This is a genomic window from Streptomyces neyagawaensis, from assembly GCF_023516595.1.
Classification (GTDB): Bacteria; Actinomycetota; Actinomycetes; order Streptomycetales; family Streptomycetaceae; genus Streptomyces; species Streptomyces neyagawaensis.
Genome location: NZ_JAMGBG010000076.1, coordinates 57,672 through 115,342, shown reverse-complemented (window position 1 = coordinate 115,342; position 57,671 = coordinate 57,672). Strand labels below are relative to the sequence as shown.

Below are 57,671 nucleotides of genomic sequence, written 5' to 3'. Positions count from 1 at the left end.
CCAGTTCGAGGACGGCAAGCTCCTCGCGCGCACGGGCAACGGCACGACCGCTCGCGAGATCGTCGGACTCGACCAGGTTCCCCCGGACGTTCAGAAGACCTTCGTCGCCGCCGAGAACAAGAGCTTCTACGACGACCCGGGCGTCGACCTCAAGGGCATGACCCGCGGTGTGATCAACACGCTGTCCGGCAAGGGCAAGCAGGGTGGCTCGACGATCACCCAGCAGTACGTCAAGAACTTCTATCTGACGTCCGACCAGACGGTGACCCGCAAGCTCAAGGAGCTGGTCATCTCCCTGAAGCTGGAGCGCAACGAGACCAAGGACACCATCCTCGCGGGCTACATCAACACCAGCTACTACGGCCGCGGCGCCTCCGGCATCCAGGCCGCGGCCCAGGCGTACTACCGCAAGGACGCCAAGAAGCTCACGGTCGCCGAGGGCGCGTACCTCGCCGCTCTCCTCCAGGCCCCCAGCCAGTACGACCTGGCCGTCGCCACCCCGACCGGCAGGAAGCTGGTCATGGCGCGCTGGAACTACGTCCTCGACAACATGGTCGAGATGAAGTGGCTGGACGCCGACAAGCGCGAGGGTATGAAGTTCCCCAAGTTGAAGCCGCCGCAGGCCACGCCCGACATGGCCGGTCAGACGGGCTATCTGGTGGAGGCCGCCAACAGCGAGCTGGCCCGCCAGCTCGTCGCCAGCAACAGGGTGGACAGCCGTGAGCAGGCCATAGCGCTCATCGACAAGGGCGGCTGGACCATCAAGCTCAACATCGACCCGAAGAAGCAGGCGGCGCTGGAGAAGGCCGTCAAGCAGCGGCTCACCAGCAAGCTCGACCCCAAGAAGCGCAAGGTCGACGCGCACATCCAGGCCGGTGCCGTCTCGGTCGACCCGAAGTCCGGCAAGGTCCTCGCCATGTACGGCGGCATCGACTACGTGAAGCACTACCAGAACAACGCCACGCGCCGGGACTACCAGCCCGCCTCCACCTTCAAGCCGGTGATCCTCGCCGCGGCCGTCGACGGGCAGGCCGAGACGCAGGACGGCGACCCGATCGCCGCGAACACCCTCTACGACGGTGACAGCAGGCACCAGGTCCTCGACAACGGCACCAAGGTCGGCTTCGCCCCGCCCAACGAGGACGACGTCAACTACGGCGACGTCGACGTGCAGACCGCCATGAACAAGTCCATCAACTCCGTCTTCGCCCAGATGGGCGTCGACGTCGGGATGGAGAAGGTCATGGAGGTCGCCGGGAAGCTCGGCATGGACACCGAGGGCATGCAGGCGGTGCCCGCCCAGACCCTCGGCTCCATGGGCGCGAGCCCGCTGGAGATGGCCGGCATCTACGCCACCCTCGACAACCACGGCAAGAAGGTCACCCCGACGATCCTCGCCTCGGCCACACACCGGGACGGCCCGCTCCAGATGGCCGACCCGATCGGCGAGCAGGTCATCACCCGCGAGGCGGCCGACACGGTCACCTCGGTCCTCACGGGCGTGGTCGACGACGGTACGGCCAAGATCTCCGTCCGGGACAACCCCGCCCGGGGCGGCCAGCAGGTCGCCGGCAAGACGGGTACCTCCGACGAGAACCGCTCCGCCTGGTTCACCGGCTACACGCCGAAGCTGGTGACCTCGGTCGGCCTCTTCGGCGAGGACATGAGCAAGAACGGCAAGCACGTCCCGATGTACGGGGCGGCCGGCGTCGAACGCGTCAACGGCGGTGGCTTCCCCGCCCAGATCTGGGCCACGTACACCTTCGGTGTGATGGGCCAGAAGAGCAAGTTCGACCTGAAGACCACCCAGGGCGCCGCGGTCGCACCCACGGAGTCCCCGAGCCCGAGCCCGACCCCGTCGAAGTCCCCGGAGGCGAGCCCGTCGAAGTCCCCGGAGGCGAGCCCGTCGAAGTCCCCGGAGGCGAGCCCGTCGAAGTCCCCGGAGACGACGCCTGAGGAGACTCCCGAGACCACGCCGGAGGAGACCCCCAGCGACGGCGAGATCGACCTGCCACCGGACCCGAAGGACCCACAGACAGGCGGCTAGCCACCAAAGGCAACACAAAGAGGGGGCGCCCGGTGAAAACCGGGCGCCCCCTCCGTAGTTAAGGGGCGCGGGGAACTGCGCGATCAACCACACACAACCCGCGGTCCGTAGACCACGGCCGGCCCCGAACTCTGACCGGCCCCGAGCTGTGACCGACCTGGAGCTGTGACCCGCCCAGAGCTGTGACGGGCTCAACCCAGCGGAGCGCTCACGCCTGGTTCAGCTCGAACCAGACCACCTTCCCCGCACTCAACCGCGTCGCCCCCCACCGCTTCGCCAACCGGTTGACGAGGTAGAGCCCGCGCCCGCCTTCGTCGGTCGCCCGGGCCTGCCGCAGCCGCGGCAGCTGGGGCACGTCGTCGGTCACCTCGCACCGCAGCACATCGGTCCGCAGCAACCGCAGCGTCACCGGCCGCGTGGCGTACCGCACCGCGTTCGTCACGACCTCACTGATCAGCAACTCGACCGAGTCGGTCAGTTCCTCCAGCCCCCAGCGGGACAGGGCGTGACGAGCGAGACGACGGGCCCGCCCCGGAGCCATCTCCTCCGGTTCCAGGAACCAGTAGGCGACATCACTGGGAGCGATCCCATCGAACCGTGCGGCGAGCAGCGCGATGTCGTCGTCCCGGTCACCCGGACCGAGCATGTCGAGCACCTCGTCGCACAACGCCTCCAGCGGCGGCGGATGGTCCGGCCCGGTCAACTGCGCGGTCGCGGCGAGCTTCTCGCGGAGCTGCTCTATCCCCGTCCACACGTCCCGGAGCCGGGACTCCACCAGCCCGTCGGTGTACAGCAGCAGCGTGCCCCCGGCCGGCGCGTCCAGCTCCACCGCCTCGAAGTCCACCCCGCCCACACCGATCGGCGCGCCCGGCGGCACCCGCAGCACCTCGGCACGCCCGCCCAGATGCAGCAGGACCGGCGGCGGATGCCCGGCGTTGGCGATGGTGATGCGGTGCGAGACCGGGTCGTAGACCGCGTACAGACAGGTCGCCATCCGGTCCGTGCCCAGCCGCTGCGCCTGCTCGTCGAGGTGGTGCAGCACCTCCTGCGGAGGAAGGTCGAGACCCGCCAGCGTCTGCGCGGTCGTCCGCAGCTGGCCCATGATCGCGGCGGATGTCATCGAGTGGCCCATGACATCGCCCACGACCAGCGCGACCCGGCTCCCCGGCAGGGGAATCGCGTCGTACCAGTCGCCGCCGACCCGGGCCGTCTCCGCGGCCGGCAGATACCGGTGCGCGAGCCGGACGCCGGTGCACTTCGGCAGCGCCTCCGGGAGCATCGTGCGCTGCAACTCGTCCGCGATGTACGCCTCACGCCCGTACAGCACGGCCTTGTCGATGCCGAGCGCACTGTGGGTGGCGAGCTGCGCCGCCACCAGCAGGTCGTCCTGCTCGAACGCCATCCGCTCCGGGCGGCGCAGGAACACGGCCGCGCCGATCACCCGGCGCCGCCCGCGCAGCGGAGCGAGGATCGCCCGCTGCCCCGTCGGCACCGTCAGTTGCGCGTCCGGGCCGAGCAGTTCCGGCAGCGCGTCGTGCGCGGCGGGAGCGTCCGCGAAGACGGGTCGCACCCCGCGCAGCACCTCGGCGAGCGCCCCGCCGGGCCGCACCTCGCACTGCTCGGCGGTGACGACCGCCAGGTCGACGGGCTCGGGCTGGAGCGCCGGCATGAAGCCGCCCTCGGTGTCCCGTTCCTCCGGGATCCGGTCGGTGCGGCGCAGCCGCAGCAGCATGGGCCCGGTGGGCCGTTCGTCACCGACGGGCAGCGGCTCGCGCAGATAGACGAGGATCGCGTCGGAGAACGTCGGCACGGTCGCCCGGCACAGACCCATGACGATCTCGTCCAGGTCGATGCCGCGGGCGATCCGCCGGGTCGCGGCGCCGACGAACCGCAGCCGGTCGCCGTCACGCCGCATCGGCATGGGGGCGCCCGGCGGGACACCCTGCCCGCTGCGCCGCTCCAGGCCGCCGACCGTGCCGGCGGACCGCTCCGCCTCGCCGCCGGGCTGCGCCGGAATGGTCTCCGGCGCCGGGCGCGGGCGGTGCGGGTCGGGCTCGGTGGCCGCGGGCTGGGAATGCTCGGAGAGCGCCGGCTGGGCGTGCTCCGAGGGGGCTTCGCCGTTCTTCGGGCACGGGGTCGCCGTGCCCGGCTCGGCGGCCGTGTCGCCCGTACGGGCCTGCGCGTCACTCATGCGCGCCTGTGCGGGTAAGGCCCCGGCGGGCGCCGCGCGCAGCGGCTCCTGGGTACGCAGAACCGCCCCGCGGGCATCCGCGGGGCCGGCGCCGCTCTGAGGGCGCTCGTGGGAGGTGGGGTGCTCCGTCACGCGTGTCGAATCCATCCGTCCGGGACTGCGCGAGCTACGCGCAGTTCGTCCCGCAGCAAACCCGATACTTCGTCCCGCAGAAAGGCCGATACCCGGATTACGTGCCCCAGGAACGGATTTCCCGCGTGGTCAGAGGCAGTTCCTGTGCCACACACGGTACCGGCGGACCCGCCGAACGACAGTACTGACCGTCCGTCTGGCCTTCTCCGGATTCTGCCGGTGTGGCCCTCGTACCCCTTGATCACGTCCTGCCGCCCCTCGGTGACGTATGGTCAAGCACTGCGCGAACTGCGGGACTTACCCCTGTGGATCCTCGCGGAGGACGATCCTACGGTTGTGGACCGGGGGCGCATCAAGGGTCTCATGAGGACAAGTGCGCAGGCGTACGGTCCCAGTCGTCAGGGAGAGACGGTACTCCCCATGCGGGATTCGGGCGCCAGTGCTGCCATCCGTCCGAGAACGGCGGGCCCCAGGCGCGGATCGTCTCCACCGCCGAACGCCCCGCCTCCCGCACCCTTTCCGCCGCGTGCCCGTCCATCAGTCCGTCCTGCTGGGCCTGCGCGAACTCGTCCTCGTCGCGCCAGTCCCAGGACCGGTCCGGATACACGCAGATGTCCAGGAAGTGATCCACGGAGTCCACACCACCGTCCCAACGGGCCAGTGGCGTCTCCAGGTTGACGTACCAGTTCTTGAAAAGCCAACCCGGCTCCCAGAACAGCCACACCGACCACGGCTCGCCCGGCCGGGCCAGCTTCAGCACGCCCGTGCCGAACCAGCGGTCGCGCTGGACCTCGCGCGGCTTCTTGTAGCGGGTGGCGAGGGGCTCCGCGTGCGGCGGGGTCCCGTCCGCGAGGACGGGCTTCACGCACTCGGTGCCGGGGGCCATCCACACGGCCAGCAGTTCCTCGTCGTCACGGACCACGGTGACGGGGCGCGCGATGTGGAAGCGCTCGCCCGCGTTCTCCCGGTAGCGCCACAGGATGTGACGTCCCGGCTCCCAGAACGCCGTCGGGCCGTCCGCTTCCACTCGTCTCACCGCTCCACCATCCGCCATGGACAGATATTAGGTGTCATGCGCATATGACGCTGCGGTGCCGGTGATGGTTCACGCCTGGGCGGAAATCGGTTACCCCTGTGTCATCCGGGACGGCCGCCGTGCGCCGTCCTGTCACGGCCGCGTCATCCTGAGGACATCCAGCGCCTCGTCGAGCTGCTCCACCGTCAGATCGCCGCGGTCGACGTAACCGCTCTCCAGGACGACCTCGCGGATGGTCTTCCGCTCGGCCAGCGACCTCTTGGCGACCTTCGCCGCCTCCTCGTAACCGATGTACTTGTTGAGCGGGGTGACCACCGACGGCGACGACTCGGCGTACTCCCGGGCCCGCTCCCGGTGGGCGACGATCCCGTCCACCGTCCGGTCGGCCAGCAGCCGGGAGACGTTCGCCAAAAGCCGGATCGACTCCAGGACGTTCTTCGCGATGACCGGCAGCATGACGTTCAGTTCGAAGTTGCCGGAGGCGCCGGCGACGGCGACCGTCGTGTCGTTGCCCGTGACCTGGGCGGCGACCATGAGGACGGCCTCCGGGACCACGGGGTTGACCTTGCCCGGCATGATCGAGGAGCCCGGCTGGAGGTCCGGCAGGGAGATCTCGGCGAGCCCGGTGCGCGGCCCGGACGCCATCCACCGCAGATCGTTGGCGATCTTGGTGAGGGACACGGCGATCGTACGGAGCTGCCCGGACGTCTCGACGACGCCGTCCCGGGCGCCCTGCGCCTCGAAGTGGTCCCGTGCCTCGGTCAGCGGCAGCCCGGTGACCCGCGCGACCTCGGCGATCACGGCGGCGGAGAACCCGGGCGGGGTGTTGATGCCGGTGCCCACCGCCGTACCGCCGAGGGGCAGTTCGGCGAGCCGGTGCAGCGACGCCCGCAGCCGCTCCACGCCGTACCGCACCTGGGCCGCGTATCCGCCGAACTCCTGGCCGAGGGTGACCGGGGTGGCGTCCATCAGGTGTGTGCGGCCGGACTTCACGACGTCCGCGAACTCGTCCGCCTTGCGGGAGAGGGCCGCCGCGAGGTGGTCGAGCGCCGGGATCAGATCGTGGGTGACGGCGGCGGTGGCGGCGATGTGGAGGGAGGAGGGGAACACGTCGTTGGACGACTGCGAGGCGTTGACGTGGTCGTTGGGGTGGACGGGGCGGCCGAGCCGCTCCGTCGCCAGGGTGGCGATGACCTCGTTGGTGTTCATGTTCGACGACGTACCGGAGCCGGTCTGGAACACGTCCACCGGGAAGTGCTCGTCCCAGCGCCCCTCCGCGACCTCCGCCGCCGCTTCCTGGACGGCCTCGGCGATGTCCTTGTCGAGGACCCCCAGCTCGGCGTTGACCTTCGCCGCGGCGCCCTTGATCCTCGCCAGGGCCTCGATGTGGGCGCGCTCCAGGCGCTGCCCCGAGACCGGGAAGTTCTCCACCGCCCGCTGGGTCTGCGCCCGCCACTTGGCGTCCGCGGGGACCCGGACCTCGCCCATGGAGTCGTGTTCGACGCGGTAGTCACTCATGACCGGTACAGCGTCCGGGCCCGTCCCGATGTTCCCGGTTTCCCTCGGACGAGTGAGGGCGGAATTCGACGGGCCCTTGTCGGTGGTGTGCAGTAGCGTCGCTCCGTTGACCCAACGGTCGAACGAACTTCGACGAAAGAACGTGCATTGAGAAGCGCTGTCATACGCCGGTCCTGCGCGGCCGGTGTCGCCGTCCTGTCGCTGACCCTGCTGGCCGGCTGCTCGGACTCCGGGGAGGACGGGAAGGAGACGGGCAAGGGCGGCTCCGGCTCCGCCGGGAAGAAGACGCCCGCCCTGTCCGCCGCGGCCCTGGAGAAGGTCGTACTGAAGGACGGCGACGTCAAGGGGCACAAGGTCACCGCCCCCACCGTCACCGTCGAGCGGAAGGACATCACCACGGAGGACAAGGCGTGCGCCCCGCTGGCGTACGCGACGATCGGCTCGGTCGTCGACAGCCCCGGCGCCACCGTGCAGCGTGAGACGGCGAGTGTGCCGAACCCCGCGGACCCAAAGAGCCTCGACGTCACCCGCACCCTGATCCGTCTGTCCTCCTACGAGGGCGACGGCGCCGAGGCCGCGCTGGCCTCCCTGAACACGTCCGTGGACGCCTGCGCCAAGGGCTTCAAGGTGACCGCCGACGGTACGGACCAGCAGGTCACCAAGGTCGCGAAGACCGACGCTCCGGGCGGCGCCGACGAGGCGGTGGCCCTCGACATCGTGTCCGAGGCCGAGGACGCCAAGGTCCCGATGAAGGTCGTCGTGGTCCGCAAGGGCACCACGGTGGCCTACTTCACCGCGCTGAACATCGGATCCCTCGCCACGGGCAAGGACTTCGACTTCCCGACCGAGATCGCCGACGCGCAGATCGCCAAGTTGGCCTGACGGCCCGCCGGGCGACCGCGGCTCGTACACATTCCCGCGCCCTCGGAAGGCGATGCCTCCGGGGGCGCGGGGATCGTCCGGCTAGGCCAGGCCCGGGCCGCGGACCGGGATGGTGGTGAACGTGGGTGCGGGCGCCGGGTCCTTGAAGAAGTCGTTGCCCTTGTCGTCGACGACGATGAACGCCGGGAAGTCCTCGACCTCGATCTTCCAGACGGCCTCCATGCCGAGCTCCTCGTACTCGACGACCTCGACCTTCTTGATGCAGTCCTGCGCGAGGCGGGCCGCCGGGCCGCCGATGGAGCCCAGGTAGAAGCCGCCGTGGCTGCCGCAGGCGTCGGTGACCTGCTGGGAGCGGTTGCCCTTCGCCAGCATCACCTTGGAGCCGCCCGCCGCCTGGAACTGCTCGACGTAGGAGTCCATGCGGCCGGCCGTCGTCGGACCGAAGGATCCGGAGGCGTACCCCTCGGGGGTCTTCGCCGGGCCCGCGTAGTACACCGGGTGGTCCTTCAGGTACTGCGGCATCTCCTCGCCCGCGTCCAGCCGCTCCTTGATCTTGGCGTGCGCGATGTCGCGGGCCACGACCAGCGGACCGGAGAGCGACAGCCGGGTCTTGACCGGGTACTTGGTCAGCTCCGCGAGGATGTCGTCCATCGGCTGGTTGAGGTCGATCCGCACGACGTCGCCGGCCTCGTCGAGGTGCTCGTCCGTGGTGTCCGGCAGGAACCGCGCCGGGTCCGTCTCCAGCTGCTCCAGGAAGACACCCTCGGCGGTGATCTTCGCGACGGCCTGGCGGTCGGCGGAGCAGGACACGGCGATCGCGACCGGGCAGGACGCGCCGTGCCGGGGGAGGCGCACCACACGCACGTCGTGGCAGAAGTACTTGCCGCCGAACTGCGCGCCGATGCCGATCTTCTGCGTCAGCTCGAAGACCTTCTCCTCCAGCTCCTTGTCGCGGAAGCCGTGCCCGAGCGGCGAACCCTCGGCGGGGATCTCGTCCAGGTAGTGCGCGGAGGCGTACTTGGCGGTCTTGAGCGCGTACTCCGCGGACGTGCCGCCCACGACGATCGCGAGGTGGTACGGCGGGCAGGCGGCCGTACCCAGCGAACGGATCTTCTCCTCCAGGAACTTCATCATGGAGGCCTCGTTCAGGACGGCCTTCGTCTCCTGGTAGAGGAAGGACTTGTTGGCGGAGCCGCCGCCCTTCGCCATGAACAGGAACTTGTACGCGCCGCCGTCCGTCGCGTACAGCTCGATCTGCGCCGGGAGGTTGGAGCCGGTGTTCTTCTCCTCCCACATGGTGAGCGGAGCCATCTGCGAGTAGCGCAGGTTCAGCTTGGTGTACGCGTCGTAGATGCCCTGGGAGAGCGCCTTCTCGTCGCCGCCCTCGGTGAGGACGTTCTGGCCGCGCTTGCCCATGACGATCGCCGTGCCGGTGTCCTGGCACATCGGCAGGACACCCGCCGCCGCGATGTTGGCGTTCTTCAACAGGTCCAGGGCGACGAACTTGTCGTTGCCGGACGCCTCGGGGTCGTCGATGATCCGGCGCAGCTGCGCCAGGTGGGCCGGGCGCAGGTAGTGCTGGATGTCGTGGATGGCCTCGGCCGCCAGCTTGCGCAGCGCCTCCGGCTCCACCTTGAGGAAGGTGCGTCCGTCGGCCTCGAAGGTGGAGACACCCTCGGAGGTCACCAGCCGGTACGGAGTGGTGTCCTCTCCCATGGGGAGCAGATCGGTGTACTCGAACTCAGGCATCGGTGCCCATTCCTCACTAGACAGGCTGATTCAGGCGCGGCTCGCCTCCGGGGCGCCGAAGCCTGTGACTCACACCGGCGGCCGGCCTCCGTCGGCGGCGTCCACAAGCGTAGAACCTGCGGTCGGCGGCGGGCCTGTGAGGTAAGGCTCAGTTCCACACCTGCGGGGTCTATCGCGATCTATCGTGTGTGGGTACGCTGCTGCCGTGGACCTTCAGAAGCAGACCGGCGCGCGCGTCGCCGCCGCCGAGTTGCGCGCCTCGGACGCCGACCGTGACCGCATCACCGACATCCTTCGGGACGCCCTCGCCGAGGGGCGCCTCACCGCCGAGGAGCACGCCGAGCGGGTCGAGGGCGTGCTGGCCGCCAAGACGGTCGGCGAACTGGACGTGTTCATCCGGGACCTGCCCGCCGCGCACAAGCCGTCGGCGTACGCGCCGCCGTCCTCCGTGCCCCACCGCCCCACCCCCGGCGCCATCCCGATCGACGCGGACGAGCGTCTGCTCGCGGTCTTCAGCTCCTCGGTCCGCAAGGGCCGCTGGCGTGCGGGCCGCCGCATCCACGCGTACGCCGTGTTCGGCAGCGTCGAGATAGACCTCAGTGAGGCCCTCTTCGAGCACCGCCAGGTGATGATCAGGGCCGTCTCCCTCTTCGGCAGCGTGGAGATCCGCGTCCCCGAGAACGTCTCGCTGCGCGGCAGCGGCGGCGGTGTCCTCGGCTCCTTCGAGGTGGACAACCTCGATTCCGGTGAACCGGACGCGCCGGTGGTCTATGTGGACGGCTTCGCCGTGCTCGGCAGCGTCGAGGCGAAGCCCCGGCGCGGCAAGATGATCGCCGACCTCCTCGGCCGGGTCGCCGATCATGTCGTCCGCAAGGTCGACGGTGGTTTGCGCAAACACCTGGACCGTTGACGCCTGTGAAGTGGATCACTTTCCGGCCGTTCCTGAAGGGGTTCGGTCCACTTGTGACCGCTTGGTGAGAGCCCGGAATTCCGGCGGTTGGGGACTCAGTGCATAGGCCCGCGCACAGCGGGTAGGCCTTGCTGCATCGTCTCTCGCTCGCGAAGCCGTCGTCAGGAGTAGACCGTGCTGCAACCGCCGCATTCGTCCCTGCAGGTCGCTGCCGTTCCGCCCCAGCGGGTGCCAGTGCGAGACAGGGATCAGGAAGCCCCTTGGCATACGGAGGCCGTGTGCCGGCGTGACGAGGCCGGCCTGTTCTTCGCCCCCTCCAAGGAGCCCACCGCGGCCCGGCTCTCCCGCGAGGAGGCCGCCAAGCGGGTCTGCGCCCGCTGCCCCGTCATGGTCGAGTGCAGGGAACACGCACTCCTGCAACCGGAGCCGTACGGCGTCTGGGGCGGCCTGACCGCGGCGGAACGCCGGGTGGTGCTCGCCCGACGGCGCCGCCGCGACCTGGAGTTGAAGAAGGCGGCGCGGGCGGCGGGGACGATAGCGGCGGCCGGTTAGGCGTCAATTCGCGTGCTGAGGCGCCCTCTTCCGCACAAGAGGGCGCCTTCGTGACGCCGGTCGCCCGAAGGGCTTGACCCGAAGGTCTTGAGGGGCGCGGGGAACTGCGCGACAAGCCACGACGCATCCCGCGGACGACGGCGCGCACCGCAGTCCCCTGACCCTTACCGCCTGACCCCTACCGCTCGACCGGCGGAGCTACTTCGCCTTTTCGAAGTCGATCGAGCTGTAGGCACGCAGCTTGCTCAGCCGGTGCACCGAGTCGATCCGCCGCACCGTCCCCGACTTCGACCGCATCACGATCGAGTCGGTCGTCGCGGTCTCCGACCGGTACCGCACACCCCGCAGCAGCTCGCCGTCGGTGATCCCCGTGGCGACGAAGAACACGTTCTCCCCGGACACCAGGTCGTCCGTGGTCAGTACCCGGTCGAGGTCGTGCCCCGCGTCGATCGCGCGCTGCCGCTCCTCGTCGTCCTTCGGCCACAGCTTGCCCTGGATCGTGCCGCCGAGGCACTTCACCGCACAGGCCGAGATGATGCCCTCGGGCGTGCCGCCGATGCCGAGCAGCATGTCGACCCCGGTGCCCTCCCGCAGTGCCAGGATCGAGCCCGCGACATCACCGTCCGAGATCAGCTTGATGCGCGCCCCGGTCTCCCGGATCTCGTTGATGATGCCCTCGTGCCGCGGCCGGTCGAGGATCACGACGGTGACGTCCTCGGGCGTGGACCGCTTCGCCTTGGCGACCCGGCGGATGTTCACAGAGACCGGCGCGTCGATGTCGACGAAGTCGGCGGCCTCGGGGCCGGTGACGAGCTTGTCCATGTAGAAGACGGCGGACGGGTCGAACATCGTGCCCCGGTCGGCCGCCGCGAGCACGGCGATCGCGTTGGTCATGCCCTTGGCCGTCAGCGTGGTGCCGTCGATCGGGTCCACGGCGATGTCGCACTCCGGGCCGGTCCCGTCACCGACGCGCTCCCCGTTGAAGAGCATCGGGGCCTCGTCCTTCTCGCCCTCCCCGATGACGACGACGCCGTTCATCGAGACGGTGGAGACCAGGGTTCGCATGGCGCGTACGGCGGCGCCGTCGGCGCCGTTCTTGTCCCCGCGACCGACCCAGCGGCCCGCGGCCATCGCGGCCGCCTCGGTCACCCGGACGAGCTCCAGGGCGAGGTTGCGGTCGGGGGCTTCGGAGGGGACTTCGAGTTCGGACGGCAAATGATGATTCTCGGTCATCGGAGCGCACCTTTCTGATACGACGACGGCCGGATGAGGGTTCGGCTCGACTCTATCGTCAGGCTGACAAATTGAGCAGGGGACCCCACGGATGAGCAGACCGGTGCACCTGCGACGATGAGGGCGTGGCAGGTACGAAAGGCAAGCAGACCGTTCGCGACATGGTCCTCTCTCTGGGGCTCATCTTGCTCGCGGCCTGGGTCATCTATCTCTTCATCCCGCACGACGAGACCGAGCAGGAGCTCAAGCGCGTCGACTACCGGGTCGAGCTGCTCACGGCGCGCCGTGCCGCCTCCTACCCGGTGGCCGCGCCCGTCGGTCTGCCCGACACCTGGAAGGCGACCTCCGTCCGCTTCAGCGGCGCCGACTCCGACCACTGGCACCTCGGGTTCCACGCCCCCGACGGCCGGTACGTGGCCGTCGAGCAGTCCGCGGGGAAGCCGTCCCGGTTCATCCCGGACGCCACCCAGGACGCGAAGAAGACCGGCACCACGCAGGAGATCGGCGGCGAGACCTGGACCCGCTACGAGGGCGACCGCTACGACGCCCTCGTCCTGCGGGGCGAGGAGGCGACGACCGTGGTCGCGGGCAGCGCGTCGTTCGAGGAGCTGACGAATATGGCGAAGGCGCTGAGCACGGAGTGACGTGCCCGCTCCCCGGAGAGTGCGGAGGGGTGCGCCTCCGGGCGGTGCGGAATGACGCGCCCACGGACAGGGACGCGGAAGGGGCCCCCGGCAGTCGTGCCGGGGGCCCCTTCCGCGTGGTGCGCGAGGATCAGACGGTCGTGATGACGTCGTCGTAGGCGAGGCGCGGGGAGCGCGGGTAGGAGGCGCCCTCGCCCGGCTTGCCGATGTTGACGACCATCAGCGGGGTGTGGTCGCCGTCCAGGAACTCCTTCTGGACGCCGGCGGCGTCGAAGCCGGTCATCGGGCCGGCGGCGAGACCCGCGGCGCGGACGCCGATGATGAAGTACGCGGCCTGGAGGGCGGCGTTCAGTCCGGCGGCGGCCTCACGGGCCGGGCGCTCGGCGAAGAAGAGGTCCTTGGCCTGCGGGAACGCCGGGAACAGGGCCGGCAGCTCCTCGTGGAACTCGTTGTCCGCGGCGAGGATCGCGACCAGCGGGGCGGTGGCGGTCTTGGCCTGGTTGCCCTCGGCCATGTGCGCCACCAGGCGCTCGCGGGCCTCGGCGGAGCGGACCAGGACGATACGCAGCGGGGTCTGGTTGAAGGCGGTGGGGCCGAACTTGACCAGGTCGTAGATCGCCTGCACCTGCTCCTCGGTGACCGGCTCGTCGGTGAACGCGTTCGCGGTGTGCGCCTCGCGGAACAGCAGGTCCTGGGCGGCGGGGTCGAGAACGAGAGACATGGAACAACCTTCGTAAAGACGTGCGCTGACGACGTCGAAGGTACGCAATGGAAGTTCAAGGTTCAACCAAAAGCGGGCCGGGGTGATCCGCTTCACACAAACCAGTGATCTTCGCCGTACCTGGGAGCCGGTGTCGGGCCCGGAAGGGGTGAGCCGGTGCCCTACCCGAAAGAGCGAGCCGGTGTCGTACCCGAAAGGGCGAGCCGGTGTCGTACCCGGAAGGGTGCGGGTCAGCCTCGGCCGTCGCCGGAGGCGTCCGTCTCGTCGTCCTCCGCCAGGGCCGCGTCCAGCCGGGCCCGGGCGCCGTCCAGCCAGCGGCGGCACACCTTGGCCAGCTCCTCACCGCGCTCCCACAGCGCGAGGGACTCCTCCAGCGTCGTACCGCCCGCCTCCAGCCGCCGGACGACCTCGATCAGCTCGTCACGCGCCTGCTCGTAGCCGAGGGCCCGGTCGGCCTCGGACGCTTCGGCCGCCCCGCCCGTCACGGTCGTCTCCTCGGCCTCGCTCACGTTGCTGGTCATGCGGCCCACCTTATGCGTCCCCTCCGACAGTGCCGTCGCCAGCGCCGTCGACCCGGACGGCGAACTCACCCTCCGCGACCCGCGCCCGCAACGGCTCCTCGGCCGTGACCTCCCCGGGCGCGCGCACCACGTGCCCGTCCGCCTTCTGCAGCACCGCGTACCCCCGCTTCAGGGTCGCGGCGGGGGAGAGGGCCACCACGCGCGCGTGCGTGTGCGTCAGCTCCGAGACCGCCCGGTCCAGATGGTGACCGAGGCAGCGGCGCCCCCGGTCGAGCAGCGAGGCCACCTGGTCGGCCCGCTCGTCGATCATGCGGTGCGGATCCTCTATCGAGGGGCGCGCCAGGGCGTGCGCGAGCCCGCGTTCCTCCCGCTCCAAGAGCGCCTCCACGCACCGCCGCGCCCGGTCCCGCAGCCACCGCACCCGCTCGTACTCCTCGCCGACGTCCGGCACGACCTTCTTGGCCGCGTCGGTCGGCGTGGACGCCCGCAGGTCCGCGACGTAGTCCAGCAGCGGGGTGTCCGGCTCGTGCCCGATCGCCGACACCACCGGCGTACGGCAGGACGCGACGGCCCGGACGAGCTGCTCGTCGGAGAAGGGCAGCAGATCCTCCACGCTGCCGCCGCCGCGGGCCACGACGATGACGTCCACGCCCTCCATCGCGTCCAGCTCCTTCACCGCCTGCACCACCTGCGGCACGGCGTGCACGCCCTGCACGGCGACGTTGCGCACCTCGAAGCGCACGGCCGGCCAGCGGTGCCGGGCGTTCTCCAGCACGTCCCGCTCGGCCGCGGAGGCCCGGCCGCACACCAGCCCGATCAGCTGCGGCAGGAACGGCAGCGCCTTCTTCCGCTCCGGCGCGAACAGCCCCTCCGCCGCCAGCGACTTCTTCAACTGCTCCAGCCGGGCCAGCAGCTCACCCACGCCGACCGGCTTTATCTCGGTGGCCCGCAGGGACAGCTGACCGCGCGGCGCGTACCACTCGGGCTTCGCGTGCACGACGACCCGGGCGCCCTCGCTGACGACGTCGGCGATCGCGTCGAACACCTGCCGGTAGCAGGTGACGCTCACGGAGATGTCGTGCGACGGGTCCCGCAGCGTGAGGAAGACGACGCCGGCACCGGGGCGCCGCGACAGCTGAGTGATCTGCCCCTCGACCCACACCGAGCCGAGCCGGTCGATCCAGCCGCCGATGAGCCGGGAGACCTCACCGACGGGCAAGGGGGCGTCGGCGGATGTGTTGAGAGCCATGTGGGGAGCGTAACGGGGGGTGCCGACAGCGCCTTATAGCTCGGGGTGCGCTGTTTGTTCGGCTGGTGCGGGAGGGTGGGGGTCGGTCGCGCAGTTCCCCGCGCCCCTGAAGGCATGGGCCTGCGGCCCGCCTTCATCAGGTGGCGCCGTCGCTGGCGCCGTCGAAAAACACGGGGCGCAGCCCCGGCCGCTTTTCAGGGGCGCGGGGAACTGCGCGAGAAACCACACACCACCCGCACCCGGCACACCCACGCGCCCCCGAGCTCACCCCCGCTCCCACGGCGGAGCCCCCCGCGGGGAACCCCCTACGATGGGTGCATGACCGCTTCGCCTGGCCGCCGCCGTGTCCTCCTCGCCGCTCCGCGCGGCTACTGCGCGGGTGTCGACCGTGCCGTGATCGCCGTCGAGAAGGCCCTCGAGCAGTACGGGGCCCCGATCTACGTCCGCCACGAGATCGTCCACAACAAGTACGTCGTGCAGACCCTGGAGAAGAAGGGCGCCATCTTCGTCGAGCAGACGGAAGAGGTCCCCGAGGGCAACATCGTGATGTTCTCGGCGCACGGCGTGGCCCCCACCGTCCACGAGGAGGCGCAGCGCGGCAGGCTCGCCACCATCGACGCGACCTGCCCGCTGGTCACCAAGGTCCACAAGGAAGCGATCCGCTACGCGGGCGAGGACTTCGACATCCTCCTGATCGGGCACGAGGGCCACGAGGAGGTCATCGGCACCTCCGGCGAGGCCCCGGACCACATCCAGCTCGTCGACGGCCCCGGTGACGTCGAGAAGGTCGAGGTCCGCGACCCGTCGAAGGTCGTCTGGCTCTCCCAGACCACGCTCTCCGTCGACGAGACGATGGAGACCGTCGGCGCCCTCAAGGAGAAGTTCCCGCTGCTCGTCTCCCCGCCGAGCGACGACATCTGCTACGCCACGCAGAACCGTCAGCTCGCCGTGAAGCAGATGGGCGCGGAGGCCGAGCTGGTCATCGTCGTCGGCTCCCGCAACTCGTCCAACTCCAAGCGGCTCGTCGAGGTCGCCAAGCTCGCCGGCTCCCGCGAGGCGTACCTCGTGGACTTCGCGAGCGAGATCGACGAGGCCTGGCTGGAGGGCGTGGAGACCGTCGGCGTCACCTCGGGCGCCTCCGTGCCGGAGGTCCTCGTCGAGGAGGTCCTGGAGTGGCTCTCCCAGCGGGGCTACGAGGACGTCGAGCTGGTCAAGGCCGCCGAGGAGTCGATCACCTTCTCGCTGCCGAAGGAGCTGCGCCGCGATCTGCGCGAGGAGGCGGCCGCCCTGGTCGCCGAGCGCACCGGACAGGGCGCCACCGGCGTCTGAGCCCCCGCTGCCCCCTTACGGCCCCGGAACGTGAAGTTTCCGGGGCCGTACGCGTACGACGACGTGAGGGTTCCGGGGGCGGGAGGCGGCCTGGTGGCCCCTGGCCGTGACTGTCAGTCGTACGACGTAACGTAGGGCCATGCACATCTTCGGCGTGGACATCGGTGGATCCGGGATCAAGGGCGCTCCCGTGGACCTGGACCTGGGCGACCTGGCGGACGAGCGGTACAAGGTGCTGACCCCGCACCCGGCGACGCCGGACGCGGTGGCCGACGGGGTGAAGGAGGTCGTCGACCACTTCGGCTGGACCGGCCCCGTAGGCATCACCTTCCCGGGCGTGGTCACGGGCGGCGCCACGATCCGTACGGCGGCCAACGTCGACAAGGGCTGGATCGACGTCGACGCGCGCGCCCTGCTCGGTGACCGGCTCGGCGGCCTCCCGGTCACCGTGGTGAACGACGCGGACGCGGCGGGCGTCGCCGAGATGCAGTTCGGCGCCGGGCGCGACCGCCGGGGCACGGTCATCATGCTGACCTTCGGCACGGGCATCGGCAGCGCCGTCTTCTGCGACGGCATCCTCGTGCCCAACACGGAGCTGGGCCATCTGGAGCTGGGCGGCCACGACGCGGAGACCCGTGCCTCCACGAAGGCCAAGGACGACCACGAGCTGACCTGGGAGCACTGGGCCAAGCGCGTCACCAAGTACCTCGCTCATGTGGAGATGCTCTTCTCCCCGGAGCTGTTCATCATCGGCGGCGGCGTCAGCCGCAAGTCCCACAAGTTCCTGCACCTGATCGAGGGCATCCAGGCCGAGATCGTCCCGGCCCAGCTCCAGAACAACGCGGGCATCGTGGGCGCGGCGATGCGGGCGGCGAAGGCGGGCTGATCCGGGGAGGGCGCGCGGATCCGACCGGAGGGGCGGGGTGCTTCCCGAAGGAGGCGCGCGAACTCGTCCGTCGGCGGATCCGGAGGGGCGGGGCGCAGACCCGTCCGGAGGCGGACCCATCCGGGAAGCAGGCCGATCCGGGAGGCGGGCCGATCCCGGAGGGGCGCGCGGACTCGTTCCAGGGCCGGCTGATCAGAAGAGCGCCCTCGGCCCGCCGCTGATCACGGCCCGGCGGGGCGTCGGATACGGACTGGCATGACACTCCCCCGGCGGCTCCTCGCCAGGTCCCCGGCTCCCCGGCGGGCCCTGACTCCTCGCCGGGCCCCGGCGGCTCCCCGGCGGGCCCCGGCGGACCACGGCAGGGGCGCGGCGGCCCGGACCGGCCCGAGGGTGGGTCAGAAGCCGCGGGGCACCGTGCGGCGTGGCTGGGCCGGGGGCTTCGGGGTCCGGGGCCGGGCCGGGGCGTGGTCGTACGAGGGGTGGGGCTGGGCGCCGGGCGTTCCCGGTCGTCCGAGCCCTCGCGGCGCCTCCGATCCCCGGGGCGCCGCCGCCTCCCGGAACGCCTTCGTCCTCCCGGGCGCCGCCGCCCCTCGGGGCGCTTCCCCTCCCCGGGGCGCCACAGTTCCCCGGGACATCGACGCTTCCCGCTCCGCCGCCCGTCGGGCCATCAGGCGCAGCTTGCGTACGGTCACGATGACGCCGGCGATCAGCGTGCCGCCGTAGAGCCAGCCCGCGGCCATCGCGAGGGCGGTGACCAGGCCCATCAGATACGCGGCGGGTCCGCCCTCGCCCCCGGCGATCGGGGGCAGCCCGGCCGCGAAGGCGATGGGCACGACCACCGGCCCGCTCGCGAGGTCACCCCGCCGCACCCACACCGCCGTCAACGCGCTGACCGGCAGGAACAGCGCCCCGTACACCGTGAGCGACGCGCCGAACAGCAGCCGGTCCAGGCAGGCCAGCGCGAACATCGACACCGCGCAGAACAGGCCGCCGCCCAGCCCGGTCAGCCGGGGGTTCGGCATCCGGCGCACGGCGCGAGAGACGCGCCGCACGGCTCGGGCAGGGGCAGGGACGGGCCCGCGCGCGACCGGGGCACGACGCGGCGCCCCCGCGCCGCCGCGCTCCCGGCCGCCTCTGACCATCTGTGGCGGAAGGGGAGTGCCACGCTGCGGTCCGGTCCGAGGGCGATGCGTCCTGTGCTGCTCCACTCGACCAACTTAGGTCGGTTAATGTGCCGAATGGGTGCACAGACACGCCGTTGAGGGGACCTTGGCCAAGCGTTCGATACGCCGCCGGGCGGGGCGCGGGCACGCCGTAAACTGGGGGACCGGCCAGCCCTCTGGCCCCTGGGGCACGATCCGCCGGACCGCACCCCCAGGCCCCGCCGCCCCAGGCCACCGGCCGCCTGGCCCTCCTACGTACGGGAAGTCGTAAACGTGTCGCTCACGATCGGAATCGTCGGTCTGCCCAACGTCGGCAAGTCGACCCTGTTCAACGCCCTGACCAAGAACGACGTGCTGGCGGCCAACTACCCGTTCGCCACGATCGAGCCGAACGTCGGCGTCGTCGGCGTCCCGGACGAGCGCCTGACGAAGCTGGCCGAGATCTTCGGGTCGCAGCGCGTCCTCCCGGCGACCGTCGACTTCGTCGACATCGCGGGCATCGTGCGCGGCGCCAGCGAGGGCGAGGGCCTCGGCAACAAGTTCCTGGCGAACATCCGTGAGTCCGACGCGATCTGCCAGGTCATCCGCGCCTTCAAGGACGAGAACGTCGTCCACGTCGACGGCAAGGTCTCGCCGAAGGACGACATCGAGACGATCAACACCGAGCTGATCCTCGCCGACCTCCAGACCATCGAGAAGGTCCTGCCGCGCCTCCAGAAGGAGTCGCGCATCAAGAAGGACATCGCGCCGAAGGTGAAGGCCGTCGAGGAGGCCAAGGAGATCCTGGAGAAGGGCGACACGCTGTTCTCCGCGGGCATCGTCCAGGGATCCGGCAACGAGGAGCTGCTGCACGACCTGCACCTGCTGACGACGAAGCCCTTCCTGTACGTCTTCAACGTCGACGAGGACGAACTGGTCGACGAGTCCTTCAAGGAGGAGCAGCGCGCCCTGGTCGCCCCGGCCGAGGCGATCTTCCTCAACGCCAAGCTGGAGGCGGACCTCGCCGAGCTCGACGAGGAGGACGCGATGGAGCTCCTGGAGTCGGTCGGCGCCGAGGAGCCCGGCCTGGCCACCCTCGCCCGCGTCGGCTTCAACACCCTCGGCCTCCAGACCTACCTCACGGCGGGCCCCAAGGAGTCCCGCGCCTGGACGATCAAGAAGGGCGCCACCGCCCCCGAGGCGGCCGGCGTGATCCACACCGACTTCCAGAAGGGCTTCATCAAGGCGGAGGTCATCTCCTTCGACGACCTGGTGGAGACCGGTTCGGTGGCCGAGGCCCGTGCCAAGGGCAAGGCCCGCATGGAGGGCAAGGACTACGTGATGCAGGACGGCGACGTGGTGGAGTTCCGCTTCAATGTCTAGCAGGTGACTTGGCGCCACTTCATCTGGCAAACAAGCAGGTCAACAGGGGTCTGACTCTTTCGGGTCAGGCCCCTTGTCCCGCCCTCAGTGAGACCGCCGGCGCGGCATGTCGCGAGCAGGACGGGCAAGGGTGACCGACTTCCTACGGGGATTTGCGCCCCAGGGATCTACGGCCCTTCCGGGACCGACGGCAGCCGGGCTGTCGCCCAAGGGTTCCAGGTGCCGTAGTCGTCGGTCCCGGTGCAGCTGACCTCGCCGGTGCGGCAGTCGGCGATGCGGGCGAAGTCGCGCCGCCGTCCACCGGCTTTCGCGCGGGGCCCGCAGGGAGGCGAGGCCCCCGCCACTGTCGGCGAACGATGTGGTGACCGTGTGGCGTGGAGTGGTCGGATTCCCTGGCCTGGCGTCATGCCTCCTCGGCGCCGCGGACTGACAGGGAGCCGTACTGGCTGCGCAGGCGGGCCTTGAGGATCTTGCCGGTGGCGTTGCGGGGCAGGGCGTCGACGAGGACGACCGACTTGGGGAGCTTGTACTTGGCGAGTCGGCCGGACAGGGAGTCCAAGATGTCGTCGGGCGACACGTCGGCGCCCGCGCGGGGCACGACCAGCGCTCTGCCCACTTCGCCCCATCGTTCGTCGGGTACGCCGATCACCGCGCATTCGGCGACCGCGGGATGCTGGTAGAGGAGTTGCTCGACCTCGGCCGGATAGACGTTCTCCCCGCCGGAGATGTACATGTCCTTGATGCGGTCGACGATCGTGACGTACCCCTCCTCGTCGACAGTGGCCGCGTCTCCGGAGCGGAACCAACTTCCCTCGACGAAGGCGTCCTTGGTCGCTTCGGGCCACTGCCAGTAGCCCTTCATCACGTTGAGGCCCTCGATGATCACCTCGCCGACCTCGCCCGGTGCGACATCGGTGAGGTCGGGCCGTACCACGCGTACGTCGGTGAAGAAGCAGGGTTTGCCGGCCGAGCCGGCCTTGCGGATGCTGTCCGGTGCGCGCAGGCCCAGCGCGGCGGGAGCGGTCTCGGTCAGGCCGTACTCCTGGAGGAAGGTCAGGCCACGGTCCTGGTACGTGTGGATGAGGGCCTTGGGGACGGGTGCCGCCGCGCACATCAGGATCCGGACCGACGACAGATCGGCCGTCGCCCACCGCGACGACCGGGCCATGGCCTGGTACATCGCGGGCACGCCGAACATCCTCGTCACCCGGTGCTCGGCGATGACGTCGAGCACCCGGTCCGGATCGAAGCCGCGCATCAGCACCGACATCCCTCCTTTGAGGAAGCCCGGCAGGAAGACGGCGTTGAGGGCGGCGGTGTGGAACATCGGTGCCACCACCAGAGCGACGTCGTCGGAGGCGATGTCCACCTCCAGCAGGATGTTGAAGCAGTTCCAGGCGATGTTGGCGTGGGTCAACATGACGCCCTTGGGACGGCCGCTGGTGCCAGAGGTGTACTGGATCATGCACACCTCATCGAGGCCGACCGTCTCGTCCAGGGGGTTGTCCGGCGCACTCGCGAGCAGCTCCTCGTACGCCTTCCCCACCTCGACGTAGTGCTTCACCTCGACGTCGCCCCTGAACGCGTCGACGATGTCGGTGAGTTCGGCCGCGAACACCAGCACCGACGCTCCCGAGTCGCCCAGGATGAAGGCCAACTCAGGTGCCGCGAGGCGGGTGTTGAGCGGGACGAAGACGGCGCCCAGCGCGTTCGCGGCGAACAGCGTCTCCGTCAGGGCCGGATGGTTCGAGCCCAGGTAGGCCACCCGGTCGCCGTGTCCGACTCCCAGGGCACGCAGGGCGTGAGCGAGCCGCATCACGCGCGCGGCCAGCTCTCCGTAGGACAGGGATCCACCGTCGTGCACGACGGCGGTGGCCTCCGGTGCCATGCGGGCACGCCGCGCGGGCCACGAGCCGAGCCCTTGATTGCGCATGGTGCGTCTCTCTTCTCTCAGAGCTCTCAGAGCCAGTCGGGCCATGTGTAGTCGGCCGATTCGTCGTGGTCCCGGCGGGGCGGCAACGGGGCGAGCCGCCCCCGGGAGAAGACCAGCGGCGAGACGCCGGTCTTCTCCACCCCGAGTTCCCGCACGTGGCCGAGGACGAAGTAGTGGTCGCCGAGGGTCCACACGTCGGCGATGTCGCAGTCGATCCAGGCGACGGAGCCCGCGAGGACGGGGCTGCCCGAGGCCGCGCCGCGCCACGGGTGGCGGTCGAAGACGTCGGGTGCCTTGGCGCTGACGTCCCGGCAGAGGCCCTCCTGGCCGGCGGCCAGCACGTTCACGCAGAAGGAGCCGCCGGCCATGATCCTTGGCCAGGTCGTGGAGGATCGGCCGGGGAGGAACGCGACGAGCGGAGGGTCCAGGGACACCGAGGTGAACGAGCCGATCACCATGCCGACCGGGGTGCCGTCGGGTTCCTTCGCGGTGACCACCGTGACACCCGTCGGGTAGTGGCCGAGCACGTGCCGGAACAGGCCGGGGTCGTCTGCCGGGCCACCGCCGGGCGCCGTCGCGGCGGGCGTCGGGCGGTTCACGCCGAGTTCTCCACGCCGAGCAGAGAACGGGCGTACGCCGTGGCCCACGAGCCGTGCTGCGCGTTGATGTGGGTCTTGTACGTGGCGACGTCGCGCAGGTACCGCTGCATGCGCTGGCCGTTCGCCAGCGCGCTGGAGCCACTGGCCGAGGCCAGCATCTCGACGGCCTGGCAGGCGAGTTGGCCGGACTGCCGGGCCGTGAGGGAGAGGGCCTGGTCGTCCAGTTCGGAGAAGGGCTCGCCCCCTGCCAGGCCTCGGGCGGCGTACGCGGTGTAGTCGTCGGCGACCGACAGGATGATCCGCTGCGCGCTGTCGGCCAGGGCCGTGGCCAGGCCGAGGTTGCGCTGGTGTTCCGGATCGTGGCTGCGCGGCTTGAAGGGCGGCAGCTGGCTGTTCTTGGTGGTGATGATCCGCTGGTACTCGTCGACCGCGGCCCAGGCGGTGCCCGCCACGATCGAACACAGCTGGATGTTGAAGAACGGCATCAGCCGGCCCGCGTACATCGGGTTGCCGTGCAGTTCCACACCCGGCCCGTCGGTGGCGTCGGCCGCCGCGAGGTGGGTCCTGGACACGTACTCGTACGGTACGAGGACGTCCTCGGCCACGACGCTGTTGGAGCCGCTGCCGCGGAAGCCCAGGATCTCGCCCCAGTTGTCGAGCATCCGCCAGCCGGAGGGCACGAGCACCATGCCCGGCGTGGGAATGCCGCCCTCTTCGTCGACGATGAGCACGCCACCCAGGAAGTGCGTGGAGACGTTGACTCCGGAGGCGTAGTCCCAGCGGCCGTTGACCAGGTACCCGTCGGGGGTCCTCGTCGCGGTGGCGCTCGGGGCGATCGGCAGCGGCGCCCGGAAGTCACCGTCCGGCCCGAACACCTCGCGCTGGGTGCTCTCGGGGAAGCGGCCGGCCACCACCAGGCTGTGGGAGGCGGCCAGACACAGGTTCCAGCCGCTGGACGGGCAGCCGCGGGCCACCTCGGTGACCATCCGGGAGTAGGTCCGCAGGTCGAACTCGTAGCCGCCGAAGCGGCGTGGCTGGAGGGACCGGTAGAAACCCGCCTCCAGGAACGCCTTGTGCGTGTCCTCGGAGATACCGGTCCGCTGTTCGGTCTCGTCCTGATGATCACGTAGCCAGGCCCTCATGTCGGCGGCCCGGCGCACCAGTTCCTCCGGTGTCAGATCCGGCTCCGGCTGCGGAATCTCGATGATTTTCTCGGCTGCCTCGGTTGTCTCGGACAATTCGCACCCCATCCGCTGCTGTTCTGGGTCGGCCTGAAGCGAGTGTCGGCAGCGCGGCGAAGGACCGTCCAATGCCGGTAACTGGGGGCTTGATGAGTGTCGTGCATCACAGCAGGTCGGAGGGGGTGACGGGAATGCCGCACATTTCTGCCTGGTGACGTGCGGGGAAGCGCGCTGTAACCTGGCGCGACCACAACGCCGTGGGCCTCGCCTTTCTGGAGGTCAGAGTGGAACTCCGGAACCTGCGCCATTTCTCGGCGCTCGCCGAGACCTTGAATTACCGGGTCGCCGCCGAGCGTCTGCACCTGACGCAGCCCGCGCTGACGCGATCGATCGCCGCCCTCGAGCGTGAGCTGGGCGTCCAGCTGTTCGACCGCGACAAACGGCATGTGGCGCTCACCGCCGACGGCGCGGAACTGCTCGAACGGGCGGGCGAGGTGCTGGCCGACGCCGACCGGCTCGCCGCCGCCGCGGACGCCATCAGGGCCAGGCAACGGGACGAGGTGCGGGTCGCGCTCTACGGGGTGGCTCTCGCGGAGCTGACGCATCCGGTCATCGAGGCGTTCTGCGAGCGGTATCCCAGCGTCACGATCCGGGTGCATGAAGCGGACTTCCACCAGGGTCTCGCCCCGCTGCTGGCCGGCGAGCACGACGTGGCGCTGTTGCCCCTGAACGTCGACATGCCGGGCGTGACACGAGTACCGATCTTCACCGAGCCCGCTTCCCTCGCGCTGTGGAAGGGGCATCCGCTGGCCGGGGCAGCCGCGGTAGACGTGACCGAGGTCTTCGATCAGCCCTGGGTCACCCCCGAGCCGGGCCTCGACTTCTGGGTGGGCGGGCGAAACGGGGACGACGACGCCCCGACGGTCGGCTTCCACGCCCGCTCGGCCCAGGACGTGTCCTTGAAGATCGCCTACCAGCACATGGTGGGACTGATGCCGCTGTCGGCCACCCGGATGTTCCCGCACCCAGGAGTGGAGAACGTCGCTCCGAAGGAGCCCCTCGGCTTGGTGGCCGCCGTCGCCTTTCCGGAGGCCGGTCACTCGCCCGCCGCCCCGGCCTTCGCCGAGGTCGCACGCCGGGTGGCCCGACGCGCGACCGGCGTTCCGTACGCCGAGATCTCCTAGGGCCTGCCCGGCGGATCAGGCCGGCTACAAGAAACGGCAGGCACATTCCGGGCAAGCCGAGCGGGGCGTGGTGCGTGCAGCTGCAAGGCGGAGGAGGGCGGCGACGCGATGGGGGCCCCCGCGCGAGGTTGTTCGAGCGTGGGGGAGTCGGCAACCGACGACAACGCGGCAGATGCGCGTGCCACGCCCCGCGACGCCGGCATGATCCGCCGGGCGGGCCCCAGTAGGGGGGTCAGCCGCCGTACGGCCGCTCGCCCGCCCAGGCCGCGTGCAGGACGGCGCGCAGATCGTCGGCGGAGGCCGGGCGGGGATTCGCGTACGGCGCCCCGAGAGCGACATCGACCGCACGGTCCGCGTCGGCGGCGGTCAGGCCCAGGTCGGCGAGCGATCGCGGGATGCCAAGACGCTCGCCCAGCTCGCGCAACTCCCGTACCGGATCCGGGACATCGAGCGCCCGGCGCAGCGCCGCCAGTGCCTCGGGAACCGCCGGCGCGTTGAAGGCCAGCACATGGGGCAGGACGACGGCGTGTGTCTCGGCGTGCGGCAGGTCGAAGGTGCCGCCGAGCACATGGCAGAGCTTGTGGTGCAGCCCCATGGTGGTGGCGCCGAGACAGGCACCGCGCAGCCACGCCCCGTACAGCGCGCGGCTGCGCGCGTCATGCCCCGAGGGGTCGGCGACGATCTCGGGAAGGGCCGCGGCCAGCGCCCGCACACCCTCCTCCGCCATGAGGGAGACGATCGGAGTGGAGTCCGGGGCGTACAGAGCCTCGACGGCGTGCGCGATCGCGTTCATGCCGCTCGTCGCGGACCCCACGGGCGGCATGGTGAGCGTGAGCAGCGGGTCTTACACGACGCTGCGCGGCAACACCTTCGGGTCGCGCCCGGTGCGTTTGACCGCGCCCTCGGTCAGGCCCCAGACGGGTGTCATCTCCGATCCGGCGTACGTCGTCGGGACGGCGACGATCGGCAGGCCGGTCCTGAGCGCGACGGCCTTGGCCAGGCCGGTCACCGAACCGCCGCCGACCGCCACGCAGCCGTCGGCCCGGGCTTCGCGAGCCGCTTCGACGGCCAGGTCGGCGACCTCCACCGGGACGTGCGTCACCGCCCCCGCGTGCAGCCCGGCGCAGGCGTCGCCGAGAGACGCGGCGACGGCATGGGCCGTGTCCAGGCCATGGTCGTCGCACAGCACGAGGACGCTGCCGAGGCCGAGAAGCGCGACCTCGTCGGGCACCGCGTCCGGGACGGCACCCGACCGGAAGAGGACGCGCATCGGCTGGGCCTGGTAGGTGAAGTCCAGGGCCTCGTCCTTCACGCGATCACCGGTTGCAGCACGATGTCGAAGCGCGCCCGGCGGAAGGGGTTGGCCAGGCCCAACTCCGCGGCTTCCTCGGGGGAGTCCACCTCGACGAACTCCTCGACCAGGCTCTCCTTCACGGCGAAGACGGCGTCCGACTCCAGATAGTCGCTGCCCGCCACGAAGATGTGCGTCGTCACCGGGCTGTACCCCTCGGCGCCCACGATGAAGTGGACATGGGCCGGACGGTAGGGGTGACGGCCGGTGGCCTCCAGCAGGGAGCCGACCGGCCCGTCCGTCGGGATCGGATACGGGCTGGGCACGCACGAGCGGAACCAGAACCGCCCCTCCGCGTCCGCTGTGAACAGCCCGCGCCCATTGCCCGGCGGCTGCTTCTCCGGCTGCTGGACGTCGTAGAAGCCCTGGTCGTCGGCCTGCCACACGTCCAGCGTCGCGCCGGGCAGCGGAGTGCCGTCGACGGAGACGACCCGTCCGCTGATCACACACGGCTCGCCGCCGCCGACCAGATCGATGTTCGCCCCGAGTTCACGGACCGGGGACTCGGTCATGTGGAAGGGGCCGAGCACCGTCGAGTCGGTCGCGGCGGACGCCTTGTGGTCGTTGATCGTCTCGACGAGCATCGACACACCCAGGACGTCCGACAGCAGGATGAACTCCTGCCGGGTGTCGTCGCACATGTGCCCGGTCGCGGTGAGGAAGTCGATCGCCCGCTCCCACTCGGCCTGGGTCGGCTCGATGTCCCGTACGAAATCGTGCAGGTGGCGCGTCAGGGAGACCAGCACCTCGCGCAGTCGGGCATCGGAGGTGTGGGCGAAGCTTTCCAGCACCGCCGTCGTCGTCGCGGAACTCGCGGTCTTCGCGGTCTTCGCGGTGAGGTCCATGGCCGCTCAGCCCCGCCCGAGGATCTGCAGCAGTGCGTCCCTCAGTGCGGCCGTGACGTCACCGGTGGCGTCCTGGCGGCGGAAGGCCACATGGTTGTCCGGCCGCACCAGCAGCGCGCCCGAGTCGCCGATCTCCCGCAGCCGGGCCCAGTCCCCGTACGGGTCCTCGTACTCCTGGCCGGGGCCGATGACCGCCGTGGCGATCTCCAGGCCGAACTCCTTGCCGAGGATGCGGGCGGCCTCCGTCCAGGGCTCGCCGCCGATGCCGGTGATCAGGGTGAACCGGCCGTTCCCGCCCAGGTCCAGGGTGGACGGATTGCGGGTGCCCGCGGAGAGCCAGGCGTGCGGGAGCTTGGCGCCGGGGCGGGTGCTCGGCTGGAAGTACAGCTCGGGGTCGCGTGCGAAGCCGGGGTCCTCGGTTCCGTCCGGGACGATCGCGGCGGAGGTGTAGCGCTGGTTGAGGTCCACGCCGTGGGCGTTGAACTCGTATGCCTTGAAGGCGATCGCCTCCCGCAGCCGCGCCCGCTGCTCCTCGGCCTCCGTGGTGGCGTCCTTGCGGGCGGCGATGTTCCGCCACAGCTGCTCGGGGGTCTGCGGCGCCAGGCCGCCGAGCGCTTCGAAAACGGGTGCCGTCTCACCGATGGACTGGTTGGCCCGGGTGACGACCTGCTTGCCGACCGGTGCCCGCTCGTCACTGTAGGTGTCCAGCAGGGACGGGGACGCGGTGCCGTCCAGGACGAGCTTCAGCTTCCACGCCAGGTTGTAGGAGTCCTGGATGGAGGTGTTGGAGCCCAGCCCGTTGGACGGTGGGTGCCGGTGGCAGGCGTCGCCCGCGCAGAACACCCGGCCGCTGGAGTACGTCTCGGCGTACATCTCGTTGACCGTCCACGCGGAGGACGACTTGATGGTCACCGGGATCTCGTCGTCGCCGATGAGCTTGCGGACGACGGACAGGGCGTACTCCTCGGTGAGGTCCGGCGGCCCGGCGTCGACGTCGTAGCCCCACACGATCAGCCACTCGTTCCACGTCCGTACGCAGCGCACCAGGCCGGCGCCGATGCCGCCCACGGTCGCGCCGGGCGCCAGCACCCAGTAGAGGGTGGCGGGTCGGTGCGCCACGTACTTGCTGAGGTCCGCGTCGAAGACGATGTTGATGCTGCCGGCCACGCCCATCTGGCCGCCCATCGGCAGCCCGGCGTCCTCGGCCACCTTGCTGCGTCCGCCGTCCGCGCCGATCAGGTACTTGGCGCCGATGGTGTACGTGTCGCCGCGCAGCCGGTCGCGGACCGTGGCGGTCACGCCGTCGGCGTCCTGCTCGTGCGACAGGTACTCGGTGCCGAACCGCAGTTGGCTTCCGCGTGCTGTGGCCGCGTTCACGAGCACTGGCTCCATGAGGTGCTGCGGCATGTCGCACATGCGGGTGGGGCTCGCCAGCTCGTGCGCGGCCTGCACGAGCGGTTCGTTGCCCCAGGACCTCAGCCGGCCGAGCTCCTCGCCCGCGATGGCGGTGCAGAAGACGGTGTTGCCCATCAGATGCTGCGGGGTGGCCTGGGCGATCACATCCTCTTCGACACCCAGGTCACGCAGCACTTCCATGGTGCGCTGGTTGGTGATGTGCGCCCGGGGCGTGTCCGCGAGGCGTGAGTAGCGGGTGACCATGACGTTCGGCACGCCATAGGTGCTCAGCGCCAGTGCGGCGCTCGCTCCCGCGGGCCCGCTTCCCACGATGAGCACATCGGTCTCGACGATCGGCACGGCTGTCATCGGGACGTTTCCTCCGCATCCGCCAGTCGCTTGTCCAGCCAGGTCATCAGTGCCTCGGCCACGTCGTCGGAGTTCTTCTCGCCCATGGGCAGGTGACCGTTGCCCGTGAGTCCCAGGTCCGCCAGGCGCAGCAACTCGACGTCGGCACCGGCCTGGGCGAGGTAGTCGGCGACACCGTGCTGGAACGCCGCGAACGGCGAGACGTCGGCCGCGACCACGGCGATCGGGAAGCCCTGGAGCCCCGGCAGGGACCGCACGGCGCCTGCCTCTTCGTCCTGGACGAGACAGTCCTGCAGCCCGTCGCCCCCCGCCTCGCGCAGCCGAAGGCGCAGTTCGGCCGGGGTCGTTACCGGCGGCTCGTAAGTGATCGGGGCGGCGGTGAGCCCCCACTCCAGCTTTCCGAGGCCGGGCAGTTCGGTGAACGGCGGCCCGATCGGCTCGATGGAGACAACGGCCTTCACCAGCCCGGGCCGGGCATCGGCGACCAGCCAGCCGAACGGCCCCCCCATGGAGTGGGTGATCAGCACGGCCGGTCCGATACGGTCCAGCAACTCGGCCCCGCAGCGCCGCATCTGCTCCTCGTTCTCGGCGAAGGTGGGCAGCGTCGGGCCCTGGCTCGCCATCAACTGGTCCAGCGCGGAGTCGTCGCCGATCTCGCCGCTGCCGGGCCACTGGCTACCGGGTCGTCCCGCCCCCTCGCAGAACAGCCAGCGGATGAACTCGTACGTCGGCGCAGCGCCCTCGACGGGCCCGAGGACATCGGGGTGGTACGGGGAGCGCCCGTGACCAGGACGGTCGACCACGTACACGGCGTAACCGGCCTGGAGGAACCGGGTGGCCCAGCCGGGGCGCCCGTCCGGCGTCGACAGGTAGTCCGTGCCCTGGCCGCCGCCTCCGTGGACCATCACCACGGGCAGCGGATGCCGGAGATCGGCCGGGATCTGGTACTGGACGTACATCGCGGCCTCGGCGGCCGTCCCGGCCTCGGTCGGCTTGCGCCCGACACCGACCCAGAACGCGCCTTGCTCGCTGATCGTCAACGGCGAGGCGGCACGGGCCGGCTCGGCGGTTGCGGGTGTGGGGGAGATGGTTATCGGCGAACCTCCGTCACGGCGTCTGCGCCCATCCCCAGCACTATTGGTGACCGGCTCCGGGCCGGTCCAATGCCGGTTGGGGACGCCGTGATGCATGGCGCTCATCAGCGCCCCCGAGGGCGGCTGCTTCACCGGGAAGGTGCGCGTGGCGGCGAGGGTGACCAGGGCGTCGGTGCGGAGCGCGGCCTCCAACTGCTCGACGACCGACAGTTTGTGCGTGAAGCTGAGTGAACCTCGGCGGCTGCGTCCCCAGCCGCTTCGGCTGCCAGGTGAACGCCGAGAATGACGCCGACCTCGCCACCCCCGCCGAGCACTGGCGCGGCTGCGCCCGCCACATCGACGAGCCGTGCACGTCCTCGCCGGCCGGCGCACCGGTGCCGGGATGATCGTCGGCGGACGGCCGCACCGGGGTCCGAACGGCGCCGCCGGCGAGATCGGGAACCTGCGCCTGCTGGGCTGGTGCGACGCCCCCGACGACCTGGAGGCCCACGGTGCCGACGTCGAGGCCGTGTTCAGCGCCGCGCCGAGCGACCTCGAGGCCGCCGACGCCGTACGCGCCTACGCGTCCGCCCTCGCCAACGGAATCTCGGCCCTCGTCCTCACCCTCGACCCCGACCTCGTCTTGGATGTGCGCGTATTTCCGCAGGCCAGTGCCTTGTCGGGTGGTTTCGTGCGGGTCAGCAGGGGCCGGGCTTCGGCGAGCCCGGCCCTTCTGTCTCTCCGTGCTGACTCCTAGGTGCGCCTAGGCGGGGTGAGCTTGTCGAGATCCAGGCTGATCTCGAAAGGCACGGGGCGCTTGAGGGTGCCCCGGAAGATGCCCGCAGGCGCGTAGACGCCCGTCGGTTCGTCGAGTTCGTAGACGTGGACGACAGAAACACCGTTCTCCTCGTCGACACACCAGTAGTGCGGGATCTTGGCTTCTGCGTACTTGTGCAGCTTCACCGTGCGGTCGCGGTGGGCGGATTCCGGTGAGACGACCTCGACGACGAGCTGGACCTCTTCCGGCGCGTACCACGTGCGGTCCGGGTCGTACGGCGCGGTCGTCACGAGCAGATCCGGCTCCGGGCGGTTCCGCTTGTCAAGGCGGATCGTCATCTCCCGTTCGACCTCGAGACCGGGGGGCGCGGTGGCCATGAGCGCGGTGGTGAGAGAGGTGACAAGGCGGCCGTGCCAGGACCGTTGGGGCGACATCATGAAGACGAGGGCTCCGTCGATCAGCTCGGTATGGCGAGGCGCCTCGGGGAGGCGGTCCAGGTCCTCCGCGAACCAGCCTTCCGCGCGCGGCGGGCGCATCCAGTCGGGCAGTGCGGTCATGGCTCAACCGTAGCGACTCGGTGGCGCCCGGGCGACGAGAGCGTCAGCAGTGCGACTGCCCCTCGACTCCCAGCAGGCCGGGTAAGTCCGACCGGCGGCGGACCGAGAGTTTTCGGTACACGCGGGTCAGATGTTGCTCCACCGTGCTCACCGTGATGTACAGCTGGGCGGCGATCTGCCGGTTCGACCTGTGCGCTGCGGCCAGCGAGGCAACCCGCCACTCGGCTTCCGTCAGACCCCCGGCGCCAGTGGCGCGCCTCGGCGCCGGACCGGTTGCCGCCGGCTGTCCGCCCTCCGCCCAGGCCGGCCGGGGCGGCGCCAACGGCTCGTCGAGTGGGCTCGCGGGAGACCGTAACCGATGGGGCGCACCGCATGCGGTGGCCAGGCTCAGTGCCTCTTTCCGGCGGGCCCGCGCGGTACGGGTGTGACCGTCCGCCAGGTCCACCTGGCTGAGCTGGGCCAGCACCTGGGCGAGCGGGAGACGGCTGTGCGCCCCGCGCAGGGTGCGCTCCGCCTCCTCCAGATGAGCCCTGCGGTGCTCGGGGGCGTCGACCTCGGCCAGGATCCGCAGGGCTCGACCTCGGGCGTCGGTCGGCCGGTCGCCCCGCAGGAGCTCCGCGTCGGCCATCCGTCGGGCCTGCTCCGGCTCGCCGAGGGCCAGATACGCCTCTGCGGCGTGGGCGCGCCAGCCGGAGCAGCCGAGGGGGTCGGCCGGTCGGTCTTCGCCCTTCGGGGCGCAGGCGAGGAACTCGTTCAACGCCATGTCCGGACGGCCCGTCTCCAGGAGGTAACAGCCGAGGGCGATGCGGTACAGCGGGCCGAACGACGAGTCCCACATCTCGTCCGGGACGGGTCGCTCCAGGTAGCGGGCCGCCCGGCTCGGATCGCCCATGAGGGTGTGGGCGGAGACCAGGACCGACAAGGGTAAGCCGACAGCGACGCCCCAGCCCTGCTCGTCCAGGAGGGCCAAGGCCGACTGGGCACACTCCGAGGCCGTACGCGGGTCTCCCAGGTTCCATCGGACGTGGCCGCGCAGAGCGGCCAGCCACGCGTGCCGCGCGGGGAACTCGTCCGCGGGCAGGCGGGTCAGCCTCTCCTCGCAGAGCCGGTCGGCGAGGGTTGTCTCACCCTCTTGCATGAGTTCCAGCACGGCCGCGAGATCCGAGTTCCAGAACGGCCGAGCGTCCATGTCCGCTGAGGCGGGCGGCCGCCCGGCGGCCTCGTGGTCGTCGCTCCACTCCGTGGCGGCCACGGGCGACACAAGGTGCCGCAGGCGGCCGGAGTGGACCACCGCGGTGCGAGACGGAGGTATCGCCGTCGCACCGTGCCGTGTGGCAAGGGTGCTGTCCTGGGCGGTGCGGAAGTAGTCGCGTACCGCGGGGTCACCGAGGACTTCCGGCCACAGGCAGCCGATCAGGGCGGACAGCTCCCGTTTCCCGTCGTCCATGTGGGACGGGTCGCAGGTCTCGGCCAGCTGGACCAGCACCTCCCGTGCCCGATCGCGCCGGCCGAACCAGAGGAGCCAGGCGACGAGGAGGCGCAAGGCACGGCAGTCGGCTCGCCCGGCGCGCGCCGCGGCCAGCAGCCGGCCCACCTCGGGCTCCGCCGCCAGGGGATCGACCGAGACCAGGGTGTGGACCAGCTCGGCAGTGATGTCGGCGCGCTGCTCTTCCCCTAACTCGGCCTGGTCGGCCAGGCGCAGACAGGCGAGCGCCCGGTCCGTCTGCCCGGCCACGAGCAGCTGCCGCCAGGCACGTCGCAGCACCGGCACCAGGGATGCGTCGGGCCGCTCCTGCGCGGCCAGCAGGTGCTGGGCGACGGCGAGGGCCGGTGCCCCCTCCGCGACGAGCAGCGCGGCGGCCCGCCGGTGCAGGCTCGCCCGTTCGGCGCCGAGCATGCCCAGGACGGCGCCCGGCACGGTTGGATGCCGGAAGCCGCCCTCATCGAGGAAGCCCGCGCATTCGAGTGCCGCGATGTGCTTCGCGATCTCACGGGGGCGGCTCCCCAGCAACTGGGCGGCCCGTGCCGGGGTCGCGTCGTCACCCAGCACTGCGAGGGCCTGGACCGTCCTCGCGAGACACGGGTGGTGGGCGAGACCGGCGAGGTAGGCGGTCCGAAAGGCGTCCCCGACCGGGACAGGCGTCTCGGGCTCGATGCTTCCGGCCACGCGCAGGTCCCGTACCAGCGCTGCGGCCAGGGCGGGGTTGCCGCCGCTGATCCGGTGCACCGGATCAGCCAGCCGTGTGGCCTCCTCGGCACCGAGCGCGCGCTCCAGCAGCGTCCTGACATCGTTTTCCCTCAGGCCGGTGGCCTTGAGCAGACAGACGCCGGGGAGTGCCAGGAGGTCCAGCCAATCACCGACGCCGTCGCAGAAGGCATCGGGTGAACAGGCGACCACCAGGGTGATGTTGTGGGACTGGGCGCGGCGGGCGAGATAGAGCAGACAGGAGTGCGAGTCCGCGTCCAGGTACTGGGCGTCGTCGATGAGGATGACCATCCCGGTGTGTTTCGCCGCCGCGACCAGCGCGGAGAAGAGGTCCTGAAGGAGGTGTGCGGGGGCGAGGCCGGACGGGGTCGCGGACGTCGTACGTCGCACGAGCCGCCACACGGCCGACCGTACGGTGTCGGGAATACCCGGAACGTGAATGAACTGCTCGAAGGCGGAAAAGGGGACTTCATGCTCTTCGTGAAACCCGGTGGCGTGCAGGCATAAGGAATTCGACGCAATGGCCAGTCTTTTCGCCTCTTCCAGCTGGAAAGTTTTTCCAGTTCCTGGACCTCCTTGCAGGACGAAGATTCCGCCACGCTGGTTGATTAGATTGCTGGGGTCACCGAACGGCGTCAGAAATAAATCGCCGATTTCCGTTCGCATTGTGTCGTCCTGTTCACGTGCGTGGAGCCGCCCGGGTTCCTCCTGGGTGGCGAGCATCCCCCGTCCAACGTTGATCAAGTGTAGGGCTGGTCGGATGGGGTGACGGATCGCGGTTCAGAATTTTTCCATGTGCTTTACATGTGCATAGGGAAGGAAAGGGGTGGCGGCTGGTGGAGTGGCGCACGTGATGGTGTTCAAGGGGTGTGAGCGCGAGGGCCTCGGGCGGGAATGCCGCCTTCCCGGCTTTACCTTCTCGTGGTCCCTGTTGGTCCTCTGCTGGGCGCCCTTCGATGATTCCTTGGTGAAGCGAGGGGCAGGGGTGACGCGTTCTGGGACTGTGGGGTGTCCGCGCAGTGGCGCCGCAGGACATCGATCAGGGAGAACGGCACGCGAACGCGACCCCTGGTGATCAAGGGCTTCGGCAGCCTTGATCACCAGGGGTCGCGTCTGTCGTTTCGGAACCGGGCGAACCACACGCGGCGGCGCGTCCGCGCGATCAGCTCATCTCGCCGGCCCAAGGGTTCCGATGTCCACCCGCTGTGGTCGGCCGGTCCTGGCGGATGCGTAGATCGCCGTCACCACGGCCACCGCCTGCCGTCCTGCCACCCCGTCCACCAGCGGGGGCCGTCCCTCCCGCACAGCGTCGCAGAAGTCCAGGAGCTGGTCCCGGTGCGGCTGGTACAGCAGACCCGAGGCGTCCCGGGCAGGGTCCCGCACCAGCGCCGCCGCATAGTCGGCGGACTGGTCGGCGGCACCGAACGCTCCGTACGCGGGCGCGTCCTCGCCGGTTCGGGCAAGGTGCAGATAGGCGAGTTCGTCGTCGTCGATGACCACGGACCCCCGGTCCCCGTTCACGGCCGTCCGGGCGGTGCGCCCCGGGTAGGCGGCCGTGGTGGCGAGCAGGGTGCCCAGGGCGCCGTTCGCGAAGCGCAGACTGGCCGTCGCCACGTCCTCCACCTCGATACCGGGGTGGGCCAGCCGCGCGGTGTGCGCGGCCACCTCCACCACCGGCCCGGCCAGCCACTGCACCAGGTCCACGGCGTGGATCGCCTGGTTCATCAGCGCTCCGCCGCCGTCCAGGGCCGGCGTGCCGCGCCAGGTGCCGGAGGAGTAGTACGCGGAACCGCGCCACCATGCCAGCTCGGTCATGACGCTGGTGACCTGGCCCAGCCGCCCGGACGCGATCGCCGTACGGGCCAGCCGGGCGGCCGGGTCGAAGCGGTGCTGAGACACCACACCGAGCGTCCGTCCCGCCTCCCGGGCCACGGAGATCAGCCGGTCCGCGGTCTGCGGCGTCACGTCGACGGGCTTCTCCACCAGCACGTGCTTGCCGGCGCGCAGTGCCTCCTCGGCCAGCCGCGCATGGGTGCCGCTCGGGGTGCACACCAGTACGGCGTTCACGTCCTGCCTGGCCAGCAGCCCCGCCACGTCGGTCGCCCCGCAGCGCACCTCGGCCGCCAACGCGCCGACCCGTGCCGGGTCCCGGCCGGCGACCGCGGCCAGCCGCGCCCTGTCGGCCAGTTCCTTGTCCTCACGGGTCAGCAGCCGGGCCAGAAAGCCGCCGATCGAACCGCAGCCGATCACTCCGAACGTCAGCACGGAAACTCTCATCCAGTCAGGGCCGTGGCGTCGGCCAGGTGGTTGGGGAGCGCGGTGAGCCGACGCTCCAGGTCATCCAGGTCGGCCGGGTACTCCGCCCGGTACCGCCGGGTCACGTGCCTGACCTCCTGCCAGGTCGCGGGCGGAGTACCGCCGTTGAGGCCCGGGGCGAGCCTGGAGTACAGGGGTGTACCGGGACGCGGGGAAACCAGGTCGAGCGCGAACCGGGCGGGGAGTTCCGCCGCCCAGTCGACCAGCCGGTCCGGCACGTGGACCGCGTCGCCCGGCAGCCCGATCAGCACGGAGGCGAACGGGGTGATACCCGCGTCGCGCAGCTTCAGCACCGCGTCCCGGAACGGCTGCCCGGCGTCGTCCCCCGAGGGCGGCTCGGCCCGCAGCCACATGCCCCGGCAGCCCGCCTCGGCCCACCGGGTGACGTCGGTCCTCAGCACGGCCTCGGTGCTCGTCCGGGCCACCCAGTCGATGCCCTGGCCGCGCAGCCGTTCGCAGATCATCCCGTAGTACGACGTGTCGATACCGAAGACCGAGTCCAGGAAGGACTGGGACGGCAGACCGGCAGCCCGCTGTGCCGCTACCTCGGCGACGACCCGGTCGACCGACCGGGTCCGAGGCACGGCACCGAACGGGGGATGGCCGCACGTGTCGTCGTGCGTGGCCAGCACCGTGCCCGCCGGCCCCGGCCGCGGTACGCCGTCCACGACCACCTCCGCCGTGTACCGCTCCAGGGGCACCAGGTCGTACGCGGGCATCGGCCACCGGTCCTGGTCGAGGTCCGGGTAGGGCCGGGGATGGTTGCCCACCACGGTCACGGGTGCGGCGGGCCGTGGCAGGTCGCCGTAGAGGACGGGTGCGGCGATCCCCGCCCCGAGGTCGCGTACGCCGTGCACGGTCGCCGAGCCGGCCTCGCCGACCGCGACGTGGTCCACTGCCAGGTCGAGCAGAGTGGCTCCCGGCAGGTGGGTGCCGTGCGGGCCGACCGCCATGGTGGGGGCGCCCGGGAACCACCGCCGGGCACGGTCGGTGGCGGCCCGGACCGGTGCCAGGTCCAGGGGGTAGCGCCGGGCGCGGCCGACGGCGGCCGTGAAGACCACCAGCAGGTCGGGGTCTTCCATGACCGGGGGTGTGTCCGGAAGGCGCTGGTCCCATACGGTGACCTCGTGGCCGTCGGCACGGAGCCCGGCCGCGGCCGCCAGGACGTCCAGCGGGACCCGGACGACGCACCGGTCGACCGGGTCGGCGGGCACCACCAGGCAGAGGCGCAGCGGGTTCACGTGCGCAGCTCGGTGCGGACCGAGGAGGGCCGGGCAGCGGGGTGGGCGGTATCGGCGAGCAGGCCGATGCGCGCCACCCCGCGCAGGTCGAGGCCGGGCGGCCCGGCCGGGGACAGCAGCGCGGCGACCGACCAGCGCAGGGCGTTGTCCAGGGGCGAGTCATGGATGAGCCACTCGCGCCGCAGCTCCGGCCCCCGCACCACGAGCCGGTGGGTGTTGCGCGGGAGCCGGCTGCCCCGGGGCAGCGTCACCGGGTCCAGGTCCAGCTCGAAGCACACCGGCCCGGTGCGCACTTCCACATGGCGTTGTCGGCTCTCCCCGGCCGCGGCGGGCAGGCTGAACCAGGTGGGAACGGCGACCTGCCCCGACGGGTCGGAGCCGACGATGGTGGAGTACAGCTCGATGTCCACGCCGTCGGCCACGGCCCGCTCGTGGGCCGCGGTGCTGGTCAGTTCGGGGTCGGTGGCCACCCGCAGGCCCCACTCCTCGGGGCCGGTGCACATGTAGCGGTCGTATGTTCCCGACGGCAGTACGCCGCGCACCAGGGCCAGCATGTGCAGCCACTCATAGCCGAAGACGCCGTAGTCGTGGTCGACGAAACGGCCCGCCGCGATGTCGGCCCGCCGGTCCTTGCCGAACCCGACGCGGACCGCCCGCAGCTCGTCCCGGGGCGCCAGCTCCTGCCGCAGGGTGCGCAGCAGAGCCATCGCCTGGGAGTGCCGGTACTGGTCCATGACCACCAGACGGGCTTCGGGGTGGTGGTCCAGAAGAGCGGTCAGCTCGGGGATCTCCCAGGTGCGGCACAGCGGCTTCTCCACGAGAAGCCGGGCCGTGGGGTCGACGGCGAGCACGTCCGCCACGGTCGCCACGTGGGTGGCGGTCGGCGAGCACACCGACCAGACGTCGACGGGGCGGTGGCGGGCGGCCTGCTCGGCCCGGTCGAAGACCGGGATCGCGGTGGGCGGGACGCCCGGGGCGGGATCGACCACGCTCACGTCGAACCCGAGGTCGCTCAACAACTGTTGGTGCAGCCGGCCGGCGGCCCCGTAGCCGATCACACACACATGGGGGCCGAACGCGCGGGGGGTCATCGGGTCACCGGGACCGGGGCGGCGGGCACGGCCGTGTCGGCCGGGGCGGCGGCGCGGCGGGTGCCGGAGGCCAGGTACTCCTCGTAGTAGGCGGAGAACAGACCTGCCTCGTCGATCGCCCGGTCCACGGGTTCCAGATGGAGGCCGGGCCCGAGCCGGCCGGCCTCGCGGCACAGCGTCTTGGCGGCGATCAGTGTGCCGGCCCGGTAGGCGTCGTAGCCGTGGTTGGCGATCCCCTCGTACTCGAAGAGGTTGAGCGAGCGGCCGTCGCCCAGCAGGGTGGCCGTGGTGCCGGTGGGCAGGACGTAGCGGACGCCGACGTGGGGGATCACCGTGGACCGCAGTCCCTCGAACCCCTCGCTGAGCAGGCTGAAGTCCTTGGTGGCGAAGCCCGCGAGGTGGACCCCGTCGGGCAGCAGCGGCAGATCCGCGTGGGTGAGGGCGAGTTCACCGGTGTTGCCGATGATCAGGAAGGGGGCGTGGGCGCTCAGTGCCTCAGCCGCGCCGGTGTAGGTCTCGTACCCGTGTTCGGCGGCAGTGATCAGCGCCAGGATGTCCGTGTCCACGACGGCGACCCTGCAGCCCAGCGCGCGCAGCGCGTGCGCCACCCGGGCGCCGAGCGTGCCGTAGCCCAGCAGCAGGACATGGCGGCCGATGAACTTCTCGCCGGGCAGGACGGCACGCAGCCGGCGTACGCAGGAGTCGGCTATCTCGTTGTAGCCGAGCATGCTCTTCAGCCTCGACCGCGCCATGTTCAGCACCGGGATGGTCAGTTCACCGGGGGCGCCGGCGATGCGCTTCAGCCCGCTGACGGTCAACTCCAGGGCGCCGTCGATGCGTTCGTCGAGGATGCCGTCGGCTCCGTACCCCTGCGCGAGCAGGCCGCCGTCGTCGACCACCAACACCTTGCGGCCCGCCTGGTGTGCACGGCGGACGAAGTCGTCCACCCGCTCGTTGACTGCCAGGGCGTACGCCCGCGCGGCGGTGTCGGCCGAGCCGTTGATCACCGAGTTGTCCAGGGTGTCGCTCTGGTAGCCACGGTGCAGGAACCAGGCGTGGACGCGGTCGCGGTGCAGGGTGCGGTCACCCTTGTTCAGCGCGAAGATCCACTCCCGGTCGATTCCGGCGCGCTCCATGCCGAGCAGGAAGCCGACGCTGTTCTCGACATAGTGGTCGCGGAAGATCAGTGCCCAGTCGCGGAAGGCCGGCTCCTCGGTGGCGTAGCGGGCGACCAGCGGCATGCCCTCCACGATGGAGTCGATCTCCGCGGCCGTGTAGCACCGGCCGCGCAGGGTCAACGCCTCGACCAGGCGGTCGAAGACGGCATCGGCCCTTTCGGACAGTGGTCCGGCGGCGGTGAGCAGCACCTGGGTACGGCCGACCGGGGGATCGATGGGGGCAAGGGTGTCCGGGGCCGCGTCCGCGATCTGTCGGCTGCGCAGGTGTACGAGGGTGCCGTCCAGGTCGATCAGGCGGCCACCCGGCTCCGGTTCCGTGAGGTCCCGAAGTGGCACTCCCTCTCCGCGGAGTACCGAGCGGACCGTCTCGTCGACGTCCTGAGGCGTCATACGGCCGTCGAGGATCTCGTACCGGCCGGCGCCGCGATCCGCCGCGGTGCCGGCCTCGACCGCGACGCCCAGGGACTCGCTCTCGGCAAAAGCCATCGTCTCAACCTCTTCTCGTCGTGGTGACGGGGCATCGATACGCCGGGGAAGGACAGGTGGCGCCCCCTTCCGCGGCGTGGGGAGCTGTGCGAGGACGGGGTGTGCGGGCGCCGTGACACCCCGTCAGCGGCAGGGGCGCGGGCGGAGGCCGGAAGAGCTGTCCGAAGCCGGCCGGGCCGCACAAGAGCCATCTCGCATCCGCGAGCCTATGAAGATCATCAGCCGCTGCCCCAGCCCCTATGGCCCCTACGACCCCCTACCAGCCGGCCGCACGCTTGGGGGTACGCCGACGTGCGCCGGAGGATCGCCAAAGGGGGGCGCACGTCGCACTTCGGGGCGCTCCGCCGACGGGCAGCGGGGCGCACGGACGGGCTCTTCTCAGAGACCCTCGCACTCGCCTCCGTGCCCTCGGCCCGGTTCGCCGCTGAACGGCCGCGTCGGCTCTCGCCCAGTGCGCGATAGGGGTTCGTAGGGGCCGTAGGGGCTGGGGAAGCCCAGGATGATCTTCGTAGGCTCGCGGTGAGGAGGCGGCCCGGGTGCGGCCGGGGCTCCCACATCCCGTCCTCGCACAGCGCCCGCCCCGCGGAAAGGGGCACCAGCCGGCCCTCCCCCGTGTGCCGGTCACCCATGACCGACGGCCTGATCCACGACGACGAGAAGAGGTTCGAGATGATGGTGCGGCGCTTGACACGTCCAGTGCGCCCCCGTCGACGGCGGTGAGCACATCGGCCGACGGGCGTTTCGCCCCCTGGCCGGCTGCCGGGGCGAGCACCGCGACCCGACGGGTGCTTCCTCGCCGCGCACGTTCCGGTCACCCGTCCGCGTACACCGGAGCGCCGGTACGCACCACCGCTCCCGCCTTCCTCCCTCCGCACCCCCTGGTGCGACCGCGGCAAAGCCGGCGGCGACCGGGCCCCGTCCCGTGCCCCCGTCCCAGGCCGCTGCCCGCCCGCGCCCATGATTTTGCCCGGGAGTCCCCATGACCCACGTCTGTTTTGCCATCCCCGACGACGAATTCGAGCGTGACTTCCTTCAGCTCCCCCTCGACGTGGCCAACGCCTGCGCTGCCCTGCGCGCCGAGGGCATCGGCGTGTCCGTGTGGGACAGGCGTCTCACCGACACTCCGCCCGACACCGGCCCGGACCCCGACATCGTGGTCGTCGTCACTGCCATCGCCGACCGCGCCCAGTGCTATCCCCTCGTACTGCACCCGGTCAGGGAGCTCGTGGAGAGCAGCCGCCGACAGTGGCCGGGGGCGACCGTGCTCGCCTGCGGACCGCACGCCACCCATCTGCCCGAGGCCACCCGCGCCGAACTGGGCGCCGACTTCGTCGCCCGGGGCGAGGTGGACTCCGCCGCCATCCAGGCCGTACGCGACCTGGCCGCCGGCCGCCCCGCGCTGCCGGTGATGCCGCTGGTGGACACCTATCCGCAACTCGCCCCCGAGCAGTGGCCGCTGCCCGCCTACGACCTGTTCGACCTGACCTCCTACACCGCCGAGGTGTTCATGGACGGGCGGGTGCGCCGCGGCTCGTGCGGCATGGTTCTGGGGGTGCGGGGTTGCACGTACGGCTGCACCTTCTGTCATCTGCCCTTCGGCACCCGTATGCGCCCACAGCCCGTCGAGCGCACCCTCGCCGAGATCGCGGCCATGCGGGAACGCGGCGTCGACTTCGTCTTCTTCCTCGACTACGTCTTCGGCCTCCACCCCACCTTCTACAAGGACCTGTGCCAGGACCTGACCGGACAGGGCCTCGGCTGGACCGGCCAGAGCCGGGCCGAGGTGGTGCTGCGCACGGATGTGGAGCAGTGGGCGCGGGCCGGCTGCAAGGGCATGTGGCTCGGAGCCGAGTCTCCGGGCATCGCCGAGACGCCGGTCGGGAAGCGGGTCAAGCCCGGCGTGACCGACGCGGCGGTACGCAGGTTGCAGGACGTCGGGATCACCCCGTTCGCCTTCGTCCTCCTCGGCCTGCCCGACGACCCCGCCTGCCAGAACGGCGAGTTGCTGGACTGGGCCACGAAACTGCCCGGCTATTTCGGGCTGAACCAGCTCTTCCTGCGCCCCGGCACCACGCTGTACGAGCAGCTGGCGCCCCGTTACAACGACGGCAGGATGCCGAGCACCTGGTCCGAGGTGGAGAGCGTGACCCGCCGCTACCGGGAGAGCTACCCCGTGGACCTGAACGAACTCTGGGACCGGCTGGTACGGCTCCCCAACTACATCGGCAACGCCATGGCCGCGCTGTGACCCGCCCGCGCCCAGCAGACCACCGCCCCCACCCGGCGCCCGCCGACGACGCGACGGCACCCACCCCGAGCCCACGCCTACCCGGCTGTCCGGCACACACAGAGGAACGCACCGTGAACGAGCACACCCGCCCCCACTCGCCGCACGACATCATCTCCCTCGCCACCGCCTTCTGGACCTCCAAGGCGCTCCTGAGCGCCGTCGAACTCAAGGTCTTCGCCGCGCTCGCGGAGAAGCCGCGCACCGCCGACGAACTCCGCGCCGACCTCTCCCTGAAGGGCCGCGGCGCACCGGACCTTCTCGACGCGCTGGTCTCCGTCGGCCTGTTGGACCGCTCGGCCGAGGGCGTCTACCAGAACACCCCGCTCGCCGACACCTATCTGAACCCTCAGCGCCCCGCCACCGACATCACCGGCTACCTGGAGTACCTCAACTCCGCTTTCCCGGCCTGGTCCCAGCTGTCCGCCGCGGTGCGCAGCGGTGGCCGGCTGAACCGCAACGAGGCGCTGGCCGCGGCGGCCGACGGCGGGCGTGAGACCGTGCGCGGCGGAGTTCTGCTGGAGGGCGACCCCACGGCCGACACCTTCGGCGAGGCGTACTCCACCCCGGAGCAGGTCACCGGTTTCGTCCGGTCCATGACCGGGTTCAGCCTCGGTGCGCACCTGGCGCTGACCACGAGGTTCGACTGGTCAGCGGTGCGCTCGGTGGTGGACGTGGGCTGCGCGGAGGGCGCCTTCCTGGCGCACATCCTGACCGCGCACGAGCACCTCGACGGCATCGGCTTCGACCTGCCGCAGGTGGCCGACAGCTTCGCGGCCTACCTGGGCGACTCGCCCGCCGCCGATCGGGCGCGGTTCGTGGCCGGTGACTTCTTCCATGAACCGCTGCCCTCCGCCGACGTCATCGTGATGGGCCATGTCCTGCACGACTGGAACCTCGACATCAAGAAGATGCTGATCCGCAAGGCGTACGAGGCGCTTCCCCCGTCGGGCTCCCTGCTCATCTACGAGATGTTGATCGACGACGACCGCAGGAAGCACACCACGGGCATGCTGACCAGCCTCAACGTTTCCCTGGCCTCCGCCGGGGGGCTTGGCTACACCGGGGCCGAAGCCACGTCCTGGCTCACGGAGGCGGGATTCCGCGAGGTGACCGTACGTCACCTCGACGGGCCGGACCACATGGTGATCGGCACGAAGTGACGCCCCGCCGCCGGCCGCGCGGGTCCCGCCCGCGCGGCTCCGCCCCGGCCCCAGAGATCGGAAGACACCGTGAGAACCCACCCGCTCGCTGATGCCCGCCCCGACACGGAGGCACGTGTGCGCACCCCCCGCGATTCCGCCGCCGACGGCGCGGTGCGCGGCGCGCACGGGACACACCGGTCCTTCCGTTCCCGTCGCCACACCGGCCGGGTCGACGAGGCGATACGGCCCGGGCGAGGGCGCGAACTGCCGTCGGCCGACCCGCTGTGCCGACGGCGGTTCGCGCCGCGATGAGCGCGGCACCGTCGGCGCCGCCGCGGCCGGGCCGGCTGAGCACGGCGCTCGGTCTGCCCCGGCTGGGTGGTCAGCGGCTGCTGCTGGCCGCCGTGCTGGTCGACAGCACGGGCAGCGGCCTGGCCGTGCCGTTCCTGCTCCTCTACCTGACCGGCCAGGGCCGAATGACGGCGGCGACCGCCGGCACGCTGCTGACAGTGGCGGGGGTCACCGCCCTGGCCGCGGGGCCGCTGTCCGGGCCGCTCATGGACCGGTGGGGCCCACGTCGGCTCGTCCAAAGTGCCCATGTGCTGCGCGCGACGGCGTTTCTCGGCTACATGACGACCGACTCGTGGCAGGCGGTGCTGCTCCTGGCCACCCTCGCGGCGCTGGGCGACAACCTGTTCTGGCCGGCCAACCGGGCGTTCCTGACCCGCCGCTGCCGACCCGATGAGCTGCTCCGCTGGTACGGCCTCGAACGCACCTTGCGGAACGTCGGGATGGCGGTCGGCGGGCTCGCGGCGGGCTTCCTGGCCGGGCTCGGCCCGACCGGGCTGCGGCTGGTCATGGCGGGCAACGCGGTGAGCTACGCCCTCGCCACGGTCCTGATCGCCCTGCTGCCGACAGTGGTCCGGACCCCGTCCCCGGGCTCGGCTCCGGCGGTTCTGAGGCCCCGCCCGGCCCGGCCCCGGCCCGACCGCGCGTACGTCACCATGGTGGCGGCCAACACGCTGCTCGTCCTGGTCTCGGCGGCGCTTCCCGTGCTCGTACCGCTGTATGTCGTGCGGTGGCTGCACCAGCCCTCCTGGGTCGTCGGCGCCGTGTTCGCGCTGAACACCGTGCTGGTGACGGCCGGTCAGGCCCTGGCGGTGCGGTGCCTGGAACGGCGCGAGTACCTGCGCGTCCTTCAATGGGCGGCCGTGCTGTGGTCCGCGGCGGCCGTGCTGTTCGGCACGGCGAGCGGGCTGCCGCGCACGGCGGTACTGCCGCTGCTCGCGGTCGCGGTACTGGTGTTCACCGCGGCGGAACTGATGCACGCCCCCACCAGCGACGTCGTGGCCGTCCGCATGGCCCCCGAGGACGTACCCGGCCGGCACCTGGGCCTGCACCAGCTGTCCTGGGGGGTCGGCTCAGCGATCGCCCCGCTGGTCCTGACCGGGGCGCTGACGCTGGGTCCCTGGTGGCCGTGGGCCCTCCTGGCCACCAGCGCGGCGGCGGCCACCGCCGCACTGGCCGCCGTTCGCCGTGCCGTCGGCCAGGTCCGCCAGGACGGGATCGGACCCGGCGACTGAAGGCGCCTGACCAGCGCGGCGGGATCTGTCGCGGACGACAGGCATCCGAACGAGACGAACTGCAGGAAGAACGAAGTGATGTCCGACGACATAACGTTTTGGGACTATTCGAGGTCGCAGGCGCTCAGCCGCTACAACGGATCGAAGATCGACGTGCGAGAGATAGCGGTGCTGTGCGGCATCCGTAAGGACGCCGAGTCGGTTGACACGCGGCTTCCTTCCCCGGACGAGATCGCGGGAATCCATCCACTGGCGCTCAAGCGGCCACGCCGGTGGGAGGCTGCGATCGCAGCGATGATCTACGCCGGCAGCGGTCAGCTCGCCGCACGTCAGGAGATCATCAAGGCGAGAGAGCTACTGGACCGGCTGCCCAGGGCCGACCGCGGTGCCCTCAGCGTGTCGCGCATGTTGGCGTTGGTCCCCACGATGATCGCCGGCTTCCGCTTCACCCGGCAGAGCGAGACGTTCAACCCGGAGTCGAACCGCTATCGGGAAGGCGCGCGTTTCCTCTCGACGCTGCTCGAGGACAGGCCCGCCCTCGACGTGGAGATCGGACTGTGCGCACATCGGGCCGGTGTGACCGACCCGGTGCTTCCCGAGCACGTCAGCGGTCCGGGCACGGCCCGCATGATGGCGTTCGTCAGTGCGCTGATGGACAACTCGCTCGCCAGGAAGCGGAGGGTCAACGTTTCCCAGCAGACGGCGACCGACCGGGCCGCCAGTACGGTGAACTCCCTGGTCTTCCTGCACTACGCGAACGAGGGACGGGTGGAGCATCTGCTCCGCATCCTCGATCAGCACGCGGACGACCTACGGGCGGCGCTGGCGCGCCACAACGCCGTCTCGAGCACGGAATTCCGGTTCACACCGCTCGATCCCTTCAGCGACCTGGTCGAGCGTGACATGGACGAGGTCTTCGGCCCGGACTGGTCCGGTCCGCCCGCCGAACCGCACTGGAGCAGCGGGCAGACACTGCACTCGGCGGTCGAGGCGGCCATGGGGACGATGCGGCGGTTCATGCGGAACGAACGCCACGACCTCGACCATCTGCTCAGGCTGCACAAGAACGGCGGACATCCCAGTGAGCGGGGCGCGTCGGCGCTGTGCTGGTTCGACCGGTACGAGCGGCGCCCCCTGGAGGTCCGGGCCCGTTACCACGTCGCCTTCCACCATCGCCTGGCCCTGACCACCTTGAGCAAAGACGGCGTGGGAATCGGTATGGAGCGGGGATGGGACGCGTACCAGTGGCTCGCATGGAGCGCCGCGTACGGCTCGCCCCAGAAAGCGATGCCGCTGCTCTACGCCAGGAGTTCGACCGAACCTCCGAGCAACATCTCCTTGAGAAGCTTCAACCTCCGGCAGTTCTGGTGAGTAGCGGCGGGGCAGGCGAGTCGTGGGCGTGATGGGGAGAAAACTGATCGATAGCGGGCAGATCGCGAAGTAAACGTGAAGTTCTTCACTCTGCAGCTTCAGATGATTGGGTTCACTCGTGGGATTTGCCCCCGTGTGAGTCCCTGGTAAGTGGGCTGTCGATGCTCGTATGTTGCGGTTTCATCGATCGACCGCACACGACCAGTCGCGGTTCAGTACCGCTTCGCGGGGGAACTCACATATGAATACGTACGGGGGAAGACGTCGGCTGCGCACAGCCGGCGTGGTGCTCGCCGCGGCCTTGACGCTGGTGGCGAGTACCGCTGGTGATGCCATGGCCGTGGCCGGCGGGCGCGCCGACGCGTCGGCCGTCAAGGCCGGTAAGGCCGGCAAGCCCGGCAAGGGGGCCAAGGCCGCGGGGGTCGTCGACGAGACCGGGGAAGCCGCAGCGGGTGAGGACACCAAGGCGCTGGCCAAGGCTGCGCGTACGGGCAAGCCGGTGGAGATCGTCTCACTGCGCGGTGAGAGCAGCGAAGTGTTCGCGACGCCGGAGGGCAACCTGGAGGCCCGCGAACATCTGCGTCCGGTGCGGACGCGCGTAGATGGCGAGTGGCGGGACATCGACACCACGCTGACGCGCGGCACGGACGGAACGGTCGCGCCCAAGGCCACCACCGTCGGGCTGACGTTCTCGGGCGGGGGTTCCGACCCGCTCGTACGGATGACGAAGAACGGCCGCGAACTGGCGTTGAGCTGGCCGGAGAAGTTGCCTGCCCCGAAGTTGAGCGGAAACACCGTCACCTATCCGGACGTGCTGCCCGACGTCGATCTGCGGATGACGGCGCAGCAGGACGGTTTCACCCAGCTTCTGGTCGTCAAGTCGGCCGAGGCCGCGGCCAACAGCGACCTGAACGAACTCCGTCTGAAGCTGGACGCCGACGGCATGCGGGTCGAGGAGACCAGGACCGGTGGCCTGGCCGCGATCGACAAGGGGGCCGGAAGCGCGGTCTTCGAGGCCCCTCGCCCGGTGATGTGGGACTCCAGCGACAAGGCACCCGCCGACAAGGCACCCGACGCCGGGGAGCAGTCCGCGACGCGCTCCGCCGACCAGGGCGCCTCGAAGGTGTCGTCGTTCTCCGGGCGGCGTGCCGCGGCCACCACGGCCGGCCCTGCCGCCACCACCAGCCCCGCGGCCACCGTCGCCCCGGCCGCCGACGACGGCGGGGACGCCCCGGAGGCCGTCGCCGCCGAGTCCGCGAACGTGGCCGCGGTCGGTGTGGACGTGCCCACCGCGCAGGACGCCCTGGTGCTGACGCCCGACCGGGACGTGCTCCGGGGCAAGGACACGGTGTACCCCGTCTTCATCGACCCCCAGTTCTACTCCCCGAAGGCGTCCGCGTGGACGATGGCCTCCAAGTACTGGGCGTCGTCACCGCAGTGGAAGTTCAACGGCGAGTCGGACGCGGGCCTCGGGTACTGCAACTGGGCCTACTGCGCCCCGCACGACACCAAGCGGCTCTTCTACCGCATCCCGACCTCGAAGTTCGCGGGCCGGAGCGTGCTGGAGGCCGAGTTCGTGGTCCGCAACACATGGTCGGCGTCCTGCTCCGACCGGAGTGTGGAGCTGTGGCGCACCAAGGACATCTCCTCGTCGACGACCTGGAACTCCCAGAACGCGTCCGGCTTCTGGATCGACCATCTCAAGACCGAGTCGTTCGCCTACGGGTTCACGGGCTGCGCCGCCAAGGACGCCGAGTTCAACGTGAAGTCCGCGATCCAGCAGGCGGCGGACAAGAAGTGGTCGACGATGACCTTCGGCATGAAGGCGGCGAGCGAGTCCGACGCCTACGGCTGGAAGCGGTTCTCGGACGACGCCTTCCTGCGGGTGCAGTACAACCGGCCGCCGCCGCAGGTGAAGATGTCGCAGCTCGTCATGGAGTACGGCGGTACGTGCAAGAAGCCCGAGAACGCCCCGCGCGTGCGCAGCCTGGGCACGATCCGCGCGAACGACGTCACCGACCCCGACGGGGACGACATCAAAGTGGAGTTCCGGGCGAGCTGGGACACCGGCGACGGCAAGGGCGCCATCACCCGCTGGAGGTCGGGGCTGACGAAGGCGAAGAAGTCCGGCTCGGACTTCGTGATCAACCTGCCGACCGCCATCCCCGCCAACAAGACGGTCAACTGGTACGTCCAGTCCTACGACGGTGCCCAGTACTCGCCCTGGTCGTACACGGGTGACGCGACCTCCTGCTACTTCGTGTACGACACGAGCGTGCCGAAGGCACCGAGCATCTCCTCCGCCATCTACCCGGCCTCCAACCCGGAGGACCCCGAGGACCCCTGGTACGACGGAGTGGGCCAGTACGGCAACTTCGTGATCACCGGCGCCGTCTCCGACGTGACGAAGTACTGGTACGGCGTCAACGGCGACCCGGTCGCCGCCAACACGGTCACCACCTCGGGCGGCGCCGCCAGGACCGTCCCCGTCCTGCCGCTCAAGCCCGGTCTGAACACCTTCACCGCACGCTCGTTCGACGCCGCCGGCAACGGCTCCGAGATCCGCACCTACCAGTTCCGCGTCAAGGCGGGACAGCTGGAACGCGCCAACTGGTCGATGGACGAGGCGGCCGGTGCCACCCAGGCGGCGGGCAGCGCACCCGAGCAGCCCGCGACGCTGTACGGCGGCCCGACACGGAACGTGGACGGCAAGATCGGCAAGGCGGTGCAGTTCGACGGTGTCGACGACTACGCCGCCACCGACATCGCCACCATCAACACCGATGTGAGCTTCTCGGTGTCGGCGTGGGTGAAGCTCTCGTCATTGCCCTCCGGGGGAGCGGTCGTCGCCTCCCAGCGAGGCAACAACGCGCCCGGCTTCGAGCTGTACTACTCCAAGGGGTACGACCGCTGGGTGTTCAACCAGTACAGCTCGGACAGCACCAGCGCCAGTCCCGTCCGGGTCATGCAGCCCGCCGCGGGCGGGGCCAAGGCCGGGGAGTGGACCCACCTGGTCGGTGTGTACGCCGCCGGTGAGCAGCAGCTGAAGCTGTTCGTCAACGGAACGCTGGCCGGGACCACGGCGTACACCAAGGCGTGGAACGCGCGGCGCGGCATGATGATCGGCGGCAGCTTCCTCAACGGCGCGGTGACCTCGTTCTTCCCCGGTGTCATCGACGAGGTGAGGACCTACGAGAAGCCGCTGTCTGCGGCCGAGGTGTCGGACCTCTACACCTCGAACTCGATCGGCGCGGGCCGTCCCGCCCGAGCGGCCTTCTCCATGGACGACGCCGCCGACGCCACCGCGCTGAGCGGCCGGGCCGATGTGAACCCCGCGGTCCTCAAGGGAGGGGCGACCACCGGCGGGGCAGGAGTGGACGGCAACGCGCTCACCCTGGACGGCACGGACGACTACGCCGTCACCAGCGGCCCGCACATCAACACGTCGTACAGCTACGCCATCTCCGCCTGGGTGAAGTTGCCGAAGACCAAGCCGAACCACGCCGCCACGGTCGCCTCGCAGATCGGCGCCACGGTGACGGGTCCGGAGCTCTACTACTCCAGTTCCTCCGACCGCTGGGTGTTCAACCAGCACAGCGCCGACACCGCCGACTCCACCGTGGTGAGGGCGATGCAGCCCACGGGCACGACCGCGTACGGCGGTGAGTGGACGCACCTGGTCGGTGTCCAGGACACCGTGGCCGACAAGCTCTCGCTGTACGTCAACGGCACCCTGGCCGGCACCACCGCCACGACCACCACCTGGTACGCCGGCGGCTCGGTGCAGATCGGTGCCAGCGCGTTCGAGCGCAAGCCCACCTCGTTCTTCCCCGGCCAGATCGACGACGTACGGCTCTTCGACCGTCCGGTGTCCGCCGGTGAGGTGCAGCAGCTGTTCAAGCAGCGCGCGGTGGTCAAGGGCCGCTGGAAGTTCGAGACGGCCGCCGGTACGCCGCCGACGTCGCCGGACGCCTCGGCCTCCGCCAACGCCATGACCCTCTACAACGGTGCCCAGACGGGCTCGGGCTGGGTCGACGGTGCCGTCACCCTCGACGGCACCAACGACTACGCGGCGGCGCCCGTCGTCCCGGTCGACACCGGCGCCAGTTTCACCGTCAGCGCCTACGTCCAGGCGGCCGCGACCCCGACCGGCCCCGTCACCGTGGTCAGCGCTCCGGGAGCCAGGAAGAGCGCGTTCGCGGTGCGCTACGAACCGGGCGCCACCCCGGCGACCGATCCGGGCCGTTGGCGGATCTCCATGGCCGACTCCGACAGCGACACCGCCGCGGTCTCCGACGTCGGCAACGGCATGTTCTACAGCCCCACCGACTGGAACCATCTGGCACTGGTCTACGACGGGTTCTCCAAGGAGATCCGCCTCTACGTCAACGGTGAACTCCAGGAGACCGCCTGCGCCGACGCCGACGACGACGGCGTGCAGGACGACGCGGGCTGCGCCGACGTCGTCTCGTGGGCCGACGACGTACTGACGTACAAGGCCGCGAAGACACTGCAGCTCGGCCGGGACACGACGGGCACCACGTCGGGTCAGTACTTCCCCGGCTCGCTCTCCGACGTCTGGGTCTTCCAGGGCGCGCTGACCGAGACGCAGATCGATCACCTCGCTGTCGGCATGCCGGGCGTGGAGACCGCCGTTCCCAGCGGCGACTGACCGGCCCGATCGTCTGGAACGGGGCCCGCCGTCGCACACGGCCGGCCCCGTTCCGCCCTCTACTTTTCTCGCTCCGCCCCGCATGGCCCTGTCCTGCCCGCGGAGCACCCAACGGGAGAAACAGACGCGCATGACTACCAGACCACGCAGGAGAACAGGCAGGCCGTGGCGCCAGGTGGCCCTGGCCACGGCCGCGGTGCTGACGGGCACCCTCATTCAGGCGGCGGGTGCTCCCGCGGTCGCCCAGGCGTGGCAGAAGCCCGCGCTGCCGAAGGCGGAGAAGCCGGTCGCCGGGGGCCCGGCGGGCAAGGCGGTGCCCCGCAAGGTCATGAAGGGTCCCCGTACCCCCGCCGAGGCCCCGGCCACCGCCTGGCCGAAGGCCACCGCCGCGACGGTGACCCTGCAAGAGGACACCACCCGCGTCAAGGGCACCCCCCTCACCCTGGACACCCGGGGCACCAGGGCCAAGGACGCCGCGGACGGTACCTACACCGTCCGGGTCCTGTCCAGGAAGGCCGCGCGCAAGACCGGTGTGGACGGGCCCGTCTTCACCCTGACACCCCGCCAGAACGGCGAGACGCGCGAAGGAAAGGTCCGCGCCGGACTCGACTACTCCTCCTTCGCCGGCCTCTACGGCGGCGGCTACGCCTCCCGCCTGACCCTCGTCGAACTCCCCGCCTGCGCCCTGACGACGCCGCAGAAGAAGCAGTGCCGTACGACGCGGCCGGTGACGACCGTCAACAACGCCGACAAGCAGACGCTGACCGCGAAGTCGGTCGCCGTCAGCTCCGGCGTCCCCACCGTCTTCGCCGCCGTGGCGGACACCAAGAGCGTGGGCAGCGACTACAAGGCCAGCCCGCTCTCCCCCTCCGCGGCCTGGAACACCAACCTCAACACCGGTGACTTCACCTGGTCCTACGAGATGGCCGTCCCCGAGGTGCCCGGCGGCCTGAAGCCCAACGTCGGGATGACGTACTCCTCCGCCTCCGTCGACGGGCGCACCGGGAACACCAACAACCAGGCGTCATGGCTCGGCGACGGCTTCGACCTGTGGCCCGGCTACATCGAGCGGCGCTACAAGCAGTGCGACGACGACGGCGCGGAGAACGCCGACGGTGGCAAGCCGGGCGATCTGTGCTGGGCCTACGACAACGCCTTCCTCAACTTCAACGGCAAGGCCGGTGAGCTGGTCCCCGACGGCACCAACTCCTGGAAGCTGAAGAAGGACGACGGGACGAGGGTCGCCCGGATCTACGGGGCCGCCGACAACGTGCGCGGCAATGGCGCACGCAACGACGAGTACTGGCGGGTCACCGCCCCGGACGGCACCCGCTACTACTTCGGCTACAACCGTCTGCCGGGGTGGGCGGACGGCAAGGAGACCACGGACTCGACGTGGACGGTGCCGGTCTTCGGCAACAACGCCGACGAGCCCTGCCACGCCTCCACGTTCGCCGCGTCCTGGTGCCAGCAGGGCTGGCGCTGGAACCTCGACTACGTCGTCGACGCGCGCGGCAACGCGGTCGCGTACTACTACGACAAGGAGACCAACTCCTACGGCCGCAACCTGAAGGCCGCCGACGACACCCGCTACGTACGCGGCGGCACGCTCGACCGCATCGAGTACGGACTGAAGTCCAATGCCATGTACTCGGCGAAGGCACTGGCCAAGGCCGACTTCACCAACAGCGAGCGCTGCATCCCGGACGCGCGGACCAACTGCGACTCCATCGCCAACGACGCCGCCTACTGGTACGACACCCCCTGGGACCTGAACTGCGACGCGGGCACCGACTGCGACGCGGGCCGGTACTCCCCGGTGTACTTCACCCGCAAGCGGCTCACGCAGGTCGCCACCCAGGTCTACGACGGCAGCGCCTACAAGGACGTCGACTCCTGGAAGCTGACGCACCGCTGGGGCATGGCCGACACCGACTACCAGCTGCTGCTCGACTCCATCCAGCGCACGGGTCACACCGCCACCCCGGCGATCACCCTGCCGAAGACCACCTTCGCCTACAAGCAGCTCGCCAACCGCCTCGACAGGACCGGCGACGGCTACGCCCCCTTCATCAAGTCCCGGCTGTCCACGATCGCCGACGAGTCCGGCGGCCAGACCGACGTGAACTACTCGGCGCCGGTCTGTGACGCGGCCGCGCTGCCCACACCGCAGACCAACACCACCCGCTGCTTCCCGCAGTACATCGGCGGCAGTTCCACCGCCGATCCCGAACTGCAGTGGTTCAACAAGTACGTGGTCGACTCCGTCACCGCGACCGACCGCACGGGCGGCTCCCCCGACCAGGTCATCACCTACGACTACAAGGACGGCGCGGCCTGGCACTTCGACGATGACGACGGGCTGACCAAGGAGAAGCACAAGACCTGGTCGCAGTGGCGCGGTTACGGGCATGTCCGCGTCCAGACCGGCGGCCAGGGCGGCGCCTCCGCGATGAGGACGCAGGAGGACACGTACTTCCTGCGCGGTATGGACGGCGACCGCAAGGACCGCTCCGGCGGCACCAGGTCCGTGAGCGTCTCCCTCGGCGAGGGCGAGGGCGACCCGATCACCGACCACGAGTCGGCGGCCGGCTTCGCCTACAAGACCGTGGCCTTCTCGGGTCCGGGCGGCAAGGTCCTGGCCAAGACGGTCAACCGCCCCTGGCACCACGAGACGGCGAAGAAGACCCGCGACTGGGGCACGGTGACGGCCAACCTCACCGGCACCGGCCACACCAAGACCTTCACCTCGCTCGACGACGGTGCCGGCGCCTCCTGGCGGACCACCTCCCTCGCCACCACCCACGACACCGCGGCGGGCCGCGTCACGCAGGTCGACGACAGCGGCGACAACGCCACGGCCACCGACAACACCTGCACGACCACCACCTACGCCACCAACACCACCGACAACATCCTGAACTTCCCCTCCCGCGTGGAGACGGTCGCCAAGTCCTGTGGCGCGACGGTCAGCCGTCCCGCCGACGTCATCTCCGACGTGCGCTCCGCCTACGACGGCGGCACCTACGGCGCGGCCCCCACCAAGGGCGATCTGACCGCGACCGCCGTACTGAAGAAGTACGACGGCACCACCGCGGTCTACCTGGAGTCCGGGGCCACCTTCGACTCCTACGCCCGCCCGCTGACCAGCACGGACCTGACCGCCGACGTGAAGGTCACCGCCACCGGGGTCCTCACCCGTACGGCCCGCGGCGACGGCCGTACGACCACGACCGCCTACTCGCCGGCCACCGGGTTCGCCACCAGCACGAAGGTGACCTCGCCGCCGGCCACCGCGGGTGACGCGACCACGGCGCTCTCCTCGACGACCACGTACGACATCCTCCGCGGTCAGCCGCTGACCCAGACCGACACCAACACCAAGGTCACCCACCTCGCCTACGACGCGCTGGGCCGCTCCTCCAAGGTGTGGCTGGCCGACCGGAGCACCGGCCAGACGCCGTCCTTCGAGTTCACGTACACCATCGCCGACGGCAAGCCGGCCGCGGTCGGCACCAAGACGCTCGGCAACGGCGGAGCGCAGCGCACCTCCTACGTCCTGTACGACGGCTTCCTCCGCCGGCGTCAGACCCAGGAACCCGGCCCGGACGGCGGGAGCCTGCTGGCCGACACCTTCTACGACGAACGAGGCCTGGTCAGCAAGGAGTTCGCGAGCTACTACGCGGACGTCGCACCGTCCACCACCCTGTTCAAGCCCGAGAACGCGCTCAGCGTGGAGACGCAGAACCGGTACGCCTACGACGGTCTGGGACGGCAGACCGAGATGAAGCAGCTCGCCGGGAACGGTGACGGCGGAGCGGTCCTCGGCGTCACGAAGACCCTGTACGGCGGCGACCGCACCACGGTCGTCCCGCCCGTCGGAGGCATCGCCACCACCCAGGTCACCGACGCCCGCGGCCGGCTGTCCGAGCTGCGCCGACACCACAGCCGCAGCGCGACCGCCGCGTACGACACCACCAAGTACGGCTACACGGCTGGCGGCAAGCTGGAGAAGGTCACCGACCCGGCCGGCAACACGTGGGAGTACCAGTACGACCTGCTGGGCCGGCAGACCAAGGCAGTCGACCCGGACAAGGGCACCACCTTCAGCGCGTACGACGACCGGGGCCGGATCACCACGACCGACGACGCCCGCCCCGACGCCGAGTCCCCCGCCCTCTGGTACGGCTACGACAACCTCGGCCGCCGCACCGAGATCCGCGAGGGCTCCTCCGGTGGCGCCCTGCGCGCCAAGTGGGTGTACGACACGGTCAGCGGCGCCAAGGGGCAGCTCGCGGAGTCCATCCGCTACAGCGGTGGTAACGCCTACAGCACCAAGGTCGTCGCCTACGACCGCCTGTACCGTCCGCTGCGCACCTCCGTCACCGTCCCGGCCTCCGAGGGCGCCCTCCAGGGCACCTACCTCTCCTCGACGACGTACAACGTGTCGGGCACGGTGCAGGGCGTCGGCTACCCGAAGGCCGGCTCCCTGCCGGCGGCGACGGTGGCCTTCACCTACGAGGACGAGACCCAGCGCCTGACCGGCGTCGACGGCAGCCAGGGCCTGAAGTCCACCACCAGCTACAGCCTCACGGGTAAGCCGCTGCAGTACGGGCTGTCGAACAGCGGCGGCAAGAAGATCTGGGCGACCAACACCTACGAGTGGGGCACCCAACGCCTGGCCACCTCCCGGGTGGACCGTGAGGACGTCGCGGGCGTCGACCAGCACAACACCTTCCGCTACGACGAGGCGGGCAACGTGCTGTCCGTGTCGGACGTCTCCCGCTCCGGCACCGACACCCAGTGCTTCACCTACGACTACCTGCGGCGCATGACCGAGGCGTGGGCGCAGTCCGCCACCGGCTGCGCGACCGCGCCCAGCGCGGGTGTCCTCGGCGGCCCCGCCCCGTACTGGCACTCCTACACCTACGACAAGGTGGGCAACCGGCAGCACGAGACGATCCACGACACCACCGGAGACACGGCCAAGGACACCAAGAGGGCCTACGACTACCCGGACCCGGGCGCCGCGCAGCCCCACACCCTGAAGTCGGTCGTCACGACCGACGCGACGGGCACGGCGAAGGACAGCTACGGCTACGACGAGACCGGCAACACCGAGACCCGCACGCTGAACGGCGACACCCAGACCCTCATCTGGGACGCCGAGGGCCATCTCGCCAAGGTGACCGAGCCCGTCGAGGGCGGCGGCAGCAAGGTCACGGAGTACCTCTACGACACCGAGGGCAACCGCCTGATCGGCCGCACCCCCACCGAGACCACGCTCTACCTCGGCTCCACCGAGATCACCCTGGCCAAGGGCTCCTCCACGGCCAAGGCCACCCGCTACTTCGACCTCGGCGGCGGCCACCAGGGCGTCCAGAAGGACGACGGCAGCGTCTCGATCACCCTGGCCGACCACCACGGCACGTCCCAGCTGGCCGTCGACACGGCCACTCAGCAGCTCACCCAGCGCCGCACCCTGCCGTTCGGCGGCCCCCGCGGCAACCAGCCGGCGAACTGGCCCGGCACCAAGGGCTTCGTCGGCGGCACCGACGACACCAAGGTCACCGGCCTCACGCACATCGGGGCCCGTGAGTACGACCCGTCGATCGGCCGTTTCATCAGCGTCGACCCGGTGATGGACCTGACCGACGCGCAGCAGATGCACGGCTACACCTACAGCAACAACAACCCGGTGACGTTCTCGGACCCGACCGGCCTGTGGTGCGACAGCTGCAACGACGGCAAGGGCTGGCCGACGGCGGACGGGTACGAGGGCGCGTCCAAGACCACTACGAAGAGCACCACGAAGAAGAGCAGCAACGACGACAGCGTGTGGATCTCGCAGCACGCGCCGACCACGTCCGACCAGGACAACCTCGACGCCTGGTTCTCGGAGTACTCGCCGAGCGGTCGCGCACCGGACGGCGACTACTGGAGCACGCCGATCATCCAGGACGACGGCAGCCACGGTCAGGCGTGCTTCGGCCGGCTGGCCTGCCTCAAGGCGAACAACTACCTGACGGGGCTGGGCCGCAAGCTCACCGACGCCGACTACACCAAGGCCAAGCGGATCGCCGCGACCTACTGCCTCGACAACGCCTCCAAGTGCGTCGACGACGCGGAGGCGTGGGAGCGCGGCAAGGTCATCGAGGGCCTGATCGCCATGGCGTTCGGTGGCGGCAAGGGCGGAAGGGTCACCAGGTCGCTGGGCGGCTGCAAGTGTTTCCTGGCCGGCACGGACGTCCTCATGGCCGACGGAACCACCGAGGACATCGAGGACATCGAGCTCGGCGACGAGGTCATGGCCACCGATCCCGAGACCGGCGAGTCCGGCCCGCGGAAGGTGACCCGCCTGATCGTCACGGAGGACGACAAGCACTTCAACGAGCTGTCGATCGCCACCGAAGAAGGCGTCGAGAAGCTCACGGCGACCCACGAGCACCCGTTCTGGTCCCCGTCGGAGGGTGACTGGATCGAGGCGGGCGACCTCGCCGCGGGCATGACCCTGCTCACCGACACCGGCGACACGGTCATCGTGACGGCCAACCGCTCCTTCACGAAGCGGGCCCGCACGTACAACCTCACGGTGGCGGGGCTGCACACGTTCTTCGTGCTGGCGGGTGAGACTCCGGTCCTCGTTCACAACAGCAGCTGCCCGCTCAACATGACTCCGCTCGGAAACGGATCGATGTTGTCGCC

37 protein-coding genes and 1 pseudogene (2 of these 38 cut by a window edge) are annotated in these 57,671 nt (G+C 70.6%); 16 read left to right on the top strand and 22 right to left on the bottom strand.

What is annotated here, in order from left to right; translation table 11 throughout:
• Positions 1–2,047, top strand: the 3' portion of a protein-coding gene (locus M8J73_RS28770; protein WP_055542841.1) for a transglycosylase domain-containing protein. It extends 326 nt beyond the left edge of the window; only the last 2,047 of its 2,373 coding nucleotides appear in the window; the start codon falls outside the window, past its left edge; the stop codon is at positions 2,045–2,047.
• 208 nt (positions 2,048–2,255) lie between these two features.
• Here the strand turns inward: M8J73_RS28770 and M8J73_RS28765 are convergent, their stop codons facing one another.
• From M8J73_RS28765 to M8J73_RS28755, 3 genes are all read right to left on the bottom strand, one after another.
• Positions 2,256–4,385, bottom strand: a complete 2,130-nt coding sequence (locus M8J73_RS28765) for an ATP-binding SpoIIE family protein phosphatase (protein WP_180303758.1) — start codon at positions 4,383–4,385, stop codon at positions 2,256–2,258.
• Positions 4,386–4,731: 346 nt separating this feature from the next.
• The gene (gene fomD / locus M8J73_RS28760; RefSeq protein WP_206188023.1) at positions 4,732–5,424 is read right to left on the bottom strand and encodes a cytidylyl-2-hydroxypropylphosphonate hydrolase; all 693 of its coding nucleotides are present in this window, start codon (positions 5,422–5,424) and stop codon (positions 4,732–4,734) included.
• Between the two features lie 114 nt (positions 5,425–5,538).
• Positions 5,539–6,924 carry a class II fumarate hydratase gene (locus M8J73_RS28755; protein WP_055542305.1) on the bottom strand — a complete coding sequence of 462 codons (1,386 nt, stop codon included), beginning with the start codon at positions 6,922–6,924 and terminating at the stop codon, positions 5,539–5,541.
• 147 nt (positions 6,925–7,071) lie between these two features.
• On the opposite strand from M8J73_RS28755, the gene M8J73_RS28750 reads away from it, so the two are divergent.
• Positions 7,072–7,806 carry a sensor domain-containing protein gene (locus M8J73_RS28750; RefSeq protein WP_063799310.1) on the top strand — a complete coding sequence of 245 codons (735 nt, stop codon included), beginning with the start codon at positions 7,072–7,074 and terminating at the stop codon, positions 7,804–7,806.
• Positions 7,807–7,887: 81 nt separating this feature from the next.
• Here the strand turns inward: M8J73_RS28750 and M8J73_RS28745 are convergent, their stop codons facing one another.
• Entirely contained in the window at positions 7,888–9,555 is a 1,668-nt protein-coding gene (locus tag M8J73_RS28745; RefSeq protein WP_249829258.1) for a fumarate hydratase, read from the bottom strand.
• Positions 9,556–9,760: 205 nt separating this feature from the next.
• Here M8J73_RS28745 and M8J73_RS28740 point away from each other — a divergent pair, with 205 nt between their 5' ends.
• Positions 9,761–10,465 carry a DUF1707 SHOCT-like domain-containing protein gene (locus M8J73_RS28740; protein WP_249829257.1) on the top strand — a complete coding sequence of 235 codons (705 nt, stop codon included), beginning with the start codon at positions 9,761–9,763 and terminating at the stop codon, positions 10,463–10,465.
• A 174-nt stretch (positions 10,466–10,639) separates the two neighbouring features.
• The gene (locus M8J73_RS28735; RefSeq protein ID WP_079049771.1) at positions 10,640–11,017 is read left to right on the top strand and encodes a WhiB family transcriptional regulator; all 378 of its coding nucleotides are present in this window, start codon (positions 10,640–10,642) and stop codon (positions 11,015–11,017) included.
• Between the two features lie 198 nt (positions 11,018–11,215).
• On the opposite strand, the gene glpX is transcribed toward M8J73_RS28735, so the two are convergent.
• A complete protein-coding gene (gene glpX / locus M8J73_RS28730) occupies positions 11,216–12,250 on the bottom strand; it encodes a class II fructose-bisphosphatase (protein ID WP_055537818.1) in 1,035 nt (344 codons plus the stop codon).
• A 125-nt stretch (positions 12,251–12,375) separates the two neighbouring features.
• Here glpX and M8J73_RS28725 point away from each other — a divergent pair, with 125 nt between their 5' ends.
• The gene (locus M8J73_RS28725; protein WP_079054734.1) at positions 12,376–12,894 is read left to right on the top strand and encodes a DUF4245 domain-containing protein; all 519 of its coding nucleotides are present in this window, start codon (positions 12,376–12,378) and stop codon (positions 12,892–12,894) included.
• A gap of 130 nt (positions 12,895–13,024) precedes the next feature.
• On the opposite strand, the gene M8J73_RS28720 is transcribed toward M8J73_RS28725, so the two are convergent.
• The 3 genes from M8J73_RS28720 to xseA form a co-directional block, all read right to left on the bottom strand.
• Positions 13,025–13,615 carry a malonic semialdehyde reductase gene (locus M8J73_RS28720; protein ID WP_055537820.1) on the bottom strand — a complete coding sequence of 197 codons (591 nt, stop codon included), beginning with the start codon at positions 13,613–13,615 and terminating at the stop codon, positions 13,025–13,027.
• Between the two features lie 230 nt (positions 13,616–13,845).
• Positions 13,846–14,136 carry an exodeoxyribonuclease VII small subunit gene (locus M8J73_RS28715; protein ID WP_055537822.1) on the bottom strand — a complete coding sequence of 97 codons (291 nt, stop codon included), beginning with the start codon at positions 14,134–14,136 and terminating at the stop codon, positions 13,846–13,848.
• A 10-nt stretch (positions 14,137–14,146) separates the two neighbouring features.
• Complete coding sequence (gene xseA / locus M8J73_RS28710) at positions 14,147–15,385, bottom strand: exodeoxyribonuclease VII large subunit (protein ID WP_055537821.1); 1,239 nt, start codon at positions 15,383–15,385, stop codon at positions 14,147–14,149.
• Positions 15,386–15,703: 318 nt separating this feature from the next.
• Here xseA and M8J73_RS28705 point away from each other — a divergent pair, with 318 nt between their 5' ends.
• Positions 15,704–16,714: a 4-hydroxy-3-methylbut-2-enyl diphosphate reductase gene (locus M8J73_RS28705; protein WP_055543351.1), complete on the top strand. Its 1,011-nt coding sequence runs from the start codon at positions 15,704–15,706 to the stop codon at positions 16,712–16,714.
• A 139-nt stretch (positions 16,715–16,853) separates the two neighbouring features.
• Positions 16,854–17,600, top strand: coding sequence for a polyphosphate--glucose phosphotransferase (gene ppgK, locus M8J73_RS28700; RefSeq protein ID WP_055543352.1), 747 nt, complete (start codon positions 16,854–16,856; stop codon positions 17,598–17,600).
• Between the two features lie 395 nt (positions 17,601–17,995).
• On the opposite strand, the gene M8J73_RS28695 is transcribed toward ppgK, so the two are convergent.
• A complete protein-coding gene (locus M8J73_RS28695; RefSeq protein ID WP_249829256.1) occupies positions 17,996–18,622 on the bottom strand; it encodes a DUF6542 domain-containing protein in 627 nt (208 codons plus the stop codon).
• Between the two features lie 414 nt (positions 18,623–19,036).
• Here M8J73_RS28695 and ychF point away from each other — a divergent pair, with 414 nt between their 5' ends.
• Positions 19,037–20,125, top strand: coding sequence for a redox-regulated ATPase YchF (gene ychF, locus M8J73_RS28690; protein ID WP_055537015.1), 1,089 nt, complete (start codon positions 19,037–19,039; stop codon positions 20,123–20,125).
• 403 nt (positions 20,126–20,528) lie between these two features.
• On the opposite strand, the gene M8J73_RS28685 is transcribed toward ychF, so the two are convergent.
• Genes M8J73_RS28685 through M8J73_RS28675 form a run of 3 tightly spaced genes read right to left on the bottom strand, consistent with a single transcriptional unit; the run spans position 20,529 to position 23,895 of the window.
• A complete protein-coding gene (locus tag M8J73_RS28685; protein ID WP_055537016.1) occupies positions 20,529–22,058 on the bottom strand; it encodes an acyl-CoA synthetase in 1,530 nt (509 codons plus the stop codon).
• Between the two features lie 26 nt (positions 22,059–22,084).
• Positions 22,085–22,657: a flavin reductase family protein gene (locus M8J73_RS28680; RefSeq protein ID WP_063799152.1), complete on the bottom strand. Its 573-nt coding sequence runs from the start codon at positions 22,655–22,657 to the stop codon at positions 22,085–22,087.
• Entirely contained in the window at positions 22,654–23,895 is a 1,242-nt protein-coding gene (locus M8J73_RS28675) for an acyl-CoA dehydrogenase family protein (protein ID WP_055537017.1), read from the bottom strand. The genes M8J73_RS28680 and M8J73_RS28675 overlap by 4 nt, the downstream gene beginning before the upstream one ends.
• A 227-nt stretch (positions 23,896–24,122) precedes the next feature.
• On the opposite strand from M8J73_RS28675, the gene M8J73_RS28670 reads away from it, so the two are divergent.
• The gene (locus tag M8J73_RS28670) at positions 24,123–25,022 is read left to right on the top strand and encodes a LysR family transcriptional regulator (RefSeq protein WP_169797808.1); all 900 of its coding nucleotides are present in this window, start codon (positions 24,123–24,125) and stop codon (positions 25,020–25,022) included.
• 232 nt (positions 25,023–25,254) lie between these two features.
• Here M8J73_RS28670 and M8J73_RS28665 read toward each other — a convergent pair.
• The 4 genes and pseudogenes from M8J73_RS28665 to M8J73_RS28650 form a co-directional block, all read right to left on the bottom strand.
• Positions 25,255–26,292: pseudogene (locus M8J73_RS28665) on the bottom strand (maleylacetate reductase).
• Positions 26,293–26,330: 38 nt separating this feature from the next.
• Positions 26,331–27,218: an intradiol ring-cleavage dioxygenase gene (locus tag M8J73_RS28660; protein ID WP_055537019.1), complete on the bottom strand. Its 888-nt coding sequence runs from the start codon at positions 27,216–27,218 to the stop codon at positions 26,331–26,333.
• Positions 27,219–27,224: 6 nt separating this feature from the next.
• Positions 27,225–28,982, bottom strand: coding sequence for an FAD-dependent oxidoreductase (locus M8J73_RS28655; RefSeq protein ID WP_055537020.1), 1,758 nt, complete (start codon positions 28,980–28,982; stop codon positions 27,225–27,227).
• The gene (locus M8J73_RS28650; RefSeq protein ID WP_107423900.1) at positions 28,979–30,268 is read right to left on the bottom strand and encodes an alpha/beta hydrolase; all 1,290 of its coding nucleotides are present in this window, start codon (positions 30,266–30,268) and stop codon (positions 28,979–28,981) included. The genes M8J73_RS28655 and M8J73_RS28650 overlap by 4 nt, the downstream gene beginning before the upstream one ends.
• A 154-nt stretch (positions 30,269–30,422) precedes the next feature.
• Between M8J73_RS28650 and M8J73_RS28645 the strand changes: the two genes are divergently transcribed.
• On the top strand, positions 30,423–30,812 hold the full coding sequence (locus tag M8J73_RS28645) for an acetate and sugar kinases/Hsc70/actin family protein (RefSeq protein WP_055537022.1): 390 nt from the start codon (positions 30,423–30,425) through the stop codon (positions 30,810–30,812).
• Here the strand turns inward: M8J73_RS28645 and M8J73_RS28640 are convergent.
• The 6 genes from M8J73_RS28640 to M8J73_RS28615 form a co-directional block, all read right to left on the bottom strand.
• Positions 30,809–31,390: a Uma2 family endonuclease gene (locus M8J73_RS28640; protein WP_055537023.1), complete on the bottom strand. Its 582-nt coding sequence runs from the start codon at positions 31,388–31,390 to the stop codon at positions 30,809–30,811. The two genes, M8J73_RS28645 and M8J73_RS28640, sit on opposite strands and share 4 nt — an antisense overlap.
• A gap of 43 nt (positions 31,391–31,433) precedes the next feature.
• Positions 31,434–34,262: a helix-turn-helix transcriptional regulator gene (locus tag M8J73_RS28635; RefSeq protein ID WP_240500949.1), complete on the bottom strand. Its 2,829-nt coding sequence runs from the start codon at positions 34,260–34,262 to the stop codon at positions 31,434–31,436.
• A 501-nt stretch (positions 34,263–34,763) separates the two neighbouring features.
• Positions 34,764–35,861 carry a Gfo/Idh/MocA family protein gene (locus tag M8J73_RS28630; protein ID WP_055537025.1) on the bottom strand — a complete coding sequence of 366 codons (1,098 nt, stop codon included), beginning with the start codon at positions 35,859–35,861 and terminating at the stop codon, positions 34,764–34,766.
• 8 nt (positions 35,862–35,869) lie between these two features.
• Positions 35,870–37,153 carry a B12-binding domain-containing radical SAM protein gene (locus M8J73_RS28625; protein WP_240500946.1) on the bottom strand — a complete coding sequence of 428 codons (1,284 nt, stop codon included), beginning with the start codon at positions 37,151–37,153 and terminating at the stop codon, positions 35,870–35,872.
• Entirely contained in the window at positions 37,150–38,244 is a 1,095-nt protein-coding gene (locus tag M8J73_RS28620; protein ID WP_055537026.1) for a Gfo/Idh/MocA family oxidoreductase, read from the bottom strand. The genes M8J73_RS28625 and M8J73_RS28620 overlap by 4 nt, the downstream gene beginning before the upstream one ends.
• Entirely contained in the window at positions 38,241–39,908 is a 1,668-nt protein-coding gene (locus M8J73_RS28615; RefSeq protein WP_055537027.1) for an NAD-binding protein, read from the bottom strand. The genes M8J73_RS28620 and M8J73_RS28615 overlap by 4 nt, the downstream gene beginning before the upstream one ends.
• Before the next feature lie 979 nt (positions 39,909–40,887).
• Here M8J73_RS28615 and M8J73_RS28610 point away from each other — a divergent pair.
• The 6 genes from M8J73_RS28610 to M8J73_RS28585 form a co-directional block, all read left to right on the top strand.
• On the top strand, positions 40,888–42,156 hold the full coding sequence (locus M8J73_RS28610; protein ID WP_055537028.1) for a B12-binding domain-containing radical SAM protein: 1,269 nt from the start codon (positions 40,888–40,890) through the stop codon (positions 42,154–42,156).
• 113 nt (positions 42,157–42,269) lie between these two features.
• Positions 42,270–43,358: a methyltransferase gene (locus M8J73_RS28605; protein ID WP_055536764.1), complete on the top strand. Its 1,089-nt coding sequence runs from the start codon at positions 42,270–42,272 to the stop codon at positions 43,356–43,358.
• Between the two features lie 290 nt (positions 43,359–43,648).
• Positions 43,649–44,923, top strand: coding sequence for an MFS transporter (locus M8J73_RS28600; protein ID WP_055536763.1), 1,275 nt, complete (start codon positions 43,649–43,651; stop codon positions 44,921–44,923).
• 78 nt (positions 44,924–45,001) lie between these two features.
• Positions 45,002–46,294 (top strand): hypothetical protein, encoded by a 1,293-nt coding sequence (locus M8J73_RS28595; protein WP_055536762.1) that lies wholly within the window; start codon positions 45,002–45,004, stop codon positions 46,292–46,294.
• Positions 46,295–46,535: 241 nt separating this feature from the next.
• On the top strand, positions 46,536–50,966 hold the full coding sequence (locus tag M8J73_RS28590; RefSeq protein ID WP_055536761.1) for a LamG-like jellyroll fold domain-containing protein: 4,431 nt from the start codon (positions 46,536–46,538) through the stop codon (positions 50,964–50,966).
• 130 nt (positions 50,967–51,096) lie between these two features.
• Positions 51,097–57,671: the 5' portion of a polymorphic toxin-type HINT domain-containing protein gene (locus M8J73_RS28585; RefSeq protein ID WP_079054636.1), read on the top strand. The gene runs 304 nt beyond the window's last position; only the first 6,575 of its 6,879 coding nucleotides appear in the window; the start codon lies at positions 51,097–51,099; its stop codon lies beyond the right edge, outside the window.

Coding starts and splice junctions, on each gene's coding strand:
- M8J73_RS28695 (WP_249829256.1), bottom strand. CDS start 18,622: ATGCCGAACCCCCGGCTGACCGGGCTGGGCGGCGGCCTGTTCTGCGCG.
- M8J73_RS28755 (WP_055542305.1), bottom strand. CDS start 6,924: ATGAGTGACTACCGCGTCGAACACGACTCCATGGGCGAGGTCCGGGTC.
- M8J73_RS28615 (WP_055537027.1), bottom strand. CDS start 39,908: ATGGCTTTTGCCGAGAGCGAGTCCCTGGGCGTCGCGGTCGAGGCCGGC.
- M8J73_RS28720 (WP_055537820.1), bottom strand. CDS start 13,615: ATGTCTCTCGTTCTCGACCCCGCCGCCCAGGACCTGCTGTTCCGCGAG.
- M8J73_RS28590 (WP_055536761.1), top strand. CDS start 46,536: ATGAATACGTACGGGGGAAGACGTCGGCTGCGCACAGCCGGCGTGGTG.
- M8J73_RS28655 (WP_055537020.1), bottom strand. CDS start 28,982: ATGACAGCCGTGCCGATCGTCGAGACCGATGTGCTCATCGTGGGAAGC.
- M8J73_RS28765 (WP_180303758.1), bottom strand. CDS start 4,385: ATGGATTCGACACGCGTGACGGAGCACCCCACCTCCCACGAGCGCCCT.
- xseA (WP_055537821.1), bottom strand. CDS start 15,385: ATGGCTCTCAACACATCCGCCGACGCCCCCTTGCCCGTCGGTGAGGTC.
- M8J73_RS28685 (WP_055537016.1), bottom strand. CDS start 22,058: ATGCGCAATCAAGGGCTCGGCTCGTGGCCCGCGCGGCGTGCCCGCATG.
- fomD (WP_206188023.1), bottom strand. CDS start 5,424: ATGGCGGATGGTGGAGCGGTGAGACGAGTGGAAGCGGACGGCCCGACG.
- glpX (WP_055537818.1), bottom strand. CDS start 12,250: ATGACCGAGAATCATCATTTGCCGTCCGAACTCGAAGTCCCCTCCGAA.
- M8J73_RS28635 (WP_240500949.1), bottom strand. CDS start 34,262: ATGCGAACGGAAATCGGCGATTTATTTCTGACGCCGTTCGGTGACCCC.
- M8J73_RS28705 (WP_055543351.1), top strand. CDS start 15,704: ATGACCGCTTCGCCTGGCCGCCGCCGTGTCCTCCTCGCCGCTCCGCGC.
- M8J73_RS28715 (WP_055537822.1), bottom strand. CDS start 14,136: ATGACCAGCAACGTGAGCGAGGCCGAGGAGACGACCGTGACGGGCGGG.
- ppgK (WP_055543352.1), top strand. CDS start 16,854: ATGCACATCTTCGGCGTGGACATCGGTGGATCCGGGATCAAGGGCGCT.
- M8J73_RS28620 (WP_055537026.1), bottom strand. CDS start 38,244: ATGACCCCCCGCGCGTTCGGCCCCCATGTGTGTGTGATCGGCTACGGG.
- M8J73_RS28600 (WP_055536763.1), top strand. CDS start 43,649: ATGAGCGCGGCACCGTCGGCGCCGCCGCGGCCGGGCCGGCTGAGCACG.
- M8J73_RS28610 (WP_055537028.1), top strand. CDS start 40,888: ATGACCCACGTCTGTTTTGCCATCCCCGACGACGAATTCGAGCGTGAC.
- M8J73_RS28595 (WP_055536762.1), top strand. CDS start 45,002: ATGTCCGACGACATAACGTTTTGGGACTATTCGAGGTCGCAGGCGCTC.
- M8J73_RS28660 (WP_055537019.1), bottom strand. CDS start 27,218: ATGGACCTCACCGCGAAGACCGCGAAGACCGCGAGTTCCGCGACGACG.
- M8J73_RS28745 (WP_249829258.1), bottom strand. CDS start 9,555: ATGCCTGAGTTCGAGTACACCGATCTGCTCCCCATGGGAGAGGACACC.
- M8J73_RS28640 (WP_055537023.1), bottom strand. CDS start 31,390: ATGACCGCACTGCCCGACTGGATGCGCCCGCCGCGCGCGGAAGGCTGG.